The organism is Bordetella sp. MIP270_01_BMS (genome assembly GCF_054958705.1).
This window is the reverse complement of sequence record NZ_CM143297.1, coordinates 1,482,313-1,538,727: the sequence shown is the minus strand read 5'-3', so window position 1 is coordinate 1,538,727 and position 56,415 is coordinate 1,482,313. Positions and strand designations below refer to the sequence as shown.

Sequence of the window (56,415 nt, the reverse complement as noted above, 5' to 3'; positions counted from 1 at the left end):
GTTCCGAACGTGCTTGCGGAGCCGTAACGGCCGCGACAGGCTCGTCGATCGCCTGCACGGCGGCGGTTTCAGCCGCGGCCAGCCGGGGGGCCGGCACGGCGATTTCCGGCGTGCCTTGCGCCACTGCTGCAGCGTTGGAGACATCAGACAGGTCCAGCGCCGCGGCGCCCGCAGCAACCGCAGGCGCCTGCGTGCCCGGTGCGGCATCGCCGGCCGGCTCCAGCGCGGCTTCGGACTGGCCGTCGGACTGCTCGTCACCATCCTGCATGACCTGGTCGTCCTGGCTGCGGCGACCGCGGCGGCTGCGACGGCGGCGGCGCTTGCGTTCCGGATCGGAGCCCGCTTCGCCGTTCTCGGCTTCGGGCGCGTTGGCCTCGGCGTCGGTGCTCGCGGCTGCGGCCTCGACTTGTTCGTTCAGCGCGGCGGCAATGACCGGGCCTTGCGCGGCCGGCAGTGCAGTAGCCACGGTTTCGGCCAGGGCCGTCACCATGCCTTCCTGCTCGTTCATCGGCGCGTCTTGCTGGGCGGAGTCCTCACGGCGGTTGCGGCCGCGGCCGCGTCGGCCACGGTTGCCACGCGGCGCCGACTCGTCGGCGGTGGCGGCGGTGGCTGCATCGGCTGCCAGGGCGCGCTCGGGGCGCGCCGTTTCACGCTCGGCACGCGGCGGGCGCTCGGCACGCTCGTCTTGCCGGCGGTTGCCACGCGTCGCGGCGCGCGCGCCGGTGTCGGCCTCGGCGGATTCGCCGCGGGCCTCTCCTCGGCGGTGACGATTGCGGTCGGAACCGTGGCGTTCGCCACGGCGTTCCTGGCCATCGTGGCCGCGCTTGGCGCGCGAGCCACCGCGTTTGGCTTCGTCTTTCGCCACGGCTGGCGCAGCGGGCTCGGACGTGCCGCCCAGCCAGTTCATCAGGCGCTTGAACAGACCACCGAAACCGGCGCCCGCGGCAGGCGCCGCGGCCGGCGCGGCCGGCGCCGAAACGGGAGCGGGCTGCGACGGTGTGATGCCCTTGACCAGCGCCTCGGGGCGGGCCTTGACCTCGGGGTCGCGCGGCGCCCAGGCCATGTCGGTAGAGGGAGCTTCGGCAAGCTCGAAGCTGGTCTTGACTTCTTCGAGGCGCGGGTCGTCGTGACGCAGCCGTTCGATCTGGTGATGCGGCGTTTCCAGGTGCTTATTGGGTATCAGCACCAGGTTGACCTTAAGGCGCGCTTCCATCTTGGCGATATCGGAGCGCTTTTCGTTGAGCAGGAAGGTGGCCACATCGACCGGCACCTGGGCGTGAACCGCCGCGGTGTTTTCCTTCATGGCTTCTTCCTGCAGCAGGCGCAGCACATGCAGGGCGCTGGATTCGGCGTCCCGGATCACGCCGGTGCCGTTGCAACGCGGGCAGGTGATGTGCGAGCCTTCGTTCAGCGCCGGGCGCAGCCGCTGGCGCGACAGTTCCATCAGGCCGAAACGCGAGATCTTGCCCATTTGCACACGAGCGCGGTCGAAATGCAGCGCATCGCGCAGGCGTTGCTCGACGGCGCGCTGGTTCTTGCCGTCTTCCATGTCGATGAAATCGATCACGATCAGGCCGCCCAGGTCGCGCAGCCGCAATTGGCGGGCCACTTCGTCGGCCGCCTCAAGGTTGGTGCGCAAGGCGGTTTCTTCGATATCGGAACCGCGCGTCGAACGGGCAGAGTTGACGTCGACGGCCACCAGCGCTTCGGTGTGGTCGATGACCACGGCACCGCCCGAAGGCAGTTGCACGGTGCGGGAATAGGCGGTCTCGATCTGGTGTTCGATCTGGAAGCGCGAGAACAGCGGGATGTCGTCACGGTAGCGCTTCACGCGCTGCACGTTGTCGGGCATTACCACGCTCATGAAGGCGGTAGCCTGGTCGGCGATCTCGTCGGTGTCGATGAGGATTTCGCCGATTTCCGGCGAGAAATAGTCGCGGATCGCCCGGATGACCAGGCTGGATTCCAGATAGATGAGGATGGGGGCGGCGTTGTCGCGGGCGGCGGAGTCGATGGCCGTCCAGAGTTGCATCAGGTACGACAGGTCCCATTGCAGCTCTTCGACATTGCGGCCGATGCCGGCGGTGCGGGCAATGATGCTCATGCCTTGCGGCACTTCGAGCTGTTCCATGGTGTCGCGCAGTTCCTGGCGATCCTCGCCTTCGACCCGGCGCGATACACCGCCTCCGCGCGGGTTGTTGGGCATCAGCACCAGATAGCGGCCCGCCAGCGAAATAAAGGTGGTCAGGGCGGCGCCCTTGTTGCCACGCTCTTCTTTTTCGACCTGGACGATCAGTTCCTGGCCTTCCCGCAGGGCGTCCTGGATGCGGGCCGAACGGACGTCGACGCCTTCTTTGAAATAGCTGCGCGCCACTTCCTTGAAAGGCAGGAAGCCATGGCGATCTTCGCCGTAGTTGACGAAGCAGGCCTCGAGGCCGGGTTCGATGCGGGTGATGACACCTTTGTAGATATTGCCTTTGCGCTGTTCGCGTCCGGCGGTTTCGATGTCGAGATCGATGAGCTTCTGCCCATCGACGATGGCAACGCGCAATTCTTCTTGGTGCGTTGCATTGAACAGCATGCGCTTCATGAGTGGGGTTCTCCGTTGTCATGACGCGCCGATATCGGCGCGTGACCTTGGGCCACTCGGGCTGCGGACTGAAGCGGGGCAAGAAGCGTCAAACGGCGGCCTGGCGCAGCGCGCAGGCGTAGCCGCCGCCGGTCAGGCGGGCACGTCGTGCCCGGGGGCACGTGGTTCTGGCAGCAGGGGGGTCAGGAACACGAAGTGTGGTTGACGGAAAGGATTGCTGTGAACGGCAGGTGCGGCGAGCGATCGGCTGCACGCACCTGGGTGCTTTAATTACGCGACAATTCTTGCAGTGCATCAGAGCCGCTTGCGGCATGCAACGGACCTGCCAGGACGGCGGGCAAATGTAGTGCCACACCACCATCCGGCAGGGCGCGGTTGCGCCGGCGACCGAGAGGCCCCGGAGCTGAACGATCAGGCAGCAAGTACAATGACGACCTGCGCGCGCTCGACGGAGACGCGTACCGTTGCATCTCTACGCCAGGCGGCTTGTTCAGCCCCTTAAGGCTGTGCCGATTATATGTCGCTTTCCGCAATGCGCAAAGAAACCGCTACTTCCCACCCATCCGCCCCCGCCGTCAGGCTGGTCGAAGTCGGTCCCGAACACGACGGGCAGCGCATCGACAACTTCCTGCTCAGGTTGTGCAAGGGCGTGCCCAAGAGCCATCTGTACAAGGCCATACGGGGGGGAGAGGTCAGGGTAAACAAGGGGCGCATCCAGGTCGATTACCGCGTGGCAGCGGGCGACGTGGTACGCGTGCCGCCATTGCGTCTGCCCGACCCTGGCGCGGCCCGCCCTGTGCCCGGCGCCGAATTTCCCGTGGTTTTCGAAGACGACGCCCTGCTGGTGATCGACAAGCCTGCCGGCGTGGCCGTGCACGGGGGCAGCGGCGTGTCGTTCGGCGTTATAGAGCAGTTGCGCGCGGCCCGCCCGCAGGCGCGCTTTCTCGAGCTCGTGCACCGCCTTGACCGCGATACCTCGGGCCTGCTGATGGTTGCCAAAAAGCGCAGCGCCCTCCTGGCCCTGCACGCCATGCTGCGCGAAGGCAAGGGCGACAAGCATTATCTGGCCCTGGTGGAAGGCGACTGGGTCAACGACCGCCAGCACATCCGCCTGGCCCTCACAAAATGGACCACCCAGTCCGGCGAGCGTCGCGTCCGGGCCGACCCTGCCGGTCAGGCAGCGCATACTATAGTTACACTACAGCAGCGCTTCGGTGGATACAGCCTGGTTGACGCCGAGTTGCGTACCGGGCGTACCCATCAGATCCGGGTGCATCTGGCGGCAAGCGGCTTTCCCATCGTGGGCGACGACAAATACGGTACGGATCAGACGCGCGATCGCTTCGCGCGCCTGGGTTTCAATCGCATGTTCCTGCATGCCCACCAATTGACGCTGCCGCACCCGCTTACCGGACAGCCCCTGCGCCTGACCGCGGAACTGCCCGCGACCTGCCTCAGCCTATTGCAGCAGTTGGAGAACCTGTAGTCATGTCTTATTCGCTGGTCGTCTTCGACTGGGACGGCACCCTGATGGATTCCACGAACGGTATCGTGGCCGCCATCCAGGGCGCCTGCCGCGACCTGGACCTTCCCGTGCCCACCGCCTCGGCGGCCAGCTGGGTCATAGGCCTGTCCCTCGAAAGCGCCCTGCGCCGCGCCGTGCCTGAGTTGACCCAGGCCATGGTGCCTCGCTTCCTCGAGCGCTACCGAACCCATTATCTGCTGCGCGATCCGGAACTGCGCCTTTTCGACGGTATCGAGGCCTTGCTGGCCGAGCTGGCGGGGCGGCAGGTTCGCCTGGCCGTTGCCACCGGCAAAAGCCGTGTCGGGCTCGATCGCGTGCTGGCCGCTACGGGCCTGCGTGGCACGTTCCAGGCGACGCGCACCGCAGATGAAACCTTCAGCAAGCCGCATCCGGCCATGCTGCAAGAACTCATGGAAGAACTCGAGGTCGAACCCGAACGCGTGGTGATGGTGGGCGACACCTCGCACGACCTGCAGATGGCCTGCAATGCCGGCGTCCACGGCCTGGGCGTGACCTATGGCGCCCACAGCCCCCAGGAGCTGCATGGCTGCCAGCCGCAGGCGGTTGTCGATAGCGTGGCTCAGCTGCGCGAATGGCTGTTGCCGCGGGTCAGCGACTGAAAAACGCGCACGGCAGGGAATAAACCGGGTTGGCATGCGTCTTACGCATGCTGCCCGTGCGGTCCACGCAGCCCCCAGGAGACTGTCATGTTGATACGCAAGCCCGGCCCCGTGCCGCCGCCGTCCGAAATCACCCCTGAAACGATCTGGCAATCGCGCCGCGACTGGCTGGCGCGAGCCGGTGCCCTTGCTGCGGCGGCGAGTCTGCCCGGGTGGGCCGCCCGCCCAGCGTACGCCGAGGATGCCCCGCCACTGCCAGGCCGCCCCAGCCCGCAGTTCTCGGTCATGGACAAGCAGACGTCCTATTCCGACATCACCGGCTACAACAACTACTACGAGTTCGGGCTAGACAAGGACGATCCGGCCCGGTACGCCGGCAAGCTCCAGACCCGCCCCTGGACTGTCGCCATCGAGGGCGAGGTGCTACGCCCGCAGACCTTCGATATTGATGCGCTGCTCAAGCTCGCCCCCATGGAAGACCGGGTCTACCGCCTGCGATGTGTCGAAGGGTGGTCGATGGTGATCCCCTGGGTGGGATATTCGCTGGCGACGCTGCTCAAGCAGGTAGAGCCTACCGGTAATGCCAAATACGTCGAATTCACCACGGTGGTGCAGCGTGAAAACATGCCGGGAGTGCGCTCCAGGGTCTTGCAGTGGCCCTACGTCGAAGCCCTGCGCCTGGACGAGGCCATGCATCCCCTGACGCTGCTGGTGTTCGGTCTTTACGGGAAAGTGCTGCCCAACCAGAATGGGGCGCCGCTGCGTCTGGCGGTACCCTGGAAATACGGCTTCAAGTCGGCCAAGTCGCTGGTGCGCATCCGGCTGGTCGAGCGCCAGCCTACCAGTTCCTGGATGCAGGCCGCGGCCAGCGAGTACGGCTTCTACGCCAATGTGAATCCGGAAGTGCCGCATCCGCGCTGGAGCCAGGCAACCGAGCGGCGCATTGGCGAAGACGGCCTGTTCACCCCAAAGCGCAAGACCCTGATGTTCAACGGTTATGCCGATCAGGTGGCCTCGCTCTATCAGGGTATGGACCTGCGGGCCAATTACTGAAGGTTCCCGCATGCCAGCCACGCCCCACGCCTCGCCCCCTGCCCGCCGCCAGCAATGGTCGGCGGGCGTCGTGGCACGCTACAAGCCGCTCTTGTTCATCGCCGGCCTGCTGCCATTCGTGCGCTGGCTCTGGTTGGGGTTCACCAACGGGCTCACGGCCAATCCCGTGGAATTCCTGACACGCTCGTCGGGCACCTGGGCCCTCGTGTGCCTGCTCGTTACGCTCTCCATCACGCCGATGCGCCGCATTCTGGGCCAGCCCGCACTGGTGCGCCTGCGGCGCCCCTGTGGATTGTTCGCCTTTTTCTACGCCAGCCTGCACTTCATGGCCTGGGTTTGGTGGGACCGCGGCCTGGATCCGGCCTCCATGCTGCAGGACATCGGCGAACGGCCTTTCATCACAGCCGGATTCGCGGGTTTTGTCCTGCTGGTCGCGCTCGCCGCCACGTCCACGCAGGCCGCCATGCGCGCCATGGGGCGGCGCTGGCAGACCTTGCACCGGGCGGTTTACGTGATAGGCGTGCTGGCCATCGTGCACCTGTGGTGGCATAAGGCCGGCAAGAACGATTTCCAGCAGCCGCTGGCCTACGGTGCTGTTCTGGTGGCTTTGCTGGGCTGGCGCGTCGTGGCTGCGCTGCGGGCACGCGCCGGACGCACCTGAGGCCGGCGATATCGGCTCAGCGCCCTGGCCGTGCCGGCAGGGCCAGCATGATCGCGGCCGTCTCGAGGTCGGGCGCGCCGTCGTAAAGGTGGGGGCGGTAATGCATCTGGAACGCCGCCAGTACGTTGCGGGTGGCGCGGTCCAGCCGCCCGTGCTGCGGGCAGGCATAGCCCAGCCGCGCCAATTGCTGCTGGAACCATGCCGGGTCGGGAAGGCCCCGTTCCTGCAGATTCACCCAGTTTGCCGCCGCGGCCGCCTCGTCGTACCAGCGGCCTATGCTCGCCTCGGCCAATCGCTTCCAGGGGAAAAGCGGGCCCGGGTCAGTCTTGCGTTGCGGGGCAATGTCGCTGTGGGCCACGACGTTCTCGGGCGCGATATCGTGTCTCGCCACCAGCTCGTGCAGCAGCCGGATCAACACATCTATCTGCTCGTCGGGGTACGCATGCCAGACGGGCGCCGTGCCCGCGACATCCAGGCGCCCGCCATTGACCAGTTCGATGCCGATCGATACCGGGTTGAGCGATACCTGGTCGTACCAGCTGCTGGCGCCCGCGTGCCAGGCGCTGCGCGTTTCGTCTACCAGTCGGTATATACGGGGTGTTTCGTCGGCCGTGATCAAATAGTGCGCACTGACGCCGCCTCGCGTCAGCAGCTCCAGCGACCGGGCGGTGGGTGCCGACGTGTAGTGCAATACGATGTAGCGCACGCGGCTGTCCTGGCTGACCGCCGTGATCGAGTCGTCGATGTGCAGCCGGGACACCGCGTGCTGCCCTGCGCAACCGCTCAGCGCCATTGCCAAGGCCATCAGGGCGGCAAGACGGCGGCCTGTGCGTGGCAGTGCCATCAGCGCTGCGCCAGGTACAGGAAGAGCGTAGGACGCTTGTCCAGATCGGGCGCGGTCCGGGTTCTCCAGTCGGCGATGGAATATGTACGGACCCATTCGTCTTCGGTGGTCAGCGACCGGGCCACGCACAGTCGCGTATCGGCCCGCAACGTCGCCAGCAGCGTCGCGAACATCGCCGCGTTGCGATAGGGCGTCTCGATGAGCAATTGCGTCTGGTGGTGACGCGCTGAATGCTGTTCCCAGGTGCGCAGCTGTTTGGCGCGCTCGGCGGGGTCTACCGGCGCATACCCATGAAAAGCAAAGCGTTGGCCGTCCAGCCCGCTCGCCATCAGGCCCAACAGAATCGACGATGGCCCCACCCATGGGCGCACGGCGATTCCCATGCGGTGGGCCGCTGCCACCACGGTGGCGCCGGGGTCGGCCACCGCGGGGCACCCGGCCTCGGACACGAGGCCGACATCGTTCCCGCTGCGGATGGGTGCGAGCCAGCGCTGGATTTCGCCCGCGTCAGTCTTGGCGCCCAGGGTATGGATCGTGATTTCCTGCAAGGGGCGGGCGGTGCCGATCTGTTTCAGGAAGGCGCGTGCCGTCTTGGCATTCTCGGCGATGTAGGTATCGAGCCGTCCAGCCAGGGCCCGGGCGTCGGCGGGCAGCCATTGCTCGGGCGCGGCCGGCCCCAGCGAAACCGGAATCAGATGCAGCGTGCCGCTCATGGGGCGGCCGCCGGAAGAGGGGGTAGGCCGAAGTCAGCCAGCATGCCGGTCAGGGCGATCAGGGGCAGGCCGATGATGGCGGTAGGGTCATCACTGCGGATGTATTCCATGAGGGCGATGCCCAGGCTTTCGGCTTTGGCGCTTCCGGCCGTATCGTAGGGTTCTTCTGCGCGCAGATAGGCGTCGATGGCGGCGTTTGACAAGGCCCGGAATCGGCACTGGGTGACCACATCGGCCTTCTGGATCCGCTGCCCGTCAGTTACGGCCAACGCACTGTGAAATTCCACGGTACGTCCGGCAAGTTCGCGCAATTGGGCCTGGGCGCGCATAAAATCGCCAGGCTTGCCAATCGGCTGGCCATCCGCGGTCGCCACTTGGTCGGAACCGATGACAATGCAACCCGGATGCCGGTGCGCAACGGCCAGCGCCTTGGCCACCGAGAGCCGCAGAGCCAGGTCGGCAGGGGCTTCTCCGGGCGCCGGCGTTTCGTCAACGTCCGGCGAAATGGTTTCGAAGGGCAGGCGCAGGCGCTCCAGCAGGGCGCGGCGGTAGCGCGAGCTCGAAGCCAGGATCAGGCGAGTAGGGTTTTGGGGCATGCAGCGATTGACGTTAATGCGTAAGTCACAGTATTATCTAACGTTTTGCGGGATTTTTGCAGGCCAATAGGCCCGCGATCGTCCGGCAGGCGCAGCAAGTGCCGCAATATGCAGTACGGCAACGCAAAGTAGGGCAATACCGAGTACGGCAAAACCACGTGCGGCGATACCAAGTACGGCTAATCGAAGTGCGGCAGTCCAGGCAAGCAGTGCGGGCCGGCCATGCAGCAACCCGGGCAGGGTGGCAGGCATGCGGGCCTGGCAAGGCGGCCCCAAGCAAGCGGGTCCGGTGTGGCAGGCGACGCATGTCGGCCAGGTAACATCGGCCCCTCACCAGGCACCAGAGCAGGAACAGCAGAGGCACAGGCATGAGCAACGAACGGGCAGGGGCGGCTGGGCCGCGCGGGTCCGCTTCGGCGGACGCCGTGATCGATGCGTTCGCATTCGCTCGCCAGGGCGCGAGGCTTCAGGGTACTGTACCCCTGGTTCGGCTGGCCCGGGCGGTCGAGGGCCTGCCCGAGCAGCCTGCTGGCGAAGCCGGGCTGGTGTCGTGGTCGGTGCAGGGCGAAACCGGTACGGGGCTGGCTCGAACCGGACTGGCGGCAGGGCAGCCACTGCTGCACCTGCACGTGCATGCCCGGCCCGTGTTGGTATGCCAGCGTTGCAATGCCCCATTTGTTTACGAAATAGATTCCCGGACAGTGCTGCAGTTGGTCAAGTCTGAAGACGAGCTCGACGACGACCTGTCCTTAGATACGCAAGAACCGGAACTTGCGGATTCATTGCCCGAAAAGGTGGTGGGTTCGCATCGTTTCGATCTGTTGGCCCAGGTCGAAGACGAGCTCGTGCTGAGCATTCCATACGTGCCCAAGCATCTCGTATGCCCGGGCGCGCAGGCTGACGATGGCGGTGCTTCCCAAGAGCCCGACATCGAGCGTCCGTCACCGTTCGCGGTGCTCGAACAATTGAAGCGCAAAGATTAGATCAACATCGAGCCGCATGGCGTACAATGCGGCCCGTTTCTAGGAGTCATCATGGCTGTTCAACAAAACAAGAAGTCCCCGTCCAAGCGTGGCATGCATCGCTCGCACGATTTTCTGGTGAACCCGCCCACCGCGATCGAGCCCACCACCGGCGAATCGCATCTGCGTCACCACATCAGCCCCAACGGCTTCTATCGCGGCCGCAAGGTCCTGAAGACCAAGGCCGACGAGTAAGTCGCGGCGAAACTCGTTTCGCATTCACGGCAGCGCTGACTCGCAATTGTGATACGCATCGCCATCGACTGTATGGGCGGCGATTTCGGCCTGCCCGTCACGATTCCGGCTGCGGTCGAGTTCGCCCGGCAATATCCCGATTGTCGGCTGTTGCTGGTCGGGCTGCCCGATGCCATCGAGGCTGCACTGGCCGAGCACAAGGCGGCTCCCCGCGAGCGCCTTGAGATCGTGCCAGCCACCGAGGTCGTCTCCATGGACGATCCGGTCGAGATCGCCCTGCGCCGCAAGAAAGATTCGTCCATGCGCCTGGCCGCGCAGGCGGTCAAGGACGGCCGTGCCGATGCCTGCATTTCCGCCGGCAACACCGGCGCGTGGATGGCCATCTCGCGGTACGTGCTCAAGACCCTCGAGGGCATCGACCGTCCGGCCATCGCCACTTCCATTCCCAACCAGACAGGGCGCGCGACCACGGTGCTCGACCTGGGCGCCAACGTCGACTGCACGGCCGAACACCTGCTGCAATTCGCCATCATGGGCGCCGCGCTCACGCAGGCGGTCGACCATCGCGACAATCCCTCGGTAGGCTTGCTGAACATCGGCGAAGAAGTCATCAAGGGCAACGAGGTGGTCAAGGAAGCGGCCGAGCTGTTGCGCAACAGCCCGCTCAATTTCCACGGCAACGTCGAAGGCAACGACATCTTCAAGGGCACGGTCGACGTCGTGGTCTGCGATGGTTTCGTCGGCAACGTGGTGCTGAAGTCGGTCGAGGGCCTCGCGAAAATGCTGTCCAGCATGATCCGCGAAGAATTCAAGCGCAATCTCGTCACGCTGCTGGTCGGCGCCATCGCCAAGCCGGTGCTCAACCGCTTGCGCGACCGGGTCGACAACCGCCGCTACAACGGCGCGGCCTTGCTGGGCCTGCGCGGCGTGGTGATCAAGAGCCATGGTTCGGCCGACGCCTACGCCTTCGGCTTCGCGTTGCAGCGCGCGCGCGAAGCCGTGGTAAGTAAACTGCAAGAACGCACCGCCCAGGCCGTCGTGCTGATCACTCAGCGCGTACAGACCGGCGAGGCCGCCTCCGGCCAGCCCGAGACGGCGGGGGACACCGTTTGATGGGTACCGCAATGACATATGCCGTGATCGCCGGTTCGGGCAGCTTCCTGCCCGAACGGGTCGTGTCCAACGACGAGCTGGCTGCCGAATTGGCCACCCGCAATATTTCCACGTCCGACGAATGGATCGTCGAACGCACTGGCATCCGCCAGCGCCACCTGGCCGAGCGTGGAGTGACCACCAGTACGCTGGCCACCGAAGCGGCCCGGCGCGCCCTTGACGACGCGGAAGTGCAGGCTGGCGAGGTCGATCTGATCATCGTCGCCACCTCCACGCCCGACTACGTGTTTCCCAGCACGGCCTGTCTGGTCCAGGCCAATCTAGGGGCCAAGGGTGGCGCGGCGTTCGACGTGCAGGCCGTGTGCAGCGGCTTCGTGTATGCGCTGAGCACTGCCGATGCCTTCGTGCGCGCCGGTCGCGCACGATGTGCCGTGGTGATCGGCGCCGAGGTCTTCTCGCGCATACTCGACTGGAACGACCGCAGCACCTGCGTGCTGTTCGGCGACGGCGCTGGCGCCGTAGTGCTCAAGGCTTCGTCCATGCCCGGCATCATGGCGGCGCAGCTGCACGCCGACGGCTCGCAAACCAAAATTCTGTGTGCGGCTGGCAACGTGGCCTATGGCGATGTCACCGGCGACCCTTTCCTGCGCATGGACGGCCAAGCCGTATTCAAGCAGGCTGTCACGGTGCTCGACCGATCGGCGCGCGATGTCTGCGCCGAAGCCGGCGTCGAAGTCTCCGACCTCGACTGGCTGGTGCCGCACCAGGCCAATGTGCGTATTCTGAATTTCCTGGCGCGCAAGCTGCAGGTCCCCACCGACAAGGTCGTGATCACGGTCGATTCGCATGCCAATACGTCGGCGGCGAGCGTGCCGCTGGCGCTCGACGCCGCGCGACGTGATGGCCGCATCAAGCCAGGCCAGCTGATACTGATGCAAGGTGTGGGCGGCGGCTTTACATGGGGCTCGGTGCTCGCGCGCATGTAATGCCGGCGCATACCCCCGGCCTCGGCGCCCGGGGTGGGGTGCCCGGTACTCTCACCGATTCTGCTTACAGTCGATACATCAACATGAAAATCGCGTTTGTCTTTCCTGGCCAGGGTTCGCAATCGGTCGGCATGCTCGATGCCTGGGCCGGCAATGCGGCCGTCGCCGACGTCATGGCGCGCGCCGGTCAGGCGCTGGGCCAGGACCTCGCCGCCCTGATCGCCCAGGGGCCGGCCGAGCAACTCAATCTCACCACCAACACTCAGCCGGCCATGCTGGCGTCGGGCATGGCCGTGTTTGCCGCCTGGCGCGCTGCAGGCGGCGCCATGCCCGCCCTCATGGCCGGGCATAGCCTCGGTGAGTATTCCGCCCTCACCGCGGCCGGGGCGCTGGCGCTCGAAGACGCCGTGCGCCTGGTCCGTGTGCGCGCCGATGCCATGCAGGCCGCCGTGCCGGTGGGCACAGGCGGCATGGCGGCCGTACTCGGCCTGGACGACGATGCGGTGCGCGCCGCCTGCATCCAGGCTGCGCAGGGCGAGGTGGTCGAGGCCGTCAATTTCAACGCGCCCGCGCAGGTCGTCATCGCCGGACACAAGGTGGCCGTGGAGCGTGCGTGCGAAGCCGCCAAGGCAGCGGGGGCGAAGCGCGCCCTGATGTTGCCGGTTTCGGCCCCATTCCATTCCAGCCTGCTGCGACCCGCCGCCGAAGTGCTGGCGGGTGCCTTGGCGCAGGCCCCCGTGGCTGCACCCCAGGTGCCTGTCATCAATAACGTCGACGTGGCCGCTCCGGCCGATCCGGCGGCCATTCGCGACGCGCTGGTGCGCCAGGCGTGGCACCCTGTGCGTTGGGTGGAAACCCTGCAGGCCATGAAGGCTCAGGGCATCACTCATGTCGTCGAATGTGGTCCGGGCAAGGTGCTCAACGGGCTGACGCGGCGCATCGACAGCGATCTCACCGGTATTGCCATTACTGACCCCGCTTCTCTCGAAGCTGCGCTGGCAACGCTCGGCCAAGGCTGAGGCGCGAACCTGCCCCTGCGTGGCGTCACAACGGAACTCACATGGACGACAAACAAACTGCAGAACTGCAAGGCAAAGTGGCGCTGGTCACTGGCGCCACCCGCGGCATAGGCAAGGCCATTGCGCACGAACTGGCCGCCCGCGGCGCTGTCGTGGTGGGCACGGCCACCAGCGATTCGGGTGCCAAGGCCATCACCGAGGCCCTGGCGCCGTACGGCGGCCGCGGCGTGGTGCTGGATGTCACTGACGCACAGGCTTGCGATGCGCTCATCGAATCGTTGGGCAAAGAAACCGGCGGTGGCCCCCATATCCTCGTCAACAATGCCGGCATCACGCGCGACAACCTCGCCATGCGCATGAAAGACGACGACTGGACAGCCGTCATCGACACCAACCTGGCAGCCGTTTTCCGCTTGTCGCGCGCCGTATTGCGCGGCATGATGAAAGCGCGTTGGGGCCGTATCATCAACGTGACCTCGGTCGTGGGAGCCAGTGGCAATGCCGGGCAAGCCAACTACGCTGCCGCCAAGGCTGGTGTCGCGGGCATGTCGCGGGCCCTGGCGCGCGAACTCGGCAGCCGCAACATCACCGTCAATTGCGTGGCGCCGGGCTTCATCGACACCGACATGACCCGCGCGCTGGGTGAGAACCAGACGGCCTCGCTGCTGCAGCAAATCCCGCTGGGCCGCCTGGGATCGCCGGTTGACATCGCGCATGCGGTGGCATTTTTATCTGGGCCGCAGGCGGGTTACATTACTGGAACCACCCTGCACGTCAACGGCGGGATGTACATGCAATAAGGCGGGCCCGGCGCGGCGCGCCAGGCACATCGCAGGCATCAGTCATTTTTATCACGGCCAGGCGTTTGCATTCCTCTGCGCTTGGCTATAATTCGCGGGATTTTTCCCCAATTGGAGATCTGCATGGAAAGCATCGAACAGCGCGTCAAGAAGATCGTCGCTGAACAACTTGGCGTCAACGAAGCCGAGATCAAGAACGAGTCCTCCTTCCTTGACGACCTCGGTGCCGATTCGCTCGACATGGTTGAGCTGGTCATGGCGCTCGAAGACGAATTCGAGACCGAGATCCCCGACGAAGAGGCCGAGAAGATCACGACCGTGCAGCAAGCGATTGATTACATCACTTCGCACGGCAAGCAATAAGGTCATCCTGTATATGCCGGCCCACCCGCCATGCGGGCGTGGCCGGAAGCAGGGCGGTTTCAGGAGCGTCGTGCGGTCCATGCGCGCAATCGTCCGTGACGTTTGCGCGGCAAGGCAAGCCGCATGAGCGGCGCATCCGAAAACCGCCTTTCTTTTGTCTGTTTTAGGAGTCATCCGTGAAGCGACGAGTCGTCATCACCGGCCTGGGTATCGTATCGCCCGTGGGCAACGACATCTCCAGCGCCTGGGACAATATCGTCAACGGACGTTCCGGCATCAGCCGCATCAGCCGTTTCGATCCCTCGGCCATCACCACGCATATCGCAGGTGAAGTCAAAGGCTTCGACGTCACGCAGTTCATGCCTGCCAAGGAAGCCCGCCAGATGGATACCTTCATCCATTACGGCATGGCTGCCGGCATCCAGGCCTGGCAAGACAGCGGCCTTGAAGTCACCGAAGCCAATGCCGACCGCATCGGGGTCATCGTCGGCTCCGGCATCGGCGGCCTGCCGCGCATCGAAGAGACCCAGACCGAACTGCTGGCCAAGGGGCCGCGGCGCATTTCGCCGTTCTTCGTGCCCGGTTCGCTGATCAACCTGATTTCCGGGCAGTTGTCGATCCGCTTCGGCATGAAAGGCCCCAGCTATGCCGTCGTGTCGGCCTGCACCACCGGCCTGCACTGCATCGGTGATGCGGCACGCCTGATCGAATACGGCGACGCCGACGTCATGGTGGCGGGCGGCGCCGAATCCACGGTGTCGCCGCTGGGCATCGGCGGCTTTGCAGCCATGCGTGCCCTGTCCACCCGCAATGACGACCCCACCACCGCTTCGCGTCCCTGGGACCGCGATCGCGACGGCTTTGTGCTCGGCGAAGGCGCGGGCGTGCTGGTCCTCGAAGAATACGAGCACGCCAAGAAGCGCGGCGCTCGCATCTACGGTGAATTCGCGGGCTACGGCATGAGCTCCGACGCGCATCACATCACGGCCCCCGACAAAGACGGACCGCGCCGCGGCGTGCTGAACGCCTTGCGCAATGGCGGCATCAACGCCGACGAGGTCGACTACGTCAACGCCCATGGCACGTCCACCCCGCTGGGTGACAAGAACGAAACCGACGCGCTCAAGCTGGCATTCGGCGATCATGCCCGCAAATTGGTGGTCAACTCCACCAAATCCATGACCGGCCACTTGCTCGGCGCGGCTGGCGGCATCGAGGCCGTGTTCACCACTCTGGCGGTATACAACCAGAAGTCGCCTCCCACGATCAACATCTTCAACCAGGATCCCGAATGCGATCTTGACTACTGCGCCAACGAGGCTCGGGACATGAAGATCGACGTGGCGATTTCCAACTCCTTCGGTTTCGGCGGCACCAACGGCTCCATGGCCGTTCGCCGGATCTGATTTGGACCACCGCCGGGTTCCCGGCGGCCGGTCGCTCTGCGTACCGGTGCGCCGCCCACCCCACCTGACCCTGCTGAGCCGCACGGCCGTGGCGGCAGCGGGCGCCTGCGGGGCGCTGGGTGCCTGGTGGCAGGCCGGGCCGGCCGGCACGGCCTTCGTCGCGGCCGGGATGGCCGCAGTGGCGGTATGGCACCGCGTCAACAGCCGTCGCACCGGCGGCAGCCCCGTGCGCGCCGTCCGCGCCGTGGCGGGCAGCCGCGCCTGGCAGCTGCGGGTGGGGCGCCACTGGCAAGGCGCCGTCCTGCGCGGCAGCAGTCGGGGCGCCTGCTGGCTCGAGCTGCAGCTCGCTTCAGTCGGCGGCACGCCTGTTACAAAACACCGGGTGGCGGTGTGGCGTTCCATGGTCTCCCAAACCCGCTGGCGCAGGCTGTGTCTGCTGGCAGGGGCGGCTGAGCGCCTGAACGCGCCTGATCCGGGGGGCGCATGAGCGAACGCGACATCGACGCCGAGCTGGTCGCCCGCGTACAGCGGGGCGACAAAAAGGCTTTCGACCTGCTGGTGCTCAAGTATCAGCGCAAGATCCTGCGCCTGCTGGGCCGGATGATCCGCGACCCGTCCGAAGTCGAGGACGTCGCCCAGGAAGCCTTCATCAAGGCGTACCGGGCTCTGCCGCAGTTCCGCGGCGAAAGCGCTTTTTACACCTGGCTGTATCGCATTGCGGTCAACACGGCCCGCAACTGGCTGGCCTCGGCCGGCCGCCGTCCCAGTGCGCCCAACGCCATAGAAACCGAAGACGGTGAAACTTTTAACGAAACCGACAACCTAACCGATATCAGCACGCCGGAAGCCGTGATGGCCAGCCGGGAAATTGCCGAGACCGTCAACGCGGTCATCGAGGAATTGCCCGAAGAACTCCGGACCGCTATCGTGCTGCGTGAAATCGAAGGTATGAGTTACGAAGACATCGCCCAGAGCATGGATTGCCCGATTGGTACTGTGCGCTCGCGCATTTTCCGTGCGCGTGAAGCTATTGCCACTCGGTTGCGTCCCTTGCTGGATACCGATGCCGAGCGTCGTTGGTAAGGAGCGGCAGTCATGCAATCAACAGTCAAATCCGCGGAAGAACCCGATATATCTCTGGAAGAGTCGGTTTCCGCCTGGATGGACGGCGAATCGTCCCAAGACATTTTTTCGGAACTCGCCACCGCGCAGGGCCGTCGAACCTGGGATACCTACCATCTGATAGGTGACGCCTTGCGCAATTCCGACCTGGCGGTGAGCCCCAGCACGGGCTTTCAGGCCAGACTGGCACGTGCGCTCGACGCCGAGCTGCCCATCGTTGCGCCGCAACGCCGGCGTTCTCCCTTGCGCGTCGGCCTGTCCGGATTGGCGGTGGCAGCGGCCGTCGCTACCGTTGCCTGGGTGGCACAGCCCTATGTCATGGGCGGCAATGCCCGCCCGGTCGAAACCCGCGTGCTGGCTGACGCCTCGACCACGACAGAAACGCGGGGCCTGCGAGACTATCTCGAAGCCCATCGCCAGATGGCGGGCCCCAGCGCCGTTCGGCAGGTTTCGTTCGACGGCGGAGCCGGACGTTGATCGCGCAGTTGCAACATCTCTGTAGGCCCGTACTGGGCCGCATCGCCCGGGGCCGCCGACCATACCCGGCCGCGGGCTGGGCGTTGACCGCCCTGATGCTGGTGGCGCTGAGCGCCGCCCACGAGGCCGCCCGGGCCAGCGAATCCGCACCGGCGGCCAGTTCCATCCAGCTGCTCTACGATATCCAGCAGGCGGCGCGCAAGCAAGACTACGCGGGCGTGTTCCTGTACCAGCAGGGCGAGGTGATCCAGTCGTCGCGTTTGGTGCACGTGATCGACGGCACCGGAGAACGCGAGCGCCTCGAGGTGCTCGACGGCCAGCCGCGCGAGTACCTGCGGCATAACGACGAAATACAGTGCCTGATTCCCGAGCGCAAAACCGTGCTGATGGAGCCGCGCCGCGGTGACCGCTTCCCGGGCCTGCTGCTCGGAAATCCCACCGACCTGGCCCAGCATTACGATATTCGTGCTCAAGACAAGCTGCATCGCGTTGCCGATCGCCAGTGCCGGGTTATCTCGATCGAACCGCGTGACAGCCTGCGCTACGGTTATCGGCTGTGCGCAGACGTGGCCACGAACCTGCTGCTCAAGGCGCAGACCGTCGACGTCGACCGCGGCGTGGTCGAGCAGGTGGCGTTCACCTCCATACGTCTGGGCGGCGACGTCGATTCCGCCGAGCTGTCCTCGCGCTGGAACACCCGTGACTGGAAGGTCATGCAGCCCCGCATCGAGCCGGCCGACCTGGCTGCGAACGGTTGGCGCATCCCCGCGCCCAAGGGCTTTGTTGCCGTGATGCAGGTCAAGCGGTCCATGGGCAACAGCAATGTGCATCAGCTGGTCTTGTCTGACGGCCTGGCGGCCATATCTGTATTCATAGAGCCCTACGATACGAAGCGGGGCCATCCGATGTCACCAGGTGCCGCACGGCGCGGTGCCATCAACATCTACGGCACGCGCATTGCCGATTACTGGCTTACCGCGCTGGGCGAAGTGCCGGCGCGCACGCTCGAACAGCTGGCCACTTCTACGGAATACGTTCCAGTAACGTCCAAATAACGATAAAACCTGCGAAAGGTTGGGGAATTTTCGGAGTTCTCTTATGCATACGCTTTCAGTGTCGACATCTTTTTTCCGGCGCTTTTTCCTGGCCTTGTTGACCAGCTGCATGCTGGTCGGGGCCTACGGACCGGCGCAAGCCCAGACCTCGGCCGCTCCCGCGGTGGCGCTGCCCGATTTCAGCAGCATCGTCGAAAAGGTAGACCCGGGCGTGGTCAACATCCGCACCACGGCCAATGTGCCTGTGCGTACGCCCGGCCGCGGCAACGATCCTTACGAGTTGTTCCGCTGGTTTTTCGGCCCCGACTTCCAGCCGCCCGGGATGGCGCCGCAACCGCCAATGCCCCGCCAGTCTCCCGAGGAACGCAAGGTCCCGCGCGGCCTGGGGTCAGGGTTCTTCATTTCGGCCGACGGTTATATCCTGACCAACAACCATGTGGTCAGCGAAGCCGCCGACATCTACGTCACGCTGACGGATGGCCGCGAGTTCAAGGCCAAGGTGATAGGTACCGACGAACGTACCGACGTCGCCCTGATCAAAATCGAGGCCAAGGGCATGACGCCTCTGGCGATCGGCGACCCCAAACAGCTCAAGAAGGGCCAGTGGGTGTTGGCCATCGGTTCGCCGTTCGGCCTGGACTCCACCGCCACCGCTGGCATCGTCAGCGCCATCAGCCGCGACACGGGCGAATACCTGCCCTTCATCCAGACCGATGTGGCCGTCAACCCCGGAAACTCGGGCGGTCCCCTGCTCAACCTGAATGGCGAAGTCGTGGGCATCAATTCGCAGATTGTCTCGCGCAGCGGCGGATTCATGGGCATTTCGCTGGCCATTCCGATCGATGAAGCCATGCGTGTGGCCGACCAGCTGCGTGCCAGCGGCAAGGTCACGCGCGGTCGCATCGGCGTGCAGATCAGTGAAGTGGGCAAAGACATCGCAGAAGCCATCGGGCTGCCCAAGGCCGAAGGTGCGCTGGTCAGCAACGTCGAACCTGACGGTCCGGCGGCGGACGCGGGCGTCAGGGCCGGTGACGTGATCACCTCGTTCCAGGGCGAAGCCATCAAGCGCTGGTCGGATCTGCCGCGCATCGTGGGCGAGACCAAGCCGGGTACGCGTACCGAGATGGAGGTTTGGCGCCGCGGCAAGATGATTACCCTGTCGGTGAAGGTGGGCGAACTCACCGCCTCGACCGCCGCGGCCTCGTCGCAGGCCCCGGCCGAACCCGAGGCTGCCGGCAACGCGCTGGGCCTGCGGGTCGTCGACGTGCCGGCCGATGTGCAGAAAAAGCTGGGTATCAAGGGCGGCGCGCAGGTGCGCAGCGCCGAAGGCGCCGCCGGCTCGGCCGGGTTGCAGCCGGGCGACATCGTGCTCGCGGTGAACAACACCGACGTCAACGACGCCGCTCACTTCAACAAGCTGGCCGACAAATTGCCCAAGGGCAAGGCGGCCGGCCTGCTGGTGCGCCGGGGTGACCTCACCCAATGGGTTGCAGTCGAACCGGCGAAGTAGACCCACCCCCTGGCGCTACGCGCTCCCCCTCAAGGGGGCGACGCTGGCGGACCGGCAGAGCCGGATCCGCGGCGTCCCGGCTTGAGGGGTTGGGGAAATGCGCGAGGTGGTGTGGCTGGCGGTGATGGGCCACGCCCTGGCGTTTCGCGCGGGCTGGGATCCGGCTCAGGATCCCTGTCGAAGGGGCAGGAAGGCGCGGCTCGCACGGGCGGTTTCCGCCCTGCGGGCGTGCAGTCTGCGCTACTGCGACCCGGCGGGGACGAGGAGTGCGCTTACGGGTAATGCGAACCCGTATAAAATAGCTGGTTGCCGCAAAAGGGGGCGCAGGGCGCCCCCTCGTTTTTGGCCGGTTGCCGCGGGCCTCGCCTGCGTTTTTCGCCATTTCGGCGTGTTGTCCGTGTTCCGTCGCCCGGCACGGTTTTGGCTCTGATAAACCCACCGTATGCAGCATATCCGCAATTTCTCCATCATCGCCCACATCGATCACGGCAAATCGACCTTGGCCGACCGCCTGATCCAGCGTTGCGGGGGACTGGCGGCGCGCGAAATGTCCACGCAGGTTCTCGATTCGATGGAAATCGAACGGGAACGAGGCATCACCATCAAGGCACAGACCGCCTCGCTTCAATACAAGGCGCAGGACGGCAAAACCTACAATCTGAACTTGATCGACACGCCGGGCCACGTCGACTTCTCGTATGAAGTCAGTCGCTCCTTGTCGGCATGCGAAGGCGCGCTCTTGGTGGTGGACGCTTCGCAAGGCGTGGAGGCGCAGACTGTCGCCAACTGCTACACCGCCATCGAACTGGGCGTGGAAGTGCTGCCCGTGCTGAACAAGATGGATCTGCCGCAGGCCGATCCCGAAGGCGCCCGCCAGGAAGTCGAAGACGTGATCGGCATCGACGCCTCGCAAGCGGTGATGGCGAGCGCCAAGACGGGCATGGGCATCGACGAGATCCTCGAGTCCATCGTCGCCCGCGTGCCGGCCCCCAAGGGCGACCCTGCCGGTCCGCTGCAAGCCTTGATCATCGACTCCTGGTTCGATAACTACGTGGGCGTGGTGATGCTGGTGCGCATCATCAACGGCGTGCTTCGGCCCAAGGACAAAATCCTGCTCATGGCTTCCGGCGCCACGCACTTGTGCGAACAGCTGGGCGTGTTCACCCCCAAGTCGCAGCCCCGCACCGAATTGTCCGCGGGCGAGGTCGGTTTCATCATCGCCGGCATCAAAGAACTCGCCCATGCGAAGGTGGGCGACACAGTCACGCTGGCCGGCAAGCCGGCCAGCCAGCCGCTGCCGGGGTTCAAAGAAGTGAAGCCCCAGGTGTTCGCGGGGCTGTATCCGGTCGAGAGCTCCGAATACGACCAGCTGCGCGATTCGCTCGAAAAGCTCAAGCTTAACGACGCCGCGCTCATGTTCGAGCCCGAAGTGTCGCAGGCCCTGGGCTTTGGCTTCCGTTGCGGCTTTCTCGGCCTGCTGCACATGGAAATTGTGCAGGAACGCCTCGAACGAGAATTCGACATGGACATCATCACCACCGCGCCGTCGGTGGTGTACGAGGTCGAGCAGCGCGATGGCAGCATCGAAACCATCGACAGTCCGTCGCGCATGCCCGAGGTCGGCAAGATCAACGACATCCGCGAGCCGGTCGTCAAGGTCACGCTGTTCATGCCCCAGGAATACGTGGGGCCGGTGATGACGCTGTGCAATAACAAGCGTGGCGTGCAGATCAACATGAGTTATCACGGCCGTCAGGTGCATCTGACGTACGAGATTCCGCTTGCCGAAATCGTGCTCGACTTCTTCGACAAGCTGAAATCGGTGTCGCGCGGCTACGCCTCGATGGACTACGAGTTCCTGGAATACCGGTCGGCCGACGTGGTGAAGGTCGACCTGCTGATCAACGGCGACCGGGTCGATGCGCTTGCCATGATCGTGCACCGGGCCAATGCACGCTATCGCGCCCGCGATGTGGTGACCCGCATGCGTGCACTGATCCCCCGTCAGATGTTCGACGTGGCCATCCAGGCCGCTATCGGGGCTGAAGTCATCGCGCGCGAGAACGTCAAGGCGCTGCGCAAGAATGTCTTGGCCAAGTGCTATGGCGGCGACATCTCGCGCAAGAAGAAGCTGCTTGAAAAGCAGAAGGCCGGCAAAAAACGCATGAAGCAGGTGGGCAGCGTCGAAATTCCTCAGGAAGCGTTCCTGGCCATTCTGCAAGTCGAAGACAAGTAGCAAAAATAAAAGGCGCCTTACATGAGCTGGAACTTTGCACTGATACTTTTTGTGCTGCTGGTGCTTACCGGCATTATCTGGGCATTGGACGTTACCGTTTTACGGCGTCGCCGTGCGGCGCGCGCACAGGCCGCCGCCGCCGGGGTGGACACCGCCTACGCGACCGACGCCCAGGAGGCCGCCCGCCTGCGCCAGGAGGCCGCTTCCGCGGCGTCGCGCGTTCCCTGGTGGGTCGAATACGCAGTCAGCTTCTTTCCGGTGATTCTTTTCGTCTTCGTGCTGCGCTCATTCGTGGTCGAGCCGTTTCGCATTTCTCGGCTCCATGCTGCCCACTCTGCAGTCCGGCGATCTGATCCTGGTGAACAAATTCACCTACGGTATCCGCTTGCCCATCGTGGACAAGAAGGTCATCGACGTCGGCGATCCCGAACGGGGCGATGTAGTGGTGTTCCGTTATCCCGTTGATACCAACGTGGATTACATCAAGCGTATCGTCGGGCTGCCGGGTGACGAAGTCGCCTATCTCGACAAGAAGCTGTACATCAATGGCAAATTGGTGCCGCACGTGCGCGACGGCGAGTACTTCGAGCCCGATCGCGTGTCGTACATCGGCCAATACGAAGAGAAATTGGGCGAAGTTAGCCACCAGATATTGCTGGATGCCGACAAATCTCAGGTTTTTGGCCCAATCTGGCAGTTCCCGGGACTGGCCAACTGCGATTACGCGCGTAATGGAGTACGCTGCAAAGTACCCGAGGGCCATTATTTCGCCATGGGTGACAACCGCGACAACAGTGCCGACAGCCGCTACTGGGGTTTCGTGCCAGACGGTAATATTGTCGGGAAGGCATTCTTCATCTGGATGAACTTCAGCGACCTCGGCCGTATCGGCAGCTTTAACTGACATGTCTCTCGCCACGCTGGAAACCCGCCTGGATTACCGCTTCGGTAGCACGGCCCTGCTCGAGCAGGCGCTGACGCACCGGAGCCACAGCGCCCGTCATAACGAGCGCCTCGAGTTCCTGGGCGATTCCGTGCTGAACTTCGTCGTGGCCGCCATGTTGTACGAACGCTTCCCCAAGCTCGACGAAGGCGATCTTTCGCGTTTGCGTGCCAATCTGGTCAAGCAGGCGTCGCTGGCCGATATTGGCCAGCGTCTCGAACTCTCCCAGCATCTGCGGCTGGGAGAAGGCGAACTCAAGAGCGGCGGTTTTCGTCGCCCCTCCATCCTGGCCGACGCCGTCGAAGCCATTTTCGGCGCCGCATTCCTGGATGGCGGTTTCGATGCGGCGCGCAAGGTCATCGCCCGGCAGTACCAGCCGGTGCTGGCCAGCGTCGACCCGAAAACACTGGGCAAGGACGCCAAGACGCTGTTGCAGGAATTCCTGCAGGGTCGCAAGCTGGCCTTGCCGCTCTATACCGTCGTCGCCACTCACGGCGCGGCGCACAGCCAGCAGTTCGAAGTCGAATGCGCAATACCCGCGCTCGAAATCAAGGTGGTTGCGCCCGGTGCCAGCCGCCGTGCCGCCGAGCAATCCGCCGCCAAGCTGGCGCTCGAGGCTGCGCAGGCGGCCAGTCCGGTCCGCGCCGCCCGTAAATCGGGCAAGGCCCGCAAAACCGCGCAACTGTCGCTGCCAGTGGCAGTGGCTCAAGAGATCAAATGAGCGATACCCCTTTCCGAACCGGCTTCATTGCCGTGGTCGGACGCCCCAATGTGGGCAAGTCCACCCTGACCAACTCCCTGATCGGTTCGAAAATCTCCATCGTGTCGCGCAAGGCGCAGACCACGCGGCATCGCATCCATGGCGTGCTGACCCGCGAGCACGAGCAGTTTGTTTTCGTGGATACGCCAGGGTTCCAGACGCGCCACGGCGGCGCCATGAATCGCATGATGAACCGCGTGGTCACCCAGGCGCTGGCCGAGGTCGACGTGGTGGTGCATGTGGTCGAGGCGGGCAAATGGACCGACGGCGATGCCAAGTTGCTGCCTTTGTTGCCCGACGCCAAGCGCACCATCCTGGTTGTCAGCAAGATCGACGCCGTGAAACGGCGCGACGACCTGTTTGCCTTCGTTTCCAAGATCGTTGCCCAGCACCCCTACGATGCCGTGGTGCCCGTCAGCGCGCTGAAGTCGCAACAGCTCGACCAACTGCTCGCTGAAATTGCGCAGCGGCTGCCCGAAGGCGAACCGCTGTTCGAAGAAGACACGCTCACCGACCGTCCCGTGCGATTCATTGCGGCCGAATTGCTGCGCGAGAAGATCTTCCGCCTGGTCGGTGACGAACTGCCCTACGGCTGTACGGTTGTCATCGAGCAATGGGAAGAGAACGACAAGGCCGTGCGCGTTGCGGCCTGCGTGGTGGTCGAGCGCGACAGCCACCGCCCCATTCTGCTCGGCGCGGGTGGCGAACACATGAAGCGCATCGCCACCGAGGCGCGCCAGGACATCGCCAAATTGCTCGACAAACCCGTGCACCTCGAGGTGTATATCAAGGTTCGCAAGGGTTGGTCGGATCGCGAAAGCGCGCTGCGCGATCTGGGTTATGAGTAGAAGGGCGCATCGCGTCCAGGATTGTGCAGCCTACATGCTCCATGCCACCGCGTGGCGCGAAACATCGCTCATCGTCCAGAGTTTTTCCCGGGAACACGGATGTGTGGCCCTGGTGGCCAAGGGCGCCAAGCGCCCGTATTCAGTGTTGCGGCCGGTGCTGTCGGCCTTTCAACCGCTGCTGCTGTCCTGGAGCGGCGCGGGCGAGGTCAAGACGCTGACCCGTGCAGAGGTGGCCGGGATGCGGGCCCTGGCCGGCACGGCGCTGATGTCGGCCTGGTACATGAACGAATTACTGCTGCGGCTGCTACCGCGCGAAGATGCCCACCCGGCGCTGTTCGATGCCTACGATGCCGCCCTGCAGCGTCTGGCCGGCGGCAGCCGGGCCGCGGGCGCGTTGCGGCGCTTCGAATGGACCCTGTTGCGCGAAACGGGCTACGGGATCGACGAGTCCGAGCCCGATTTCGACGATCCGGCCATCGAGCCGGCCCTCAGGCGCGATCTGCGGGAGCGGCTGGCTGCAAACCTGGCCGGACGGCCGCTGGCCACGCGGCGGGTGCTGCTGGACCTGCAGCGGTTATAGACACGTCGCTGCGCAACTCCGGCCTGCGCGGCCCGACCTGCGCGGCCCGGCCTACGCGGCCCGGCCTGCGCGGCCCGGCCTACGCGGCGCGGAATTATGGCGATTTCGACTGCCCGGGCATCCACTCCAATTGCTGCCCATCCCGGATCTTGTACACATCCAGGGTCTGATAGTTGCCCGACCCAGCTGTGACCAGGGTGACCACCAGCTCGGGCTGGCCGTCGCCATCCAGGTCTTTCAGTTCGGCCTGCCGCAATTCGCCATTGCGCGGCCGGATGAGGCCTGCCGCATAGTCGCCGACCGACAGATCGCGGTACAGCCGCACACTGTAAGTGCCTATCGAGGCGGGTTCGCCAGTTTCCTGGGCCACGACCACGGTCGCTGGCGCCGCTGCCAGCGGCACGATGATAGGCTCGGGCGCTGCGGCGTCAGCCGGGCTGGAAGACCCGGTCCATTCGACCACGCTGGCCTGGTTGCTGCGCCGGTCCACCAGGCACAACAGCGTCTGCGCGGCGCCCTGCATGTGCGCCTGAGGCGCCTTTCCCCGGATGAGCAAGGCGGTCTGTCCGGACTGGTCGTCGAATTGCATCGGCACGCCCAGTTGTTCGGTGTGCCCCAGCCCCGACACCTGCGCGCACAGCCGCAATGCACGGTCTTCTTGTTGCTTCCACGCCTGGGGCGAACTGGCGTGCGCGGCGGGCAGGTGGACCCCGGCGGCAGTGAAGCCGCAGGCAAGGGCGAAGCGCAATAATGGGGGCATTCAGGGCACTCGTGTCGTGAACAGTGCCTGATGATGTACCACGCCTCGCATGCATGTGTCCATGGGGCGGCGTGCCCGTCGGCGGCCGCTACCGAGCGCGCATCGGCGGAGCCATGCCACTCGCCGCTTTCTCGGATGACGGCGCCCGCTGGAGCGGGCCTCGATTGCCGCGCATGGCCGCGCCGTCACTGGCTACGGCGCAAAAGAAAGGGCCCGCGCAACGCGGGCCCCAGGATGGCCGGCAATACCGCGCGCTTAGTCGCGGTCTCCGCCGAAGATGCCCAGCAGCATCAGCAGGTTCGAGAACACGTTGTAGACATCCAGGTAGATGGCCAGGGTGGCGGACACGTAATTGGTTTCGCCGCCGTTGACCACGCGCTGCAGGTCGACCAGCATGAACGCCGAGAAGATGACAATGGCCAGCACCGAGACGGTAAGCATCAGGGCCGGCATCTGCAGGAAGATGTTGGCCAGGGCAGCCACCAGGATGACCACGGCGCCCGTGAACAGCCATTTCTGCATGCCCGACAGGTCGCGCTTGATCGTGGTGGCGAGGGTCGCCATGGTGCCGAATACGATTGCCGTGCCGCCAAAAGCGGTCATGACGAGCTGCGCGCCATTGCCCATGCCCAGCACGAAGCCCAACAGGCGGGACAGCATGATGCCCATGAAGAACGTGAAGCCCAGCAGCAGCACGACGCCCATGGACGTATGCTTGTTTTTCTCGATGGCGTACATCAAGCCGAACGCACCGACCAGAAACACAATGGCGGACAGCCCCGGGCTGGTCATCATGACCTGGTTCACGCCGGAGTACAGGCCGACTGCTGCGCCCAGCACGGTGGGTATCAGCGATAGCGCCAGCAACCAATACGTGTTGCGCAGCACCTTGTTGCGGACGACCTCGCCTGGCGCGCCGGCGTAGGCGCCCGAGCGGTTGAATGGGGAAGGACGATAATCGTTCATGGACGGCTCCTGTGGGCGGCAAAAAGATTGCCCTGTGCAATTAGATAGCTAGGATACCTTACAGTTCCCTGAAAAATCCACCCAGACGTGCCATGCAGCGCTGTCGGGGGGCTCACAAGGCCAAAATCAGGTCATCCGGGGCGCACCGCGCGCACGGCACGTTCGATGAGGTCGGGCAGTTCGGCTTCCAGCCGCGCCCGCAGGCTGGCAGCGGCCTCATCGACGGCGTGCTGTATGGCTTGCTCGAGTTCGGCCTGCAGGGCGGACCGCAGCACCGCGTCGCCTGCCGACGCAGTGCTCCAGACCGCCTGCGGCGTTCCGGGCCCGCCGGCTGCCACCGAGGTCGGACCCGCGCCGGGCGCCTCGGCTACCTGAGTCAGCACCGGCAGTTCCGGTTCCGGCGAAGCAAATGTGGTGCCTGAAAGCGGGTCGGCTTGCAGCGTGGGTTCGGCCCGCTGGGTCAGGGTAGGGATGCCAGGGTCGGAATATTCGGACATGTGGGCTCCGGTAAGGCGGTGGCCTAGGCGGCGCGGCCCGCCAGGTCGTGGCTGTGAGGCGCGTGCCCGGCGGCTGCGTAGGCGCGCCAGCGTTGGCGCGCCGCCTGACGGTCGGCCGGGTCATCTGAAACGATTTCCAGCACGCGCACAAAGGCGTCGTAGCCAGGAGGGCAGTCGTCGTCGAGATTGAGCAGCCAGCATTCGACGGCCGCATCGCTAATCGGCGGCGGCTGAGGCGCCGCGGCGGTGAGCGTGACAGGCGTGTCGGGCGCGAGGGGGTCGGAGGCCAGCACATGCGGTACGAAAGCGATGTCGTCGAACGCCCAGAGCATGCGGTCGAAAGCGGCCAGCCGCGCCCCGTTGGAACAGTAGACCACCAGCCGATGGCCCGCCTGGTAGCGCTTGCGTGCCGCCTGGCAGGCGGCGCGCAAGCGGTCGGAGGCGCCAAAGGCGAAATCGATGCGCGGCATGGGCGACCCGAGGCCCTCAAGCCTGATCGAGCAGGAACTGCATCAGCAGCGGCACCGGGCGGCCAGTGGCGCCCTTGTCTTTGCCGCCCCGCCAGGCCGTGCCGGCGATGTCCAGGTGGGCCCAGCGGTATGCCTTGGCAAAGCGCGACAGGAAGCAGGCCGCCGTGACCGAGCCGGCCGGCGGTCCGCCGATATTGGCGATATCGGCGAAGTTCGACTTGAGCTGGTCTTGGTAGGCGTCCTCGAGCGGCATGCGCCAGGCGGGATCGAGCGCCTGCCGGCCGGCCGCCAGCAGGGCGTCGGCCAGGGCGTCGTCCGGGGTGAACAGCCCGGTATTGACGTGGCCCAGCGCAACCACGCAGGCGCCGGTGAGCGTGGCGATGTCGATCACGGCGGACGGCTTGAAGCGCTCGGCATACGTGAGCGCGTCGCACAGCACCAGGCGGCCTTCGGCATCGGTATTCAGGATTTCGATGGTCTGGCCCGACATGCTGGTGACGACATCGCCCGGCTTGTTGGCCTTGCCGCTGGGCAGGTTTTCGCAGGCCGCGATGAGGCCCACTACGTCGAGCGGGAGCTCGAGTTCGGCCAGTGCGCGGAAGGTGCCCAGCACGCTGGCCGCGCCGCACATGTCGTACTTCATTTCGTCCATGGTGGCGGCGGGCTTGAGCGAGATGCCGCCGGCATCGAAGGTGATGCCCTTGCCTACCAGGACCACCGGGCCCGATTTGGATTTCTTGGCCGCCTTCACGCTATGGCGCAGAACGATGAAGCGCAACGGCTCATCGGAGCCGCGGGCCACCGACAGGAACGACCCCATGCCCAGCGCTTCGACCTGCTTGCGGTCGAGCACCTCGACTTTCAGGGACTTGAATTCTCGAGCCAGCTTCCTGGCCGTTTCGCCCAGGTAGGTGGGCGTGCAGACGTTGCCCGGCAGGTTGCCCAGCGTACGGGTGAGTTCCATGCCGTTGGCGATGGCCCCGCCTTCACGCAGGCCTTGCTGCGCCTGAGCGGTGTCGCTGCGCTCGACAACTTGCACGACCTTCTTCAGTTTAGGGCGCGCATCGCGGTCGGGTGTGCCGAAGCTGGCGTCGTAATGGTAGACCGCTGCGCCGGCCGCGATGGCGGCCGCCCGGGCCCGTGCACGGATCGAGACCTCGGCGACGGGGTTGGCGGCCAGCGTGGAAACGGCCTCGGTGACGCGTGCCGCCACGCATGCGGAAGCAAAACCCTGTTCGGCCGCGGCGTGAGCGCGTGCGCTGTATTCGGCTTGCTTGCCCAGGCCCACCAGCACCACGCGTTGCGCCGATACGCCGGGCAGTGCGCGCAGCACCAGCGTGGAACCCGCGCGGCCGCGAAATTCGGCCTTGACGACCTGGCGGATCGCGTTGTTGCTGGCCCGGTCGATGATGTCGGCCGCAGGGCTGAGCTCGCCATCGGCGTACACACCCACGGCCAGCGCCGCGGTCTTGATTTGATGCAGGGAAGCGGTGGTCTGTGTGCTAAATTCCATGGAGGATTCCCGTGTGCGTGGTGCAGTGCGGTTGATTATCCCGCATATTCTCACATGTCTCTATTCAAACGGTCGGTCGTTGCCGAGATCACCAGCCATGCAGGCGTGGTGTTCTCGACGCTGGTAGTGGTGTGGCTCAGTGTGTTGCTGGTGCGCTTGCTGGGCGAGGCCGCAGGCGGAACCATCGGCGCCGACGTCGTGCTCGGCCTGGCGGCTTTTTCCACGATCACGGCCTTGCCCACCGTGCTTTCGGTGTCGCTGTTCATCGCCGTGCTCACCACCGTCACCCGCAATTACCGCGAATCCGAGATGGTGGTGTGGTTTGCCAGCGGCCTGTCGTTGGCCGATTGGCTGCGCCCCGTGCTGCGCGTGGCGGTGCCGGTGGCCATGTTGGTGGCGGTGCTGACGCTCATGGCCTCGCCGTGGGCATATCGCCAGATCGCCGAGTACCGCGAACGCTTCGAACAGCGTTCAGACCTGTCCAAAGTCACGGCGGGGCAGTTCGCCGAGTCGGGCGATGGCCAGCGCGTATTTTTCGCGGAAGAACCTGTCGATTCCGGCGACGAGCTGGGGGCCGTATTCGCCCGCGAACTCGGTCCGGAATGGCACAGCGTCATGACGGCAAGCAGCGCCCGCATCGAGACCGAACCCAACGGGGACCGCTTCCTGGTGCTGGGCTCGGGGCACCGATACGATCTCAAGCCCGGCAGCCCCGAAATCCGGCTGGTCGATTTCGACCGCTACGGTATGCGGCTCGAGAGCAGGTCGGGCGATCCGATGGCCGAGGCGCGTGCCGCTGCCGAGCGATCCAGCAAGGCCCGCCCCACGATGCAACTGATCGCAGACGACACCGACGGCGCTCGCGCGCAGATCATGTGGCGCCTGTCTTTGCCGCTGGCCGCGCTGAACCTGGCATTGCTCGCCATCCCTCTGGGCGCCGTCAACCCGCGCCTGGGCCGCTCGGGTGATCTGCTGATTGCCGGCCTGGTGGGGCTGCTGTACATGAATGTGATCAACCTTTCCCGCGCGTGGATCAGCAGCGGCAAGTTGCCATTCAGCGTCGGGGTTTGGGCGGTGCACGCGGTGGTGCTGGCACTTGCCGCCTATCTGCTGATGCGCCGCCTGCGCGTCAAGGCGCCGCGCCAGCCTTCATAGGCGGACTAGGGCAGGTAGCGCATCCCGCCCTGCCGGCCCGCCAGCAAGGCCGCGTTGCGCGCCATCGACCGGCGCATGAAATCCCACAGTACCGACATGCGCTTGAGCTTGTGCAGGTCTTCGTGGCAATACATCCAGAAGCTGCGGGTGATGGCGATTTCGTCTTCGAGCACCGGTACCAGGCGAGCGTCCTGCGCGGCGATGAAGCACGGCAGGATCGCCAGCGATCTTCCCTGCAGCGCCGCGTGGTATTGCGCCACGACACTGGTGCTGCGCAACACCACCCGGCTTTCCGGCAACAGGTCTTCCAGATAGCGCAGGCGTTCGCTGAACAGCAATTCGTCGACATAGCCGATGAAGCTGTGCCCGGCCAGGTCGGCGCGTCCGGTGATGGGCGCATGGCCTGCCAGGTAGCCGGGCGTGCCGTATAGACGCAAGGTGTAGTCGCACAGCTTGGTGCACACATACGGACCGCGCTGCGGCCGTTCAATGGTGATGGCCAGGTCGGCCTCGCGCTTGGACAGGCTGACAAAGCGGGGAACTGGCAGGATGTCCAGCGTGATGTGCGGATAGCGGCGCTGAAAATCGGCGGCCAGGGGCGTCAGCACATAACTGCCGAAGCCTTCCGTTGCGCCGATGCGCAGGTGCCCGGACAACGCCTGGCCGATGCCGGACAGATTCTCGCGGGCGCTCTGCAGGGCGCTTTCCATCTGCTCGGCATAGACGAACAGGCGCTGGCCGTCTTCCGTCAGCACGAAGCCGGTGCTGCGCGACTTTTCGAACAGCAGCGAATCCAGTTCGGCTTCGAGCGCCCGGATGCGCCGGCCCACTGTGGTGTGTTCCACCCCCAGGCGCCGCGCCGCCGCGCTGATGCGCTGCGTACGCGCCACCTCCAGAAAATAACGCAGGCCGTCCCAGTCGAGCACGCTGACTCCGTTGGTTATTTATGCACAATGAATGTGCAATTTGTGCTGTTGCCGGATGATTTTTACACATCTACACTAGATCGGCCACCCGCCCTCAGCCGGGGCGGCACGGGCGACAACATCTATAAATCACCGGAGACAAACATGACACTGCACGCTCGCGGGCTGGCCGCCGGTTTCTGCCTGGGCGCCGTACTGGCTGTTCCTGCCATGGCTGCCGATCTACCCCCAGTGAAGATCGGCGTGCTGACCGATATGTCCGGGACGTATGCGGCGATGGGCGGGCCGGGCTCCGTGGCTGCCGCACAATTGGCCATCGATGATTGCCTGGCCGCCGAATGCAAGGGCATGAAGATCGAGCTGGTGTCCGCGGATAACCAGAACAAGGCCGATGTGGGCGCGTCGCGCGCACGCGAGTGGTTCGACCGCGACGGCGTCACCGCCATCGCCGACCTGACCAATTCGGCCGTGGCGCTGGCCGTGCAGGGCATCGCCCGCGAGAAAAACAAGGTGGTGCTGTTCTCGGGTCCGGCGACGACGGCCCTGACCAATAAAGAATGCTCGCCGCTGGGCTTTCACTGGATGTTCGACACTTACTCGCAGTCGGCAGGCGGCGCCAAGGCCACGGTACGGGCCGGGGGCAAGTCGTGGTACTTCATCACGGTCGACTATGCGTTCGGGCACTCGCTCGAATCCGACACGGCCAAGGCGGTGAAAGCCCTGGGTGGGGCGGTTGCAGGTTCGGTGCGCCACCCCCTGAACGCGCCCGACTTCGCGTCGTATCTGCTGCAGGCGCAAAGCTCCAAGGCCCAGGTCGTGGCACTGGCCAACGGCGGGCAGGACACCGTCAATGCGGTCAAGCAGGCCCGCGAATTCGGCATCGTCGAGGGTGGACAGCGGCTGGTGTCTTTGTTGATTTTCCTGACTGACCTGCGTGCGCTCGGTCTGGACAACGCCCAGGGCCTGTCGTACGTCGACGGCTTTTACTGGGACTACGACGACGCCACGCGCGAATGGTCGGCGCGATTCGAAAAAGCGTTCCGGGGTCTCAAGCCCACCATGACCCAGGCCGGCGTCTACTCCAGCGTGCTGCACTACCTGCGCGCCGTGGCGGCCAGCGGCAGCACCGATGGCCGCGTCGTGGCCGACAAGATGCGGGAATTGCCCATCAAAGACCCGATCATGCGCAACGCCAGCATCCGCCCCGATGGCCGGGTCATCCATGACATGTATCTGTACGAAGTGAAAAAGCCGGATGAATCCAAGGGCGGCTGGGACTATTCCAAGCTGGTCGCCACGATACCCGCCCAAGAAGCCTTCCAGCCGCTGGCTGATTCCACCTGCCCGCTTTTGAAGAAGTGAACGCGGGCGCCAGAGGGGCCACGCGGTCGCCCTCGCGCCCGGCAGTATTCCCATATTTCCTAGGAGCAACCTCATGAGTGAAGTTCCCAGCGTACCGCTATTGATCGGCGGAAAGCTCGTCCAATCCAAGACCAGCGAATGGCGCGACGTGATCGACCCGGCCACGCAACAGGTGGTGGCGCGCGTCCCGTTCGCCACGCGTGACGAACTGGACCTGGCCGTCTCCAACGCCAAGGAAGCATTCCAGACCTGGCGCAATACCGGGCAGGGCGCGCGCATGCGCGTCATGTTGAAGCTGCAGCAGCTGCTGCGTGAAAACACAGGCAAGCTGGCCGAGATGATCACGCGCGAGCACGGCAAGACCCTGCCTGACGCCGAGGGCGAAGTCGGCCGTGGGCTGGAAGTGGTGGAGCACGCCTGCTCGATCGCCAGCCTGCAGCTGGGCGAGTACGCGGAAAACGCCGCCGGCGGCATCGATGTCTACACGCTGATCCAGCCCCTGGGCGTTTGCGCCGGCATTACCGCCTTCAACTTTCCAGTGATGCTGCCGTGCTTCATGTTTCCCATTGCGGTGGCATGCGGAAATACCTTCGTGCTCAAGCCCTCCGAGCAGGACCCCACCTCGTCGCTGTTCCTGGCCCAGCTCGCGCTTGAAGCAGGGCTTCCGCCCGGCGTGCTGAATGTCGTGCATGGCGGCCCCGAAACAGCCAACGGACTGTGTGAACATCCGGATATCAAGGCGGTGTCCTTCATCGGCTCGACCCGGGTGGGGTCGGAAATCTACCAGCGCGCTTCGAATTCCGGCAAGCGCTGCCAGGCAATGATGGGCGCCAAGAACCATTGCGTGATTCTGCCCGACGCCGACCCCGAAGTGGCGCTGAATCAGTTGCTGGGAGCGGCCTTCGGCGCGGCCGGGCAGCGCTGCATGGCCGCTTCGGTGGCCGTGCTGGTGGGCGAGGCGCGCAACTGGCTTCCCGACTTCGTCGAGCGTGCCAAGAAGCTGAAAGTGAACGCCGGCACTGACCGCGATGCCGACCTGGGCCCGCTGGTGTCGCCCAATGCCAAGAAGCGGGTCGAAAGCCTGATCCAGCAGGGCGTGGACGAAGGTGCGAAACTGCTGCTGGACGGCCGCAACCTGAAGGTCGCCGGCTTTGAACAGGGCAACTTCGTGGGCCCCACGGTGTTTGACGGCGTCACGGAAAACATGACGATCTATACCGAGGAAATCTTCGGACCCGTGCTTGCCGTGGTCGGCGTCGACACGCTTGAAGAAGCGGTGGAATTCATCAACCGCAACCCCAACGGCAACGGCGTGGCGCTGTTCACGCAGGATGGGGGGGCTGCCCGCTACTTCCAGAACAACGTGGACGTCGGCCAGGTTGGCATCAACATTCCCATTCCGGTGCCGGTGGCGTGGTTCAGCTTCACCGGTTCGCGCGGCTCCAAGCTGGGCGACCTGGGACCCAATGGCAAGCAGGCCGTGCAGTTCTGGACCCAGACCAAGACGGTGACCGCGCGCTGGTCGGCGCACGGACGTTCCGTCAACACCACCATCTCGATGCGCTGAGCGCAGCGTTTACCCGGAGCCGGGGCCGGCGATTTAAACTTATATTTATAAGTAATATAAACGTCGTTCTATATTACTTATAATTGGCTCTCTTACCGGGGCCAATATGAACCTGCAGCAATTCCGATTCGTGCGAGAAACCATCCGGCGCGACTTCAACCTCACCGAAGCCGCGCGGATGCTTTATACGTCGCAACCCGGCGTGTCGAAAGCCATCATCGAGTTCGAAGACGAGCTGGGCATCAAGATCTTTGAACGCCATGGCAAGCGCATCAAGGGCCTGACCAAGCCGGGGCTGGCTGTGTCGCAGGTCATCGACCGCATCATGCGCGAAGTCGATAACCTGAAGAAGGTCAGCGACGAATTCGCCCGCCGCGATGAAGGGGGCCTGGTGATCGCCTGTACCCACACGCAGGCCCGATATCTGTTGCCGCGCGTCATTCCCGCGTTTCGCAAGCAGTTTCCCAAGGTGCACCTGTCGCTGGCCGAAGGCAGCCCCGCGCAGCTGGCCGAAATGGTGCTGCACGAGCAGGCCGATCTGGCCCTCGCCACCGAATCCCTGGCATTGACCCCCGGTCTGGCGACCCTGCCCGTCTATACCTGGGAACATACCGTCGTGGTGCGGCCGGACCATCCCCTGTGCGAACTCACCAGCAGCGCCGCCAGGAATCTGACGCTGGCCCAGTTGGCGGAATATCCCATCGTGACTTACGACCGGGCCTTCACGGGGCGGTCCACCATCGACGAAGTGTTTGCCAGCCAGAGCATTCATCCGGACATCGTGCTGGAAGCCATTGATGCGGACGTCATCAAAACCTATGTCGACGTGGGCCTGGGCATCGGCATCATCGCCGGCGTGGCGTACGATCCGCGCCGCGACAGCAATCTGGTGGGCCTGCCGGTGGGCCATCTGTTCGGCACGCACACCACGCGCGTGGGGGTGAAGGCGGGGGTCTTCCTGCGCGACTACGTCTACACCTTTCTCGAAATGATGGCGCCGTCCCTGACCCGACAGGTGGTCACCGATGCCGTCCAGGGTCAGAATCCCTGACCGCTGCGTGCATGCATGCCCCCGAACCGGCCGGATACGGCCGGTTTTTTATTGCGCCGAACCGACTGCGCTATGCGCGCCACGCTGCCGATAAAAATAATAAATAAGAATCGATCCTATTTGTGTTGACTAAAAAATGGGAATCATTATCATTAACTTCGGTTCATCGATCTGGGGTACACATCATGTCAGCAGCGCTTAGCGCGGTGGTCGTCGGTGCAGACAGGCTGGGAAACATTCCCGATCTGCTCAAGGGGCACAATATTTCGATCACGCATCACATCAGTGGCCGCGACCCTTCGCACCAGAAGAAGACGCTGCAACTGCCTTCCGGCACGCAATTGGTCATATTGCTTACCGATTTCCTTGGGCACAACGTGATGAAGACATTTCGCCACGCGGCCCAGCGCGGTGGCATACGCGTGGTGGCGTGCAGGCGATCGGTATGCAGCATGAAGCAGGCCCTGCAGCAATGCGGCCTGTGCTCGATGCATTGAATTCGTCTGGCGCTTATGCCAGCCGACATGTGGCCGGCCGCGACGAATGCCTGCAGGTGTCGGCGGTGCCACGTGGTACTGCGGCCGCGCTTGGGCAATCAGTGCGGTTCCGGCGGCGGCAGCGGGCCGCCTACCTGGCTGGGGCCGCGGCCAGCAGAGCGCCATCCAGCCGGCGCGCGCCGTTGTAGCGCTTGGCCCAATACGTCATGTTCATTTTTTCGATACGCACGACGCCGCCAGGGCTGGGCGAGTGCACGAACCGCTGGTCACCCAGGTAAATGCCCACGTGTGAATAGCGCCGCCCCAACGTGTTGAAAAAGACCAGATCGCCCGGCTGCAGGTGCTTTTTGTCGATGGCCGTGCCCAGCAGGGCCATGGCGGAACTGCTGCGCGGCAAGCGCACGCCCAGCGCCTGTTCGGCGGTGTACGAGACCAGGCCACTGCAATCGAAACCCGTGTCCGGTGACGACCCGCCGTAGCGGTAGGGCACGCCCAGTTGTTCGAGGGCGACGCTGATCAACGGGTCGTTCACCGCCTGCTGGCGTTCACGCGTCAGCTTGCGCGCGACCAGTGCGCCGATCGGGTCGGCGGATTTGGCGGCCTGGGCAAGGTCGTCGGGGAAGAGTGCGGGGTCAGTGGAAGCGGATTGTGGCCGGGTGCCTGCGCAACCAGCCAGCAAGAGACACGTCGCCACGAGCGGCAACAGGCCGCGCCGGACGATGCGGCTGCGCTGGGATCTGTTGTTGGCTGCGGAAAAGTATCGGTGCATGCCCGCCGAGCGAGGCGCCAGGCCCCATGGATACTGTTGGAATTGCCGCGATTCTAGCAAATGCCCCCGAGCGTGGGGCTGCGCGCGGTCGACCGTCGGCGTACCGGGGTTTACCCCAGGTGCCAAGGCAAGCCTGATGCAAGGTTTACGCGCCACAATAGCGCCCGATAGAGGCCAAGACGCCCGCGCTACCGGAGAGCACGTCCGTCATCGGAGACAAGCATGCAAAAAACCCGCGATTTTCATCGTCGCTCCATCGACGACCGCGACGCGTTCTGGCGCGCCGAGGCCGAGCGTATCCATTGGGAAACCCCCTTCGAGCAGGTGCTCGATTATTCGCGCCCGCCGTTCGCACGCTGGTTCGTGGGCGGCCACACCAACCTTTGCTACAACGCCGTCGACCGCTGGCTGCCGCAGCAGGCCGATCAGCCCGCCCTGATCTGGGTGTCCACCGAAGTCGATCGCGAGATCACCTACACCCGCCGCCAGCTGTACGAAGAAGTCAATGCCGTGGCCGCCATGTTGCGCGAACAAGGCGTCGGGCGCGGCGACCGCGTATTGCTCTACATGCCCATGGTGCCCGAGGCCGTGTTCACCATGCTGGCCTGTGCTCGCCTGGGTGCGGTGCATTCCGTCGTGTTCGGAGGCTTTGCCTCGGTGAACCTGGCCCAGCGCATTGACGATGCCGCGCCCAAGGTCATCGTGTGCGCCGACGCGGGGTCACGCGCCGGCAAGGTGGTGCCGTACAAGCCGCTGCTCGACAAGGCGCTGACTTTGTGTGCCCAACCGCCGGGCTCGGTCATCGTGCTCGATAGGGGCCTGGCCGATGCGCCGCGACAGGCCGGCCGCGATCTCGACTACGCCGAGCTGCGCGCCCGCCATCAAGGCGCGCAGGTGCCGGTGCAATGGCTTGAATCGTCCGCGCCCAGCTATATTCTCTATACGTCGGGCACGACCGGCCGGCCCAAGGGGGTGCAACGCGATGTCGGCGGCTACGCGGTGGCACTGGCCGCGTCCATGGAATACCTGTTCGACGGCAAACCGGGCGATACCTACTTCTGCACCAGCGATATCGGATGGGTTGTGGGCCACTCCTATATCGTCTATGGCCCGCTGATCGGCGGCCAGGCCACGATTCTGTACGAGGGCACGCCGGTACGTCCCGATGGTGCCGTTTTGTGGAAATTGGTCGAACGCTACGGTGTCAACACCCTGTTTTCCGCTCCCACGGCCGTGCGCGTGCTCAAGCGCCAGGCGCCCGAGCTGCTGTCGCGCCATGACCTGTCGTCATTGCGAGCCGTATACCTGGCCGGCGAGCCGCTTGACGAGCCCACCGCGCAATGGGTGGCGCAGGGGCTGGGCAAACCCATCATCGACAACTACTGGCAAACGGAGTCCGGCTGGCCCATTCTTTCGGCGCAGCCGGGCGTCGAACGGGTACCCACTCGCTTTGGCAGCCCGTCGTTCCCTGTCTATGGCTTCGATGTGCGCATCGTCTGCGAGGCGACCGGCGCCGACCTCGGCCCCAACGAAAAAGGCGTGGTGGCCATCGCGCCGCCGTTGCCGCCCGGTGCCATGTCCACCATCTGGGGCGACGACGAACGTTTCGTGCAGACGTATTTTTCCTCGATTGCCGGCCGCCAGCTGTATTCCACCTTCGATTGGGGGCGCATCGACGACGAGGGCTACTGGTTCATCCTGGGCCGCACCGACGACGTCATCAACGTCGCCGGCCACCGACTGGGCACTCGGGAAATCGAAGAATCCATCAACAGCCACCCGGGCATCGCCGAGTGCGCGGTGGTCGGCGTGGCCGATACGCTGAAAGGGCAGGCGGCCGTGGCCTTCGCCGTGCTCAAGAATGCGGCGGCCGCAGGCACGCCTGACGACGCCCGGGCGCTGGAAGGCGATATCATGCGCGTGGTAGAAGAACAGCTGGGCGCCGTAGCGCGCCCGGCGCGCATACGGTTCGTGGCGGCGCTCCCCAAGACACGGTCCGGCAAGGTGCTGCGCCGGGCCATCGTGGCCGTATGCGAAGGGCGTGATCCCGGCGATCTCACCACCATCGAAGATCCTTCCTCACTCGAACAAATCAAGGAATCTCTCCAATGAAAACCAAACCCACGCTGGCCGCCGAAGACGTCAAGAAAATCCTGGCCGCGGCCGAAGCGCATGCCGTGAAGAACGGCTGGGCTGTGACCATCGCGGTGGTCGACGATGGCGGGCACGTGCTGGGCATGCTGCGTCTGGACGAAGCCGCCCCGATTTCCAGCCACATAGCGCCGGCCAAGGCGCAGACTGCCGCGCTGGGCCGCCGCGAATCCCGTGTGTACGAAGAAACCATCAACGGCGGCCGTTACTCGTTCCTGTCGGCGCCGCTGCTGCAAGGCATGCTGGAAGGTGGTGTGCCTATCGTCGCCGAGGGCACGGTGATCGGCGCGGTGGGTGTCTCGGGCGTGAAGTCCTCCGAAGACGCTGAAATCGCCCGCGCCGGCATCGAGGCGCTGGGCCTGTGACCAGCCCGCTGCCCGCCGAACCGGCTGGCGCGGCGGCCAGCAGCCCGGCGACGGGGTGGGCTGGCCTGCTCAACCCCGGCGTCACCCGCCGCGAGGTGTGGGCTTGGGCGATGTACGATTTCGCCAACTCTGGCTACACCACGGTGATTCTCACCACCGTGTTCAGCACGTATTTTGTGGGCGTCGTGGGGCAAAGGGCCGATTGGGCCACACTGGCCTGGACCGCGGCCCTGTCGCTGTCCTATCTGGCCATCATGCTGACCATGCCCACGCTGGGCGCCCGCGCCGATGCGCGGGCGGCTAAGCGGCGCCTGCTCTACACCAGCACCATGGGCTGCGTTGCCGCGACACTGGTGCTGACGCAGGCCGGACCGGGCGACGTCTGGCTGGCGCTCGCGGCCGTGGCCGTATCCAACTACTGCTACTGCGTGGGCGAATCCGTGGTGGCGGCCTTCCTGCCCGAACTGGCGCGCCCTGCCTCACTGGGGCGTGTGTCCGGGTGGGGCTGGAGCTTCGGCTACTGCGGCGGCATGCTCACCCTCGGCCTGTCGCTGGCAGCCGTTTCGCTGGGCGAGGCGCGCGGCATGTCGGCCGAGCAGTATGTGCCCTGGGTCATCGTGATCACGGCACTGATGTTCGCCCTGGCGGCCTTGCCGTCGTTCTTCATGCTGCGCGAACGCGCGGTGCCGCACGTGGCCGCGGCGCGCTCGCCCCATATGCTGCGCCGCCTGGCGGCCGCATGGCGCGATACCGGAGCCCATTATCCGGAATTCCGCCGCCTGCTCATCTGCGGGGCCTGCTATCAGGCGGGGATCGCCGTCGTCATCACGTTGGCCGCGGTATATGCCGAGCAGGTCATGGGTTTCAGCCTTCCGCAGATCATGCTGCTGGTGTTCACGGTGAACATCGGCGCGGCCGCCGGGGCGTTCGGTTTCGGCTACCTGCAAGATCGCATCGGCCACAAGCGGGCGCTGGCCATCACCCTGGCCGGATGGATAGTCATGGTGCTGGTGGCCTACGCGGCGGTCACGGCCGCCGTGTTCTGGGCGGCCGCCATCCTGGCGGGGCTATGCATGGGCACCAGCCAGAGCGCCGGCCGGGCCATGGTGGGTGCGCTGGCGCCATCATCGCGCCTGGCCGAGTTCTACGCCCTGTGGACCTTCGCAGTGCAGCTTGCCGCCGTGGTGGGGCCGCTGACCTACGGCCTGGTGACCTGGCTCACGGGGGGCAACCACCGCCTCGCCATCCTGGTGACCGGCATATTCTTTGTCGGCGGACTGGTCCTGCTCTCCCGCGTAGATATCCGTAGCGGCCTGGCTCGCCGGGCCGCGCACGGCTGAAGCGTCATGCCGCGCCGCTGGTATCCTTACGGATTCCGATGTCGGCGTGCGCGCCCGCCTGGCCGGCTCGCGCCTGCGGTCGCGTAAGGTGCCCGTAAGAGCGCGGCGATACGGTTGGCCCCAGACAGCCCCGCAAAACGTACAAATCACGAACTCCCGGAGACACTCATGTCAAATTCCATCACATCCGTCCTGGTCGAAACTCGCGTGTTCGAACCGCCCCAGCGCGCCGCGCAGGGAGCCCGCATCGACAGCATGGATGCCTACCGCGCACTCTGCCAGGAACTCGAACAGGACTTCGACGGCTTCTGGACGCGCCACGCCCGCGAGAACCTTACCTGGACCAAGCCGTTCACGCAGGTGCTCGACGAATCGAACGCGCCTTTCTACCGCTGGTTCGGCGATGGCGAGCTGAACGTATCGGCCAATTGTCTCGATGTGCACCTGCACAACGGCAACGCCGACAGAACCGCCATCATTTTCGAGTCCGACGACGGCAAGGTCGATAAAGTCACCTATCGCGAGTTGCTGGCGCGCGTTTGCCGGTTCGCCAATGGCCTGAAATCGCTGGGCTACAAGAAGGGTGACCGCGCCATCATCTACATGCCGATGTCCATCCAGGCCGTGGTCGCCATGCAGGCCTGCGCGCGGCTGGGCGTGACCCATTCCGTGGTGTTTGGCGGCTTCTCGGCCAAGAGCCTGCAAGAGCGCATCGTCGACGTCGGCGCCTCGCTGGTCATCACGGCCGACGAGCAGGTACGCGGTGGCAAGACCATACCGCTGAAGCCGGCCGTCGAAGACGCCATTGCCATGGGCGGCTGCGATGCGGTGTCCCAGATCGTGGTCTACAAGCGAACCGGGGGCACCGTGCCCTGGACAGAGGGTCGCGACCTCTGGATGCACGACGTCGAAGCCGGCCAGCCCGACACCTGCGAGCCCGTGCCCGTCAACGCCGAGCATCCCCTCTTCATTCTGTACACCTCCGGATCCACCGGCAAGCCCAAGGGCGTGCAACACTCGTCGGCCGGCTATCTGCTGTGGGCGCTGCTGACGGTCAAGTGGACGTTCGATGCGCGTCCGGACGACGTCTATTGGTGCACGGCCGACGTGGGCTGGATCACCGGCCATACTTACATTACCTACGGCCCGTTGGCGGCCGGCCTGACGCAGATCGTCTTCGAAGGCGTTCCCACTTACCCCGACGCCGGCCGCTTCTGGGACATGATCGAGCGCCACAAGGTCACCACGTTCTATACGGCGCCCACTGCCATCCGGTCGCTGATCAAGGCGTCCGAGGCCACGCCCTCCACGCACCCCCGCAACTACAAGCTCGACAGCCTGCGCATCATCGGATCGGTGGGCGAGCCCATCAATCCCGAAGCCTGGATGTGGTATCACAAGAACGTCGGCCAGGAACGCTGCCCCATCGTCGACACCTGGTGGCAGACCGAAACCGGCGGACACATGATCAATCCGCTGCCAGGGGCCACGCCCACCAAACCGGGCTCATGCACGCTGCCTTTGCCCGGCATCGCTGCGGCCGTGGTCGATGAAACGGGCGGCGATGTCGAACCCGGCAAGGGCGGCTTTCTTGCCATCAAGCGCCCGTGGCCGTCCATGATCCGCACCATCTGGGGCGACCCCGAGCGCTTCAAGAAAAGCTATTTTCCGCCCGAATTGCGCGGATACTACCTGGCCGGTGATGGTGCGCAGCGCGACGCCGACGGGTATTTCTGGATCATGGGGCGCATCGATGACGTGCTGAACGTGTCCGGCCACCGCCTGGGCACCATGGAAGTCGAATCGGCGCTGGTGGCGCACGAACTCGTGGCCGAAGCTGCCGTCGTGGGGCGCCCCGATGACACCACCGGCGAGGCCGTGGTGGCATTTGTGGTGCTCAAGCGCGCGCGCCCCGAAGGCGAAGAAGCGCAGGCGATTGCCAAGCAGCTGCGCGATTGGGTCGGCAAAGAAATCGGCCCCATTGCCAAGCCCAAAGACATCCGCTTTGGCGACAACCTGCCCAAGACGCGCTCCGGAAAAATCATGCGGCGCTTGCTGCGCGTGGTTGCCAAGGGCGAAGAAGTCACGCAGGACGTCTCCACGCTCGAAAACCCGGCCATACTCGACCAGCTGGCCAAGTCCGTCTGACCTGCGGGCCGGTCGCCGGTGTGGCGCCCGTCGAGTCGCCCCGGCCACATCGTCAGCGACGGGCAGCATGAACCCCGGCCGGGCGGGCGGTGGCCTTCGCCGCTTCGGCCCGTGGCCCGGGCCCGGCGCTTCGCCTGAAATGCCCCGGGCTACGAGTATCATCCACTGCGCACGTCCCGGTTTCGGCCGGTACGGCGCATTTTCTTTATTCAGCGAGTTTTCTTGAGCCGCAGCAATTTCGATCGCGCCGGACTGGCGCTGATGTTCATGACCGTCGCGGTCTGGGCAGGCAGCTGGGTGGCCATGAAATACGTCGTGCCCTATATCGGGCCCTTCGACTTCGTGGCCGTGCGCTATCTGGCCGGCAGCGCGGTGCTGTTCGCGCTGCTGTTCGCGCTGCGCCGGCCCCTGGCCATGCCACCCTGGAAGCTCACCTTGCTCATCGGTGTGACGCAGACCACGGCGTTCCAGATCTGCGTCCAGTCCGCGCTGGTCACCGGGGGCGTGGGCAAGGTGTCGCTGCTGGCCTATACCATGCCGTTCTGGGTTGTGGCGTTTGCCTGGGCTTTGCTGGACGACAGGCCTAGCCTGCGCCAGGGCGCCGGTGTTGCGCTGGCCGGCGGAGGGCTGGTGTGCTTTCTGGAGCCTTGGGGCGGCATGGGCGACGTGGGCGCCGTGCTGCTGGCATTGGGCGGCGGGCTATGCTGGGGGCTGGGCACGGTGCTTTCCAAGCGCATGTTCAACCGACATGCGCCTGATCTGATGACATTCACCGCCTGGCAAATGCTGATGGGCGGCGCCGTTTCCGTGCCGGCTGCGTTACTGGTGCCGCAGGCGCCTGCCCAGTGGGTTTGGCAATTGTGGGCCGGCATGCTCTACATTGTGTTGGTCGCCACGGCGGCGGGCTGGCTGTTGTGGCTGTCGGTGGTCAGGCGCGTGCCTGCTTCGATCGCCGGCCTGGCGAGCCTGGCCGTGCCCGTGTTGGCCACCTTGCTTGCTTGGGCCCTGCTGGGCGAGCGTCCCACGCTGGTCGAGGCCGGCGGCATGATGCTGATTCTTGGGGGCCTGTGGGTCGTCGGCCGATCAGGCCCCGATCGGGAATGAAGAGAGACGTGTGCGGGCGTATCCGCCATTTTTTGGTGCTACAGGAGGATTCATGATTGATTTGCGCAGCGACACCGTCACGCGACCGACGGCCGCCATGTTGCAGGCCATGGCAGCGGCCCCGTTGGGCGACGACGTCATGGGCGACGATCCCACGGTGCAAGATCTGCAGGCGGCCCTGGCCGAACGCACCGGCAAAGAGGCGGGCCTGTTCTTTCCCTCGGGCACCCAAAGCAATCTGGCGGCGCTGATGGCGCATTGCGGCCGCGGCGACGAATATCTGGTTGGCCAACAGGCGCACACCTACAAATACGAAGGGGGCGGCGCCGCAGTGCTGGGCAGCATCCAGCCTCAGCCTGTCGAGCATGCGGCCGATGGCACGCTGCCCCTGGAAAAACTGGCGGCCGCCCTGAAACCTCACGACGATCCGCATTTCGCGCGCACGCGTCTGCTTGCGCTGGAAAACACGTTTCAAGGCAAAGTCATCCCGGCCGACTATATTGGGCAGGCGGCGGCGTTTGCGCAGCAGCATGGCCTCGGCCTGCATCTGGACGGGGCCCGCGTCTTCAATGCAGCCGTCGCGTCCGCACGGGCCGTGCATGAGGTCTGCGCGCCGTTCGACAGTGTGTCGATCTGCTTTTCAAAGGGCCTGGGTGCGCCGGTGGGCTCTGTGCTGGTGGCCAGTCGTGCCCTGATAGAGTCGGCGCGGCGCTGGCGCAAGGTGTTGGGCGGCGGCATGCGGCAGGCCGGCGTACTGGCCGCTGCTTGCCTGCATGCCCTGCAGCACCACGTCGATCGCCTGGAGCAGGACCACCACAACGCACGTTTGCTGGCCGAAGGCCTTGCCGATATCGAAGGGGTGCGCGTACTCGCCAACGACACCAATATGGTGTTTGCCGAATTCACGCAACGCGACGGGGAGCCCTTGTCGCAGGCACTGCAGGAGCAGGGCATCCTGATGCGCGCCGTCTATGGCGGCCCGACACGCATGGTGACGCACCTGGACGTTTCAGCCGACGACATCCGCAAGACAGTCGGCGCGATCCGGTCGTACTACGGCTGAGCGGAACGGCTCGCAGGCCACGTGCGGCACGCCTATCCCGGCAAGTGCCCCGGCTTTTGCGCCGGGCGCCGTGGGGACGCGCCGAAGCACGGCACGCGCGCGTTCGGCAAAGGCCAGTAGGCCAGCCGCGGCAACAGCGTTGCAGGTTCCAGCCCTGCTTCCAGCAAATAATGCACGGCCCGGCCAGCCACCTGCAGCGAAGGGGCGAGGCCTGGGCAGGCATGGCGGCCCAGGCCATATGTGCATGGCGTGTCGTCCGCGGAGCACATGCCGGCTGCGGCCAGCACCAGCAGCACGCAGGCGCCTGCCGGCAGCGCATGACCCTCAATCGATACCGGCGCTTGCAGATAGCGCCGAGTATTGTGCACGGGCGGATCGTGCCGGGCGGTCTGTGCCGCCGCCAGGATGCACACGCTGACATCCCGGATGGCCGGGGCGGCCCCGTGCAGATCCCTGCCCAATCTCAGCAGGGTGTTTCCAATCAGCCCGGCGCCGGCTTCACAGGATTGAAACAGCAAACCGGCAAGGTTGGCGGCCACCTCGGCCCGCGATACATTGAAGCGGGCGGCCTGGCCGCGCAGCCGGCCCAGTGGCGCGTGGTCGTGCTGCGCCTGCAGATGTTCGACCATCACGTCCTGCAGCCACGACGCACCATTTCGCCCGGTCTCCCGTTCGTCCGTCCCGGCGTCGGGCATCAACGCCGCGCTGAACTGCCGTACTGCCCGCGCGCAAGCGGGGGCTGCCGATGCAGGCAGGCCCAGGCGCTGTGCCATGGCGTACACCGGCGCATCGAACAGGAACGCATTCAGTTCGGCTGACGACCGGGGCGCGGCCGGCCAGCACGTATCCGCGTATCCGCCCAGAGCCTGGAGGCATTCGGCCAGCAGGGGTTTCAGGTCCCGGTGTAAGGCGTCGTCGCGCATGCGCACGAAGCGGCCGAACATCAGTCCGGCGGCATTTCCGCACACGGTACTGGGCACGGGCTCGGAAGCTGGGCGCACGCAGGCGGCCTCATGGTCCAGCACCGCGCGCACTATTCCCGGCGCGCTCGCGACCCACAGGCCCAGCGCGGCGTCCTGGTAGAGCGGCCGCGCGCGCGCCAGCTGGGCGTAGTAGGGGTAGGGGTCAGGATGCGTGACAGCCTGGAGGGGATCGGAAGGTTGCATGGCGCCAGTATGTGGCGCCGGAAGCCAGGCTTGTTTCGATGCGTAGCGAAACGCCCGTGAACTCAGGCAAGCAGGGCGGCGTAGCCCGCGCGCGCGTCGGGCCACTGCAGCCTGAGTCCGCTCGCGCGCAGACGGGCGTTGCTGAGTTTCTTGCTGCCCACGGCGGCCGGCGCCGGGCCGTCGGCCGGCGGGGGCGCGCCGGCCAGGCCGGCCAGGTGAGCATAAAGCTGATGCAAGGGCAACGGCGTGTCATCGCACCCGATGTAAGTTTGCTGCACCTCGCGTAATGCCAGCAGATGGTCGGCCGCCGCAGCGGCGTCGTCGATATGGATGCGGTTCGCCCAGTGCAGCGGATGGCGAGGCGCACGGGCGGTTCCGGCGCGCAACCTTTCGATCAGTTGCAGGCGACCGGGGCCGTACAGCCCTGCCAGGCGCAGGCTGACCGTAGGCAGCGCCTGGGCTGCCAGCCAGTTCTCGGTGTCAAGCAGAATGCGGCCGTTGAAGCCCAGGGGCCGGGCCGGCGTGGTTTCATCGACCCAATCGCCGTGATGCTCGCCGTACACTGCCGACGAGGATACGAACAATATGCGTCGCAAGGCCGTGTCGTCCAGGGCGGCCAGCAGGGCGGGCAGCCCCGACCTGAACACCGCCTGGTAAACGGCGGGGTCGCGCGCGCCGGGGGCCGGCAGATAGACGACCTGCGTAACGCCGCGCGGCAGGGCCGCCAGCGACGCCGGCTGGGTCAGGTCGGCCTGGATCCAGCGCACGCCCGGCTCGATGGAAGCTTGCGCCTGCCGCCTCAGCGCCCATACCTCGGCGCCCCGTGCCAGCAGGCGCCGCGCCAGGCGCAAGCCCAGGTCGCCGCAGCCCGCCAGCAGGACGCGTTCGGTCATGGCGATTACATGCCGCTGTAGACCGGGCCTTCGCCGCCTTGCGGGGCCACCCACACGATGTTCTGCGTGGGGTCCTTGATATCGCAGGTTTTGCAATGCACGCAGTTCTGCGCATTGATCTGCAGCTTGTCCTGGCCGTGGTCGTCCTTGATGAACTCGTACACGCCCGCCGGGCAATAGCGCGACTCGGGTCCGCCGTACTTCGCCAGGTTGACCGCTACCGGGATGGTGGGGTCTTTCAGGGTCAGGTGGACCGGTTCGTTTTCATCATGGTTGGTGTTCGAGATGAAAACCGAACTGAGCTTGTCGAAGGTCAGCTTGCCATCGGGCTTGGGGTAATCGATGCGCGCACACTCGGACGCCGGTTGCAGGCAGGCATGGTCGGGCTTGGTGCGGTGGATGGTCCAGGGAATGTTGCCCTTGAGCACCAGCTGCTCGATGCCCGTCATGACGGTGGCCACCGTGCGCCCCTTCTTGAACCACTGCTTGAAGTTGCGCGCCTTGTTCAGTTCGGTGTGCAGCCACGACGACTCGAATGCGGCAGGGTAAGCAGCCAGTTCGTCCTGGCGGCGATCGGCCGCGACCGCTTCGAAGGCGGCTTCCGCGGCCAGCTTGCCCGTCTTGATGGCGGCATGGCTGCCCTTGATGCGCGAGGCGTTCAGGAAGCCCGCCTCGCAGCCCACCAGCACGCCGCCCGGGAACGTCAGCTTGGGCAGCGACAGCAACCCGCCCGCCGTGATGGCCCGCGCCCCGTAGGCGATGCGCTTGCCGCCTTCGAAAGTGCCGCGGATGGACGGGTGAGTCTTGTAGCGCTGGAATTCATCGAAAGGCGAAAGCCACGGGTTCGCGTAATCGAGCCCCACGACCATGCCCACCGCCACCAGGTTGTTGTCGAGGTGGTACAGGAACGATCCGCCGTAGGTATCGGCGTCTAGCGGCCATCCGGCGGTATGGACGACCAGGCCGGGCTTGGATTGCGCGGGGTCGACTTCCCACATTTCTTTCAGGCCGATGCCGTACGACTGCGGATCGCGGCCGTCGTCCAGCTTGTAGCGTTCGATCAGCTGGCGGCCGAGCTGGCCGCGGGAACCTTCGGCGAAGATGGTGTAGCGGGCCAGCAGTTCCATGCCGGGCTGGTAGTGGTCGGTGCGCGAACCATCGCGGGCCACGCCCATGTCGCCGGTGGCCACGCCGCGCACGGCGCCGGACTCGTCGTACAGCACTTCGGCGGCTGCGAAGCCGGGGAAGATTTCGACGCCCGCGGCTTCGGCCTGGTCGCCCAGCCATTTCACGACATCGCCCAGCCGCACGATGTAGTTGCCGTGATTCTGGAAACAGGCGGGCAGCATCCAGTTGGGGGTGCTGCGCGCGCCCGTTCGCGTCAGGAACAGGAATTGGTCTTGCGTGACAGGCACGTTCAGCGGCGCGCCTTTTTCTTTCCAGTCGGGTATCAGTTCGGTCAGGGCGAGCGGATCCATCACCGCGCCAGACAAAATATGGGCGCCGAGTTCGGCGCCCTTTTCAAGCACGCATACGCTCAGCTCGCGGTTTTGCTCGGCGGCCAGCTGCTTCAGGCGCAACGCGGCGGACAGGCCGGCGGGCCCTCCGCCGACGACCACCACGTCATATTCCATTGACTCGCGTTCGGACATTACAGCAATCCCCCTATGGTGTCTTCTGGTGATGCAAGGAAGTAATATCGACGATTGTATTGCAGCCGGCCGGGTCCTGCCCTGGCGCTGCGGCCACCTACAGGAGTTCTTCTTGACCCGGGACCACAAACCTGCCCGCCCGCTCGCGGTCGGCGATTCCAATGAGGTCGAGCTGCCCATGCGCTGGGGTGATGCCGACACCTTCGGCCATATGAACAATACGGTGTACTTCCGCATGATGGAAGAAGCGCGTATCCAGATGCTGCGCGGCGGCGACTGGACGCCGCCGGCGGGGCAGGGGTTCATTCTGGCGCATGCGTCCTGCGACTTCCTGAAGGCCTTTACCTATCCCAGTACGGTGCGCGTTACGCATCACGTCACGCGCATCGGCCGCTCCAGCCTCGAAACCGACGTGATTCTCGACAAAGTCGGCGATGATGCGGGGCCGTACGCGCGAGGGCGCACCGTGCTGGTCTGGATGGATTACGAGGCCAACCGCTCGCAGCCCTGGCCCCCCGGCGTGCTCGAGCAATTGGGCCGGCGCTGCGTGCCGGCCGTTCAAGCCGTTAAAATCGACTCAAAATAAACAATCAGGCGCGCCACCCCTTGCAGCCGCGCCTTCCAAGAATCCCGACTTTACTAGGAGCTGGACAGATGGATAAAGTGTATGCAAGCGCCGCAGAGGCGCTGGCGGGGGTCGTCAAGAACGGTCAGATGATTGCCGTGGGGGGGTTCGGCCTGTGCGGCATTCCCGAGGCACTGATCGCCGCCTTGCGCGACTCCGGCGTCAAAGATCTGACCTGCATCAGCAACAACGCGGGCGTCGACGGTTTCGGACTGGGCCAGTTGCTCAACACGCGGCAAGTGCGCAAGATGATTGCGTCCTACGTCGGCGAAAACAAAGAGTTCGAGCGCCAGTACCTGGCCGGCGAACTCGAACTGGAATTCACCCCGCAGGGCACGCTGGCCGAAAAGCTGCGCGCCGGCGGTGCCGGCATCCCCGCGTTCTTCACGCGCACGGGCGTGGGCACCATCGTGGCCGACGGCAAGGAACTGCGCGAATTCGATGGACAGCAATACGTCATGGAGCGCTCGCTGGTGCCCGACGTATCGCTGGTCAAGGCGCACATCGCCGACCGCAGCGGCAACCTGGTTTTCCGCAAGACCGCGCGCAACTTCAATCCCAATGTCGCCATGGCGGGCAAGATCACCGTGGTGGAGGTCGAGCAGATCGTCGATACCGGCGCGCTCGACCCTGACCAGATCCACCTGCCCGGCATCTACGTGCACCGTATTGTGCTGAACGCACAACCGGAAAAGCGCATCGAACAACGCACCACTCGCCCGGCCTAAGGAGAAACACGACATGGCATGGTCCCGCGATGAAATGGCCGCGCGCGCTGCGCGCGAGTTGCAAGACGGTTTTTATGTGAATCTGGGCATAGGCCTGCCTACCCTGGTGGCCAACCACGTGCCGCAGGGTGTTGAAGTCTGGCTGCAGTCCGAGAACGGCTTGCTGGGCATAGGCCCTTTCCCCACTGACGACCAGGTCGATGCCGACCTGATCAACGCCGGCAAGCAGACAGTCACCACGCTGCCCGGCTCGTCCATTTTCTCGTCGGCGGATTCGTTCGCAATGATCCGCGGCGGCAAGATCAACCTGGCCATCCTGGGCGCCATGCAGGTATCCCAGACCGGCGACCTGGCCAACTGGATGATCCCCGGCAAGATGGTCAAGGGCATGGGCGGCGCGATGGATCTCGTCGCTGGCGTGGGCAGGGTGGTGGTGCTGATGGAGCACGTGGCCAAGAAAAAAGACGGCACCGAAGACATCAAGCTGCTGCCGGAATGCACGCTGCCCCTGACGGGCGTGGGCGTGGTCGACCTTATCATCACCGATCTGGGCGTGATGGAAGTCGGCAGCGACGGTCTCAAACTGGTCGAGCTGGCTCCCTGCGTCACAAAAGAAGAGATTCAGGCCAAGACACTGGCCAAGCTGGACGTGTCTGGCGTGTAGCCCCACTCGCCTTTCCATCACCCTGAAAACCCTGCTGCGGCAGGGTTTTTTGTTTCACGATGACCGCAGCCCGGCATTTCGCCGTACCGCGCCAAGGCGCTATGCAGCGGGTTCATCGATTACTTTGGGGGTTCAACCCAAGCCGGCGCTTTCGAAACCTAAGCCGGCTTCCCCCCCGGCGCAGATCCCATGCGGCGCCTGGAGACCGCTTCGAGCGTCGAAGGGGGGCCCATTACAGCCATGTTGAACACCAATAGACGGTCACCATATTCATATTGAACCATTCAGAAGCTGTTGACGGCCTGGCGTGCCTTCAACTAATATATCGATCAGTATATATATGATACCCATTGATCAGCCCGCAAGACGGTGAGTCCGCCCCTTTACTGCCTCACCAGCCCCCATTCACGTTTGGTGGTTTTTTTTGGCTCACATATATACCGATTGGTAGGTTTCTAAGAAGCGGCCGCAATATTTATTTGCTTCGTTCGTTTCTCTGCGGCGCGCAACGCGGCGTCGAATGCCGCTTCAGTCCAGGAACAGCCACAGGTGCCGGGGGAAGTGTTCGTCAGCGTGGGCATCTCGGGGCTGACTTCGGTGGTGCAGCCGCTGCTGCCGACCGCAGGCTTTCCATCGCCGGGTGCGCACGCAAGCATGGATTCAGAAGCGGATCACCGCATGCGCATAGGCAGGGGTACTGAGACCGAACACTCCATCGGCTCGCCGCCGCAGCCTCAGTGCCTTCACGTTGAGCGGGGCGGTATTGGAATTGGCGCATTTCGCACCCGCGAGCCCATGATTTTTCGATGTTTATCTGGAGCATGTATGAGTAAGAACAGCAAGCCCGTCGTGGTGTATGTGACTTATCAGGGCACGCGGGAGACCCGGTTCGATCGCGATTACTACGTCAACGGCCATCTGCCCTTGGTCATGAAATCCTGGGGCAGGTACGGTCTGCTCAGCGTTGCGGCGTTCTTCCCCGCGCAGGACGGCCCCGGCACGATCGCGATCTGCGAATGTGTCTTCGCCGACGAGGCGGCAATAGAGGCGGCCTTCTCTTCGACGGAAGTGCCTGGGGTGATGGCGGACGTGGCTCGCTTCACCGATGCCCCGCTGGCGCGCTCGCGCGCGATTGAGCTGTGATCAACAGGCCTGTGCGGGAAAGCCAGGCGCAAGGATCGCATCTGCTGACGAAGACGATAAGGAGCATTGAATGAAAAAGACTTGGCTGATAACCGGCTGCTCAGGTGGCTTTGGCCTGCAACTGGCGCAGGCTGCCGCTGCGCGCGGCGATGCCGTGCTCGCAACGGCGCGTAACCCCGACACGCTGCGCGAACTGGCGCGCCAGTTCCCCGATACGCTGCGGCTCACGGCATTGGATGTGACACGCGCCGATACGATTACATCCGCCGTCGCCCTGGCAGACGAAGCCTTCGGCAGGCTGGACGTGCTCGTCAACAATGCCGGTCATGGCTTCATGGGCGCCATCGAAGAAGGCACGCCCGAAGAATACCGCCCTCTGTTCGATGTAAACGTCTTCGGCCTGATCGAGACCACGCGCGCGGCGTTGCCGCTTATGCGGCGCACGGGCGGAGGCAGGATCGTGAACCTGTCCTCCGGCGCCGGCATCATCGGCATGGGCGGACACGGCTACTACAACGCCACCAAGTTCGCGGTGGAGGGCTTGTCGGAAGCGCTTGCGCAGGAAGTCGAGCCCATGGGCATGCGTGTGATCATCGTCGAGCCGGGCCCGTTCCGTACGGAGTTCCTGGGCCGTTCGATCCAGGTCGCGCAACGGCAGATCGCGGACTATTCGGCGAGTGGGGGCGCGGCCCGCGTCTACCGCGAGGGCAACGATGGACGCCAGCCCGGCGACCCCGCCAAAGCCGTCGCGGTGATGATGCAGGCCATCGACTCCGCGCAACCTCCGCTGCACTTGCCTCTGGGGCCGCGCGCCCACGAACTGGCCGAGCGCAAGTTGGCGGCCTTTCGCCAGGATATCGATGCCTGGCGTGCGCGGTCCATCGCAACCGACTTCGATTGACAACATTTTTTTCGACTTCCAAGGATTTACCAATGCGCTTCTTACGCTTGTGCTGGACGCTTATCTTCTCGGTCGCCGTCGCATGGACGGCGCCGGTAATGGCCGCCGAAGAATTTCCCGTACCGGCTGGTTTCTCGAGTCACTACCAGACCATTGACGGTGTCAAGCTGCACTACGTCAAGGGAGGCTCCGGCCCCCTGGTCTATCTGGTTCATGGCTTCGGCCAGACCTGGTACGAGTGGAACCAGTTGATGCCCGAACTGGCTAAACGGTATACCGTTGTCGCTCCGGACCTGCCGGGCTTGGGCCAATCGGAGGTTCCGCCGTCATATCGCGCAACCGACATCGCCCCCTTGCTCTACAAGCTGGCCGAGCAATTCAGCAATGGCCAGAAGTTCGACCTGGTGGCCCACGACATCGGTATCTGGAACACGTATCCTATCCTGGTCCAGCATCAGGATCGCATTCGCCGGGTGGTCTATATGGAAGCGCCGATACCCGATGAGAGCATCTATTCATTCCCTGCCTTCACCCCGCAGGGGGAAGCGCTGGTGTGGCATTTCAGCTTCTTCGCCGCCGATCAGCGGCTTGCCGAAACATTGGTCGCAGGCAAGGAACGGATCTTTTTCGAGCACTTCATCAAGACGCATGCCAGCAATAAGGCGACCTTTACGCCGGAGCTGCTCGACCTGTATGCCAAGTCCTATTCCAAGCCGCACACGCTCAATGCCGCGTTCGAGTACTACCGGGTCCTCAATCAGGGCGTGATCGACAACAAGATCTTGTCCATGACCAAGATCACCATCCCGGCCCTGGCCATTGGTGGCGGCGGGCATGGCGGCATGGGCCAGTATCAGATCGACATGATGAATCGCTTCGCCATCGATGTGACCGGCATGGTGCTGCCGGACTGCGGCCATTGGCTGCCGGAGGAATGCCCGGCCGCGCTCAACCAGGCGGTGACGCAGTTTCTTGACCAATCGTGATGTGCGGATCCGGCCCACTGCGGTCCACGCTTCACGACCGAGATTGTTTAGAGGCGCATTCACGCCGCAATGCCACCGCATAGTCGTTTCCGAAAACTCGGTGCGCGCACCGAGGCGTGTAGCCAACTGCCGCTGCCCATGCGTGCTTCACGGCACGCCAGGGGCAACGCGGGAGGCGCGCCATGCTTTCACGTCCCTGGGTGCAGCTGCCATGCAGCGAGGCACCTTCCACCCCCCCGAATTAGAAGGAGCAGGACATGGATATAGGATTCATTGGTTTGGGCGCCATGGCGCGCGCGATGGCCATCAACCTGGTGGCTGCCGGCTACAGCGTCAGGTGCTGGAACCGCTCGGGCGGCGACGTACCGGGCGTGCATATGGTGACGACGCCCGCCGATGCCTTCCAGGCCGATGTCGTGATCACGATGTTGTCCGACGATGCGGCGATCCGCAGCGTGCTGCTCGATGAAGGCGTGCTCCAACAGGCCAGACAGGATGTCGTGCACGTGGTCAGCTCGACCATCTCGGTGGCCTTTTCGCAGGAGCTTGCAGAATGCCATCGCCAGGCCGGCATCGCCTACGTCGCCGCCCCGGTGCTGGGTCGGCCCGATGTGGCGGCGCAAGGCGAACTGAATATTCTTGCTGCCGGCGACGCGTCGGCTGTGCAACGCCTGCAGCCGCTGCTTGATGTGCTTGGCAAGCGCACCTGGCGGCTTGGGGATCATCCGCCCGGCGCGCATGCTGCCAAGATTGCCTGCAACATGATGATTGCGATGGCGATCGAGGCGATGGCCGAAGCGGTTGCCCTGACGGACGCCCACGACGTTGCGCGCGCCGATTTCTTCGATTTGATACTGGGCACGCTGTTTGGCAGCCGTTCCTATCAAGTCTATTCGGCAATCATCACGGCAGGAGAATACGAGCCGGGCTTCAAGGCCGAGCTGGGGCTCAAGGATCTGCGCCTGGCCCGCCAGGCTGCGCAGAGCTTGGCCACGCCGCTGCCGGCGCTGGAGGCGGTGCACGAGCAGATGTGCAAGGCTGTCGAAGCCGGCGGCGCAGCGCGCGACTGGTCGATCATGGCGGACTACACCTTGCGCATGTCGCGTCAGCCCGAGCCAGGCTGATGTCAGTGAGGGAAATTTCGACGCCAGTGATTCCGGCGTCGATAAGCCGAGCCAAACCCGCAAGCCGTGAAGCTTCCTGACTTCAGGTCGTCTTGCCCAAAGTGCTTGATATCCGGCCCGTTCCGGGAGGCGCGCAGCGAGGGTTATCCCTGGGTATGAAAGCTAATTTTCTTTTCTACAATAAATATGTAAACCAATTTACATAATCCGCCCGGCTCGGCTTCCCTGCAGTTGTATCAATGACCCAGACCAGTTCGTCCTTTGCCGCCCGCATCGCCCGGGCCCAGCCGCGCCTGAGCCGAACTCAGCATCGCATGGCGGAATACGTGCTGGCGCACCAGTTCCGCGTGGCCACGATGACCATTGACGAATTCGCTGCCGCGGTCGGGGTTTCGGTGGCCACAGCCAACCGCTTCGCGCGCGCGCTCGATCTGCCGGGTTACCCCCAGTTTCGCGCCGAGCTGGCCCGCGGCTTCGAGGCCGCGCTCGAGCCAGTGGAAAAGCTGCGGGTCGAGCTGGCGCATTCGGCCACTGCGGTGCAAGTCATGGCTGCCACGCTGGAAGAAGACATCCGCAATGCCCAGCGGACCTTGCAGGGTCTGGATGCGGCAGCTTGCGAACGGGCCGTCGACATCGTGCTTGGCGCAGATCGCGTTTTCATCATCGGTTTCGGCGCTAGCGGTTTCCTGGCAGGGTTGCTGCAGCGCAGCCTGTGCATGCATCTGCAGTCCTGCGATTCGCTGGCAGGGCCGGGCGGGGTGTCGCATGCCGCACGGCAGCTGGCACGCATGACCGAACGCGACCTCGTGATCGCCATCGCCTTCCCGCGCTATCTGGCCGATACCGTGACGCTGGGCAGGGCCGCCCAGCAGGCTGGCGTGCCGGTGCTGGTGCTGACCGACAAGCCGACGTCGCCGCTCGCGCCGGTGGCTACCGTTGCGCTGTATGCGCATACGTCGCGCCAGTTGTCTTCAAATTCCGAAACCGGGGCGCTGGGGCTAATCGAAGGCATGTCGGCCGCGGTGGCCCATCGGGCCAAGAACTCAATCCAGGCCGCGGCAGGCGTGACGCAGTCCGTCATGCCGTGGCTTTTCCATGGCGCAGGAGCAGGAAAAAGATGAACCAACCCGTAATCGCGATTCACGGGGGCGCGGGCGCCATGTCGCGCGCCGCCATGTCGCACGCGAAAGAGCAGGAATATCTGGCGGCATTGCGCGAGATCCTCCTGGCCGGCCAGGCGGTGCTGGCGGCCGGCGGCAGTGCGCTGGACGCCGTGACCGAGGCGGTGCGGCGGCTTGAAGACTGCCCACTTTTCAATGCGGGGCATGGCGCGGTATTCACCAGCGCCGGCACGCACGAACTCGACGCATCCATCATGGACGGCGCCACGCTGCGCTGCGGGGCCATCGCCAATGTGTCGCGAGTGCGCAACCCGGTACTCGCGGCGCGGGCCGTCATGCTGCACAGCAAGCACGTGTTCTTCGTGGGTGAAGGCGCTGAAGATTACGCACGCGCGCAGGGCCTGCAGATGGTCGACCCAGCGTATTTCTCGACCGACGCGCGACGTGAGCAATTGCTGCGCGTGCAGCGTGAATCGCCGGACGCGGCAGTGCTCGATCATGACGGCCAGGCCATGGTGTCGCGCGGACAGCCTGCGCCCGCCGATCCGCTGGATGCGGACAAGAAGCTCGGTACCGTCGGCGCCGTGGCGTTCGACGCCCAGGGCAACGTTGCCGCTGCAACTTCCACGGGCGGCATCACCAACAAGCAGGTCGGACGGGTGGGCGATGCA

At 64.8% G+C, this 56,415-nt stretch carries 54 protein-coding genes and 2 pseudogenes (2 of these 56 cut by a window edge); 42 read left to right on the top strand and 14 right to left on the bottom strand.

Translation table 11 applies throughout. The features are described 5' to 3' along the window. On the bottom strand, positions 1-2,590 hold the 5' portion of the coding sequence (locus tag ACV17W_RS07085) for an Rne/Rng family ribonuclease (protein ID WP_462595721.1). It extends 572 nt beyond the left edge of the window; only the first 2,590 of its 3,162 coding nucleotides appear in the window; the start codon lies at positions 2,588-2,590; the stop codon falls past the left edge of the window. Between the two features lie 517 nt (positions 2,591-3,107). On the opposite strand from ACV17W_RS07085, the gene ACV17W_RS07080 reads away from it, so the two are divergent. From ACV17W_RS07080 to msrQ, 4 genes are all read left to right on the top strand, one after another. Continuing rightward, positions 3,108-4,076, top strand: coding sequence for an RluA family pseudouridine synthase (locus tag ACV17W_RS07080; protein ID WP_462595720.1), 969 nt, complete (start codon positions 3,108-3,110; stop codon positions 4,074-4,076). A gap of 2 nt (positions 4,077-4,078) precedes the next feature. Then, entirely contained in the window at positions 4,079-4,735 is a 657-nt protein-coding gene (locus tag ACV17W_RS07075) for an HAD family hydrolase (protein ID WP_462595719.1), read from the top strand. Positions 4,736-4,822: 87 nt separating this feature from the next. Next, positions 4,823-5,788, top strand: a complete 966-nt coding sequence (gene msrP, locus ACV17W_RS07070) for a protein-methionine-sulfoxide reductase catalytic subunit MsrP (RefSeq protein WP_462595718.1) — start codon at positions 4,823-4,825, stop codon at positions 5,786-5,788. A gap of 10 nt (positions 5,789-5,798) precedes the next feature. Then, a complete protein-coding gene (gene msrQ, locus ACV17W_RS07065) occupies positions 5,799-6,449 on the top strand; it encodes a protein-methionine-sulfoxide reductase heme-binding subunit MsrQ (RefSeq protein WP_462595717.1) in 651 nt (216 codons plus the stop codon). Between the two features lie 16 nt (positions 6,450-6,465). On the opposite strand, the gene ACV17W_RS07060 is transcribed toward msrQ, so the two are convergent. From ACV17W_RS07060 to ACV17W_RS07050, 3 genes are read right to left on the bottom strand one after another with little or no spacing between them, the layout of a single operon-like run. After that, complete coding sequence (locus ACV17W_RS07060) at positions 6,466-7,293, bottom strand: N-acetylmuramoyl-L-alanine amidase (protein WP_462595716.1); 828 nt, start codon at positions 7,291-7,293, stop codon at positions 6,466-6,468. Next, the gene (locus ACV17W_RS07055) at positions 7,293-8,006 is read right to left on the bottom strand and encodes an SAM-dependent methyltransferase (RefSeq protein WP_462595715.1); all 714 of its coding nucleotides are present in this window, start codon (positions 8,004-8,006) and stop codon (positions 7,293-7,295) included. Before ACV17W_RS07055 ends, ACV17W_RS07060 begins: the two co-directional genes overlap by 1 nt. Then, positions 8,003-8,602, bottom strand: coding sequence for a Maf family nucleotide pyrophosphatase (locus ACV17W_RS07050; protein ID WP_462595714.1), 600 nt, complete (start codon positions 8,600-8,602; stop codon positions 8,003-8,005). Before ACV17W_RS07050 ends, ACV17W_RS07055 begins: the two co-directional genes overlap by 4 nt. A 368-nt stretch (positions 8,603-8,970) precedes the next feature. Between ACV17W_RS07050 and ACV17W_RS07045 the strand changes: the two genes are divergently transcribed. From ACV17W_RS07045 to recO, 18 genes and pseudogenes are all read left to right on the top strand, one after another. Further along, entirely contained in the window at positions 8,971-9,585 is a 615-nt protein-coding gene (locus tag ACV17W_RS07045; protein WP_462595713.1) for a YceD family protein, read from the top strand. Between the two features lie 51 nt (positions 9,586-9,636). Beyond that, positions 9,637-9,819, top strand: a complete 183-nt coding sequence (rpmF, locus tag ACV17W_RS07040) for a 50S ribosomal protein L32 (protein ID WP_462595712.1) — start codon at positions 9,637-9,639, stop codon at positions 9,817-9,819. A 48-nt stretch (positions 9,820-9,867) separates the two neighbouring features. Continuing rightward, positions 9,868-10,932, top strand: a complete 1,065-nt coding sequence (gene plsX, locus ACV17W_RS07035) for a phosphate acyltransferase PlsX (protein WP_462595711.1) — start codon at positions 9,868-9,870, stop codon at positions 10,930-10,932. After that, positions 10,932-11,918 carry a beta-ketoacyl-ACP synthase III gene (locus ACV17W_RS07030; RefSeq protein WP_462595710.1) on the top strand — a complete coding sequence of 329 codons (987 nt, stop codon included), beginning with the start codon at positions 10,932-10,934 and terminating at the stop codon, positions 11,916-11,918. The genes plsX and ACV17W_RS07030 overlap by 1 nt, the downstream gene beginning before the upstream one ends. Positions 11,919-12,001: 83 nt before the next feature. Then, positions 12,002-12,937, top strand: coding sequence for an ACP S-malonyltransferase (gene fabD, locus ACV17W_RS07025; RefSeq protein WP_462595709.1), 936 nt, complete (start codon positions 12,002-12,004; stop codon positions 12,935-12,937). 41 nt (positions 12,938-12,978) lie between these two features. Continuing rightward, complete coding sequence (fabG, locus tag ACV17W_RS07020; protein ID WP_462595708.1) at positions 12,979-13,737, top strand: 3-oxoacyl-ACP reductase FabG; 759 nt, start codon at positions 12,979-12,981, stop codon at positions 13,735-13,737. Positions 13,738-13,860: 123 nt separating this feature from the next. Next, a complete protein-coding gene (gene acpP / locus ACV17W_RS07015; protein WP_462595707.1) occupies positions 13,861-14,100 on the top strand; it encodes an acyl carrier protein in 240 nt (79 codons plus the stop codon). Positions 14,101-14,276: 176 nt separating this feature from the next. Beyond that, a complete protein-coding gene (gene fabF / locus ACV17W_RS07010; protein ID WP_462595706.1) occupies positions 14,277-15,506 on the top strand; it encodes a beta-ketoacyl-ACP synthase II in 1,230 nt (409 codons plus the stop codon). A 1-nt stretch (position 15,507) separates the two neighbouring features. Then, a complete protein-coding gene (locus ACV17W_RS07005) occupies positions 15,508-15,993 on the top strand; it encodes a hypothetical protein (protein WP_462595705.1) in 486 nt (161 codons plus the stop codon). Beyond that, on the top strand, positions 15,990-16,589 hold the full coding sequence (gene rpoE, locus ACV17W_RS07000) for an RNA polymerase sigma factor RpoE (RefSeq protein WP_462595704.1): 600 nt from the start codon (positions 15,990-15,992) through the stop codon (positions 16,587-16,589). Before ACV17W_RS07005 ends, rpoE begins: the two co-directional genes overlap by 4 nt. A 12-nt stretch (positions 16,590-16,601) precedes the next feature. Next, positions 16,602-17,105 (top strand): sigma-E factor negative regulatory protein, encoded by a 504-nt coding sequence (locus ACV17W_RS06995; RefSeq protein ID WP_462595703.1) that lies wholly within the window; start codon positions 16,602-16,604, stop codon positions 17,103-17,105. Continuing rightward, positions 17,105-18,160, top strand: a complete 1,056-nt coding sequence (locus ACV17W_RS06990) for a MucB/RseB C-terminal domain-containing protein (RefSeq protein ID WP_462596490.1) — start codon at positions 17,105-17,107, stop codon at positions 18,158-18,160. The genes ACV17W_RS06995 and ACV17W_RS06990 overlap by 1 nt, the downstream gene beginning before the upstream one ends. A 43-nt stretch (positions 18,161-18,203) precedes the next feature. Further along, positions 18,204-19,670 carry a DegQ family serine endoprotease gene (locus ACV17W_RS06985; protein WP_462595701.1) on the top strand — a complete coding sequence of 489 codons (1,467 nt, stop codon included), beginning with the start codon at positions 18,204-18,206 and terminating at the stop codon, positions 19,668-19,670. 442 nt (positions 19,671-20,112) lie between these two features. Next, positions 20,113-21,906, top strand: coding sequence for a translation elongation factor 4 (gene lepA / locus ACV17W_RS06980; RefSeq protein WP_462595700.1), 1,794 nt, complete (start codon positions 20,113-20,115; stop codon positions 21,904-21,906). A gap of 21 nt (positions 21,907-21,927) precedes the next feature. After that, positions 21,928-22,810, top strand: a pseudogene (gene lepB, locus ACV17W_RS06975) (signal peptidase I). 1 nt (position 22,811) lies between these two features. Then, the gene (gene rnc / locus ACV17W_RS06970; protein WP_462595699.1) at positions 22,812-23,570 is read left to right on the top strand and encodes a ribonuclease III; all 759 of its coding nucleotides are present in this window, start codon (positions 22,812-22,814) and stop codon (positions 23,568-23,570) included. Further along, a complete protein-coding gene (gene era / locus ACV17W_RS06965) occupies positions 23,567-24,457 on the top strand; it encodes a GTPase Era (protein WP_462595698.1) in 891 nt (296 codons plus the stop codon). Before rnc ends, era begins: the two co-directional genes overlap by 4 nt. Beyond that, positions 24,450-25,037: a DNA repair protein RecO gene (gene recO, locus ACV17W_RS06960; protein ID WP_462595697.1), complete on the top strand. Its 588-nt coding sequence runs from the start codon at positions 24,450-24,452 to the stop codon at positions 25,035-25,037. The genes era and recO overlap by 8 nt, the downstream gene beginning before the upstream one ends. A 94-nt stretch (positions 25,038-25,131) precedes the next feature. On the opposite strand, the gene ACV17W_RS06955 is transcribed toward recO, so the two are convergent. The 5 genes from ACV17W_RS06955 to ACV17W_RS06935 all read right to left on the bottom strand — a co-directional run bounded on the left by ACV17W_RS06955 (position 25,132) and on the right by ACV17W_RS06935 (position 29,243). After that, positions 25,132-25,797 (bottom strand): PliI family lysozyme inhibitor of I-type lysozyme, encoded by a 666-nt coding sequence (locus ACV17W_RS06955; protein ID WP_462595696.1) that lies wholly within the window; start codon positions 25,795-25,797, stop codon positions 25,132-25,134. A 255-nt stretch (positions 25,798-26,052) separates the two neighbouring features. Further along, entirely contained in the window at positions 26,053-26,763 is a 711-nt protein-coding gene (locus ACV17W_RS06950) for a Bax inhibitor-1/YccA family protein (RefSeq protein ID WP_462595695.1), read from the bottom strand. Between the two features lie 131 nt (positions 26,764-26,894). After that, positions 26,895-27,260: a hypothetical protein gene (locus ACV17W_RS06945; RefSeq protein WP_462595694.1), complete on the bottom strand. Its 366-nt coding sequence runs from the start codon at positions 27,258-27,260 to the stop codon at positions 26,895-26,897. A gap of 23 nt (positions 27,261-27,283) precedes the next feature. Beyond that, positions 27,284-27,730 (bottom strand): DNA polymerase III subunit chi, encoded by a 447-nt coding sequence (locus ACV17W_RS06940; protein WP_462595693.1) that lies wholly within the window; start codon positions 27,728-27,730, stop codon positions 27,284-27,286. 16 nt (positions 27,731-27,746) lie between these two features. Beyond that, complete coding sequence (locus ACV17W_RS06935) at positions 27,747-29,243, bottom strand: leucyl aminopeptidase (RefSeq protein ID WP_462595692.1); 1,497 nt, start codon at positions 29,241-29,243, stop codon at positions 27,747-27,749. A 54-nt stretch (positions 29,244-29,297) separates the two neighbouring features. On the opposite strand from ACV17W_RS06935, the gene lptF reads away from it, so the two are divergent. Then, positions 29,298-30,398 carry an LPS export ABC transporter permease LptF gene (gene lptF / locus ACV17W_RS06930; protein ID WP_462595691.1) on the top strand — a complete coding sequence of 367 codons (1,101 nt, stop codon included), beginning with the start codon at positions 29,298-29,300 and terminating at the stop codon, positions 30,396-30,398. 5 nt (positions 30,399-30,403) lie between these two features. Here lptF and ACV17W_RS06925 read toward each other — a convergent pair whose 3' ends face one another. After that, a complete protein-coding gene (locus tag ACV17W_RS06925; protein ID WP_462595690.1) occupies positions 30,404-31,324 on the bottom strand; it encodes a LysR family transcriptional regulator in 921 nt (306 codons plus the stop codon). 144 nt (positions 31,325-31,468) lie between these two features. Here ACV17W_RS06925 and ACV17W_RS06920 point away from each other — a divergent pair, with 144 nt between their 5' ends. From ACV17W_RS06920 to ACV17W_RS06905, 4 genes are all read left to right on the top strand, one after another. Beyond that, complete coding sequence (locus tag ACV17W_RS06920) at positions 31,469-32,686, top strand: ABC transporter substrate-binding protein (protein ID WP_462595689.1); 1,218 nt, start codon at positions 31,469-31,471, stop codon at positions 32,684-32,686. 73 nt (positions 32,687-32,759) lie between these two features. Then, positions 32,760-34,253 (top strand): CoA-acylating methylmalonate-semialdehyde dehydrogenase, encoded by a 1,494-nt coding sequence (locus ACV17W_RS06915; RefSeq protein ID WP_462595688.1) that lies wholly within the window; start codon positions 32,760-32,762, stop codon positions 34,251-34,253. 106 nt (positions 34,254-34,359) lie between these two features. Next, positions 34,360-35,304 carry a CysB family HTH-type transcriptional regulator gene (locus ACV17W_RS06910; RefSeq protein ID WP_462595687.1) on the top strand — a complete coding sequence of 315 codons (945 nt, stop codon included), beginning with the start codon at positions 34,360-34,362 and terminating at the stop codon, positions 35,302-35,304. Between the two features lie 185 nt (positions 35,305-35,489). Next, entirely contained in the window at positions 35,490-35,801 is a 312-nt protein-coding gene (locus ACV17W_RS06905; protein WP_462595686.1) for a DUF2325 domain-containing protein, read from the top strand. Positions 35,802-35,931: 130 nt separating this feature from the next. Here ACV17W_RS06905 and ACV17W_RS06900 read toward each other — a convergent pair whose 3' ends face one another. Then, entirely contained in the window at positions 35,932-36,570 is a 639-nt protein-coding gene (locus ACV17W_RS06900; RefSeq protein WP_462595685.1) for a C40 family peptidase, read from the bottom strand. A 219-nt stretch (positions 36,571-36,789) separates the two neighbouring features. Here ACV17W_RS06900 and ACV17W_RS06895 point away from each other — a divergent pair. The 6 genes and pseudogenes from ACV17W_RS06895 to ltaE all read left to right on the top strand — a co-directional run. Next, a pseudogene (locus ACV17W_RS06895) lies at positions 36,790-38,682 on the top strand (propionate--CoA ligase); the annotation flags it as partial. Then, entirely contained in the window at positions 38,679-39,086 is a 408-nt protein-coding gene (locus ACV17W_RS06890; protein ID WP_462595684.1) for a GlcG/HbpS family heme-binding protein, read from the top strand. The pseudogene ACV17W_RS06895 and the gene ACV17W_RS06890, both read left to right, overlap by 4 nt. Beyond that, positions 39,083-40,426 carry an MFS transporter gene (locus ACV17W_RS06885; RefSeq protein ID WP_462595683.1) on the top strand — a complete coding sequence of 448 codons (1,344 nt, stop codon included), beginning with the start codon at positions 39,083-39,085 and terminating at the stop codon, positions 40,424-40,426. The genes ACV17W_RS06890 and ACV17W_RS06885 overlap by 4 nt, the downstream gene beginning before the upstream one ends. A gap of 168 nt (positions 40,427-40,594) precedes the next feature. Next, positions 40,595-42,574: an acetate--CoA ligase gene (gene acs / locus ACV17W_RS06880; RefSeq protein ID WP_462595682.1), complete on the top strand. Its 1,980-nt coding sequence runs from the start codon at positions 40,595-40,597 to the stop codon at positions 42,572-42,574. Positions 42,575-42,796: 222 nt separating this feature from the next. After that, positions 42,797-43,678 (top strand): DMT family transporter, encoded by an 882-nt coding sequence (locus ACV17W_RS06875; RefSeq protein WP_462595681.1) that lies wholly within the window; start codon positions 42,797-42,799, stop codon positions 43,676-43,678. Between the two features lie 52 nt (positions 43,679-43,730). Next, complete coding sequence (gene ltaE, locus ACV17W_RS06870; RefSeq protein WP_462595680.1) at positions 43,731-44,741, top strand: low-specificity L-threonine aldolase; 1,011 nt, start codon at positions 43,731-43,733, stop codon at positions 44,739-44,741. Between the two features lie 32 nt (positions 44,742-44,773). Here the strand turns inward: ltaE and ACV17W_RS06865 are convergent, their stop codons facing one another. From ACV17W_RS06865 to ACV17W_RS06855, 3 genes are all read right to left on the bottom strand, one after another. Next, positions 44,774-45,907, bottom strand: coding sequence for a cytochrome (locus ACV17W_RS06865; protein WP_462595679.1), 1,134 nt, complete (start codon positions 45,905-45,907; stop codon positions 44,774-44,776). 62 nt (positions 45,908-45,969) lie between these two features. Further along, positions 45,970-46,800: an NAD-dependent epimerase/dehydratase family protein gene (locus tag ACV17W_RS06860; protein WP_462595678.1), complete on the bottom strand. Its 831-nt coding sequence runs from the start codon at positions 46,798-46,800 to the stop codon at positions 45,970-45,972. A 5-nt stretch (positions 46,801-46,805) separates the two neighbouring features. After that, on the bottom strand, positions 46,806-48,452 hold the full coding sequence (locus tag ACV17W_RS06855; protein ID WP_462595677.1) for an electron transfer flavoprotein-ubiquinone oxidoreductase: 1,647 nt from the start codon (positions 48,450-48,452) through the stop codon (positions 46,806-46,808). Between the two features lie 112 nt (positions 48,453-48,564). On the opposite strand from ACV17W_RS06855, the gene ACV17W_RS06850 reads away from it, so the two are divergent. The 9 genes from ACV17W_RS06850 to ACV17W_RS06810 all read left to right on the top strand — a co-directional run. Next, positions 48,565-49,038 (top strand): acyl-CoA thioesterase, encoded by a 474-nt coding sequence (locus tag ACV17W_RS06850; protein ID WP_462595676.1) that lies wholly within the window; start codon positions 48,565-48,567, stop codon positions 49,036-49,038. A gap of 68 nt (positions 49,039-49,106) precedes the next feature. Beyond that, the gene (locus tag ACV17W_RS06845) at positions 49,107-49,805 is read left to right on the top strand and encodes a CoA transferase subunit A (RefSeq protein ID WP_462595675.1); all 699 of its coding nucleotides are present in this window, start codon (positions 49,107-49,109) and stop codon (positions 49,803-49,805) included. 13 nt (positions 49,806-49,818) lie between these two features. Then, on the top strand, positions 49,819-50,469 hold the full coding sequence (locus ACV17W_RS06840) for a CoA transferase subunit B (protein ID WP_462595674.1): 651 nt from the start codon (positions 49,819-49,821) through the stop codon (positions 50,467-50,469). An 825-nt stretch (positions 50,470-51,294) separates the two neighbouring features. Then, positions 51,295-51,612 (top strand): EthD family reductase, encoded by a 318-nt coding sequence (locus tag ACV17W_RS06835; RefSeq protein WP_462595673.1) that lies wholly within the window; start codon positions 51,295-51,297, stop codon positions 51,610-51,612. 70 nt (positions 51,613-51,682) lie between these two features. Next, positions 51,683-52,513 carry an oxidoreductase gene (locus tag ACV17W_RS06830; RefSeq protein ID WP_462595672.1) on the top strand — a complete coding sequence of 277 codons (831 nt, stop codon included), beginning with the start codon at positions 51,683-51,685 and terminating at the stop codon, positions 52,511-52,513. Between the two features lie 98 nt (positions 52,514-52,611). Beyond that, the gene (locus tag ACV17W_RS06825) at positions 52,612-53,499 is read left to right on the top strand and encodes an alpha/beta fold hydrolase (RefSeq protein ID WP_462595671.1); all 888 of its coding nucleotides are present in this window, start codon (positions 52,612-52,614) and stop codon (positions 53,497-53,499) included. A gap of 257 nt (positions 53,500-53,756) precedes the next feature. Next, a complete protein-coding gene (locus tag ACV17W_RS06820) occupies positions 53,757-54,623 on the top strand; it encodes an NAD(P)-dependent oxidoreductase (protein WP_462595670.1) in 867 nt (288 codons plus the stop codon). 239 nt (positions 54,624-54,862) lie between these two features. Beyond that, a complete protein-coding gene (locus tag ACV17W_RS06815) occupies positions 54,863-55,744 on the top strand; it encodes a MurR/RpiR family transcriptional regulator (RefSeq protein WP_462595669.1) in 882 nt (293 codons plus the stop codon). Next, positions 55,741-56,415: the 5' portion of an isoaspartyl peptidase/L-asparaginase family protein gene (locus ACV17W_RS06810; protein ID WP_462595668.1), read on the top strand. It continues 306 nt past the right edge of the window; the window shows 675 of its 981 coding nt (coding positions 1-675); it begins with the start codon at positions 55,741-55,743; its stop codon lies beyond the right edge, outside the window. Before ACV17W_RS06815 ends, ACV17W_RS06810 begins: the two co-directional genes overlap by 4 nt.

What these genes read in the sequence shown, in the direction of transcription:
- recO (WP_462595697.1), top strand. Translation starts at nt 24,450, where the DNA reads ATGAGTAGAAGGGCGCATCGCGTCCAGGATTGTGCAGCCTACATGCTC.
- fabD (WP_462595709.1), top strand. Translation starts at nt 12,002, where the DNA reads ATGAAAATCGCGTTTGTCTTTCCTGGCCAGGGTTCGCAATCGGTCGGC.
- ACV17W_RS06920 (WP_462595689.1), top strand. Translation starts at nt 31,469, where the DNA reads ATGACACTGCACGCTCGCGGGCTGGCCGCCGGTTTCTGCCTGGGCGCC.
- acpP (WP_462595707.1), top strand. Translation starts at nt 13,861, where the DNA reads ATGGAAAGCATCGAACAGCGCGTCAAGAAGATCGTCGCTGAACAACTT.
- ACV17W_RS06890 (WP_462595684.1), top strand. Translation starts at nt 38,679, where the DNA reads ATGAAAACCAAACCCACGCTGGCCGCCGAAGACGTCAAGAAAATCCTG.
- ACV17W_RS07060 (WP_462595716.1), bottom strand. Translation starts at nt 7,293, where the DNA reads ATGGCACTGCCACGCACAGGCCGCCGTCTTGCCGCCCTGATGGCCTTG.
- ACV17W_RS07045 (WP_462595713.1), top strand. Translation starts at nt 8,971, where the DNA reads ATGAGCAACGAACGGGCAGGGGCGGCTGGGCCGCGCGGGTCCGCTTCG.
- msrQ (WP_462595717.1), top strand. Translation starts at nt 5,799, where the DNA reads ATGCCAGCCACGCCCCACGCCTCGCCCCCTGCCCGCCGCCAGCAATGG.
- rnc (WP_462595699.1), top strand. Translation starts at nt 22,812, where the DNA reads ATGTCTCTCGCCACGCTGGAAACCCGCCTGGATTACCGCTTCGGTAGC.
- ACV17W_RS06935 (WP_462595692.1), bottom strand. Translation starts at nt 29,243, where the DNA reads ATGGAATTTAGCACACAGACCACCGCTTCCCTGCATCAAATCAAGACC.
- ACV17W_RS06865 (WP_462595679.1), bottom strand. Translation starts at nt 45,907, where the DNA reads ATGCAACCTTCCGATCCCCTCCAGGCTGTCACGCATCCTGACCCCTAC.
- rpmF (WP_462595712.1), top strand. Translation starts at nt 9,637, where the DNA reads ATGGCTGTTCAACAAAACAAGAAGTCCCCGTCCAAGCGTGGCATGCAT.
- ACV17W_RS06995 (WP_462595703.1), top strand. Translation starts at nt 16,602, where the DNA reads ATGCAATCAACAGTCAAATCCGCGGAAGAACCCGATATATCTCTGGAA.
- ACV17W_RS06835 (WP_462595673.1), top strand. Translation starts at nt 51,295, where the DNA reads ATGAGTAAGAACAGCAAGCCCGTCGTGGTGTATGTGACTTATCAGGGC.
- ACV17W_RS07055 (WP_462595715.1), bottom strand. Translation starts at nt 8,006, where the DNA reads ATGAGCGGCACGCTGCATCTGATTCCGGTTTCGCTGGGGCCGGCCGCG.
- ACV17W_RS06900 (WP_462595685.1), bottom strand. Translation starts at nt 36,570, where the DNA reads ATGCACCGATACTTTTCCGCAGCCAACAACAGATCCCAGCGCAGCCGC.
- ltaE (WP_462595680.1), top strand. Translation starts at nt 43,731, where the DNA reads ATGATTGATTTGCGCAGCGACACCGTCACGCGACCGACGGCCGCCATG.
- acs (WP_462595682.1), top strand. Translation starts at nt 40,595, where the DNA reads ATGTCAAATTCCATCACATCCGTCCTGGTCGAAACTCGCGTGTTCGAA.
- ACV17W_RS07075 (WP_462595719.1), top strand. Translation starts at nt 4,079, where the DNA reads ATGTCTTATTCGCTGGTCGTCTTCGACTGGGACGGCACCCTGATGGAT.
- lepA (WP_462595700.1), top strand. Translation starts at nt 20,113, where the DNA reads ATGCAGCATATCCGCAATTTCTCCATCATCGCCCACATCGATCACGGC.
- ACV17W_RS06985 (WP_462595701.1), top strand. Translation starts at nt 18,204, where the DNA reads ATGCATACGCTTTCAGTGTCGACATCTTTTTTCCGGCGCTTTTTCCTG.
- ACV17W_RS06855 (WP_462595677.1), bottom strand. Translation starts at nt 48,452, where the DNA reads ATGTCCGAACGCGAGTCAATGGAATATGACGTGGTGGTCGTCGGCGGA.
- msrP (WP_462595718.1), top strand. Translation starts at nt 4,823, where the DNA reads ATGTTGATACGCAAGCCCGGCCCCGTGCCGCCGCCGTCCGAAATCACC.
- ACV17W_RS06825 (WP_462595671.1), top strand. Translation starts at nt 52,612, where the DNA reads ATGGCCGCCGAAGAATTTCCCGTACCGGCTGGTTTCTCGAGTCACTAC.
- fabG (WP_462595708.1), top strand. Translation starts at nt 12,979, where the DNA reads ATGGACGACAAACAAACTGCAGAACTGCAAGGCAAAGTGGCGCTGGTC.
- ACV17W_RS06945 (WP_462595694.1), bottom strand. Translation starts at nt 27,260, where the DNA reads ATGTCCGAATATTCCGACCCTGGCATCCCTACCCTGACCCAGCGGGCC.
- lptF (WP_462595691.1), top strand. Translation starts at nt 29,298, where the DNA reads ATGTCTCTATTCAAACGGTCGGTCGTTGCCGAGATCACCAGCCATGCA.
- ACV17W_RS06840 (WP_462595674.1), top strand. Translation starts at nt 49,819, where the DNA reads ATGGCATGGTCCCGCGATGAAATGGCCGCGCGCGCTGCGCGCGAGTTG.
- ACV17W_RS06955 (WP_462595696.1), bottom strand. Translation starts at nt 25,797, where the DNA reads ATGCCCCCATTATTGCGCTTCGCCCTTGCCTGCGGCTTCACTGCCGCC.
- ACV17W_RS06830 (WP_462595672.1), top strand. Translation starts at nt 51,683, where the DNA reads ATGAAAAAGACTTGGCTGATAACCGGCTGCTCAGGTGGCTTTGGCCTG.
- ACV17W_RS06950 (WP_462595695.1), bottom strand. Translation starts at nt 26,763, where the DNA reads ATGAACGATTATCGTCCTTCCCCATTCAACCGCTCGGGCGCCTACGCC.
- ACV17W_RS06915 (WP_462595688.1), top strand. Translation starts at nt 32,760, where the DNA reads ATGAGTGAAGTTCCCAGCGTACCGCTATTGATCGGCGGAAAGCTCGTC.
- ACV17W_RS07080 (WP_462595720.1), top strand. Translation starts at nt 3,108, where the DNA reads ATGTCGCTTTCCGCAATGCGCAAAGAAACCGCTACTTCCCACCCATCC.
- ACV17W_RS07050 (WP_462595714.1), bottom strand. Translation starts at nt 8,602, where the DNA reads ATGCCCCAAAACCCTACTCGCCTGATCCTGGCTTCGAGCTCGCGCTAC.
- ACV17W_RS06910 (WP_462595687.1), top strand. Translation starts at nt 34,360, where the DNA reads ATGAACCTGCAGCAATTCCGATTCGTGCGAGAAACCATCCGGCGCGAC.
- ACV17W_RS06905 (WP_462595686.1), top strand. Translation starts at nt 35,490, where the DNA reads ATGTCAGCAGCGCTTAGCGCGGTGGTCGTCGGTGCAGACAGGCTGGGA.
- era (WP_462595698.1), top strand. Translation starts at nt 23,567, where the DNA reads ATGAGCGATACCCCTTTCCGAACCGGCTTCATTGCCGTGGTCGGACGC.
- ACV17W_RS06820 (WP_462595670.1), top strand. Translation starts at nt 53,757, where the DNA reads ATGGATATAGGATTCATTGGTTTGGGCGCCATGGCGCGCGCGATGGCC.
- ACV17W_RS06845 (WP_462595675.1), top strand. Translation starts at nt 49,107, where the DNA reads ATGGATAAAGTGTATGCAAGCGCCGCAGAGGCGCTGGCGGGGGTCGTC.
- ACV17W_RS06940 (WP_462595693.1), bottom strand. Translation starts at nt 27,730, where the DNA reads ATGCCGCGCATCGATTTCGCCTTTGGCGCCTCCGACCGCTTGCGCGCC.
- rpoE (WP_462595704.1), top strand. Translation starts at nt 15,990, where the DNA reads ATGAGCGAACGCGACATCGACGCCGAGCTGGTCGCCCGCGTACAGCGG.
- ACV17W_RS06860 (WP_462595678.1), bottom strand. Translation starts at nt 46,800, where the DNA reads ATGACCGAACGCGTCCTGCTGGCGGGCTGCGGCGACCTGGGCTTGCGC.
- ACV17W_RS07030 (WP_462595710.1), top strand. Translation starts at nt 10,932, where the DNA reads ATGGGTACCGCAATGACATATGCCGTGATCGCCGGTTCGGGCAGCTTC.
- ACV17W_RS06815 (WP_462595669.1), top strand. Translation starts at nt 54,863, where the DNA reads ATGACCCAGACCAGTTCGTCCTTTGCCGCCCGCATCGCCCGGGCCCAG.